Below are 56,308 nucleotides of genomic sequence, written 5' to 3'. Positions count from 1 at the left end.
CGACGCCCCCGTCGTTGGAGCGCTGCGTGGTGACGGCCTGCATGCCCATCGCCCGGAAGAGCTCGGCGACCAGCGCCTCGAAGGCGAGCGGGTCCATCTCGTACAGGTCGGGCTCCTCGTCGCCCCCATGGGTCACGACCCCGTTCCCGACGTCCTCGGGGAGCCGGCCGGGCCGCACCGCGGCGTACTGGTCGGGACGCGTGGACAGCTGCCCGCGCAACCCGTCCACCAGGCAGTTCACCGCGTTCACCTGCTCCAGGTGCAGCCCGGCGAAGTCCGCCCGCGTCGCCATGACCGTGCCGAGGAACATGGGCGCCCGCCGCCCGGTCACCGGGTCGTGGTCGTCCACGAAGCCGTTCAGCGCGACCGACTCCAGGGCGCCGAACTCGTCGGCCGCGAAGAGATCGCGCAGCACGAGCAGCAGACACTGGGCGAGCACGTCCCGGTACAGCGCCCGGCGCTGCGTGACCGGCCGGGGCGACTCCTTCTCCTCGTCCGCGTTGATCATGTACCGCACGGACTTCGCCTCGGGGACGACGTCGTAGCGGGGCAGCTCCCAGTTCAGCACCAGCTGCCGCGCGCCCGAGTCGTACGCCGCCGCGACCTGCCGGGGCAGCTCGTCGGGCCAGCCGGTGGAGGCGTAGAGCGCGGCGGAGAAGTACTCCACGGCCGCCTCGGCGTCCCCGGCGCGCAGCCCGGCGGTCATCTCCGCGATCCCGGCGTTGTGCTGCCTGATCTCCGCCAGCCGCGCGTCCGCCCACTGCTGGTACTGCCGCTGGTACGTGGCGAACTGCGCCTGCCGCTGCGCCTCCGCCGCCTGCGCCGCCTGCCAGTCGCGGTCGAACCTGGCCCGCGCCTCGGCCTGCGCCTGGGCCCGCCGCCCGGCGGTCCACCCGCCGCCCTGCGGCTCGTACCGGGCGGGGTCGGGCATGGGCACGGGCTGCGCCAGCGGCCCCGGCGCGAACGGCTCGACCTGCTCCGCCCGGGTCAGCGCCGACGCCCGGAACGCCGGCGCCCGGCACCCGGCCGCCAGCAGCCCCTGCAACGCCTCGACCCGGGCATCGAGCTCCCGCGTACGCCGCCGCGCCTCGGCCTCACGCTGCTCCCGGTAGGCGGCCCGCTGCTCCCGCTGGCTCCGGGCGACCTCGCGCTGATACGCCCGCTGCGCCCGCTCCTGATCCCGCTGATACCGGGCCTGCGCCTCCTGCCGGCGCTGCTGCTGCCGCTGCGCCTCGGCCCATACGGCGACCAACCCATTGGAGCGACGACTCATCCCGCCCAGGCCCTCCCCACAGCAGTGATGGCGCAACTCTAATCCGCGAACGGAGCCGGGTCCCGCGAAGGTGAAGGATTTGGGAGGAAGTTGAGGAACCCGAAAACACGAGGCCGCTCCCACCCCCCCCCGTCCCCTGGCCCCGGGACCGGAGGATGCCGCAATGATCACCCGTATCTCCCACGATGACCTGCCACTCCTGGACCGGGCCGCCCGCTTGTTCGGAGGAGTGCCCGCTGACGTCGCCTTCCTCGGGCCGCAAAACGCCATGGCTTTCGTGGCGAGCAAGGGTGACGAGATCCTGGGATGGTGCTGGGGCTATCACCTGGTGCGGCCCGATGCGTCCGGAATGCTCTATGTGCATGGGCTCGACGTGGCAGAGGGCCACCGCCGGAGAGGGATTGGCCGGAGTCTCCTGAAAGCGTTCATGGCGGCAGGCAAGGAGGCCGGAGCCGCCAAAATGTTCGTGTTCACGAGCGAAGCGAATACGGCCGCTCGATCCCTCTACGAGCCCATGGGAGGCGGCCCCCGGCCCAGGGGCCGTCGGTGAACTACTGGTTCCTGCTCGACACCTGAGTAACCCCACAGGCAGGCGGAGCCACGGGACGGAACTCCCCCGTCGCTCCCGGACCGATCAGTTCAAAGGGGCCCGCCTCCGGACTTTCGGGGCGGGCCCCTACGCTGTGCCCCGGGCAGGATTCGAACCTGCGACACCCGCTTTAGGAGTTTTCCCTGGGCGGGGCTGTGAGCTGGGAAACGGTTGCGGGGTGAGGTTGACCTGCGGAAACATGCTTCGCTGGTTCTCGGGAGTTCGCGGCGTTTCTCGCCCTCATGTGTGCTGTATGTGTGCCGCGGGCGTCCCTGAGCAGCGGCGGGCGGCGGCTTGGTTCGGTTCGTTCGGGGGAGTGGCTGCTGGAAGGGCTGAACGAATCTCGGGACGCCGTTAACCTGGGACGAGCAGAAGCACGCGGCCCGATTCAGCGGAGGGGATGCCGATGACCACCGCCCCGAGCGATGTTCCTCACCCGCCGCACTCGTCGGCGCACCCGTTGCGGACCATCCGTGACATCAGGGAGTCCCTGCCCGAGGACCAGCGCAGGCACTTCGACGCGGAATTGGCCGACACGGAGATCGAGGCACTGCCCGATATGCTGAACCGCTGGGTGGCCCTGAGCAACGACGGCTTCGAGGAGTTCCTGCTGTCCCGGCCCTTCGAGGGTATGGAGTTCGGCGCCCGTTCCTACGACGAGCAGATGAACGCCGAGTGATCTACTTGCTCGACACGAACGTCGTCGCCGAAATCACGACGCGATCCAAGCCCGACCAGCGTGTCCTGGCCTGGTTCCGGTCCACGGCCCGACCCAACCGCTTCCTCAGCGTGATCACCGTGGCCGAGATCGAGGCCGGGGTGGACGCCACCGTCGACCCCGTTCGCAAGGCCGACTACGCCCAGGCACTGGCCGCCGTACGGCGTGAATACGCCGGTCGCATCGCACCGATCGGGGAGCGGGAGGCGGCGGCCTATCTGACCATCCACAAGACGCTGAAGGCAGCCGGTGCCGGCATCGACCCGCCGGACGCCCTGATCGCCGCCACCGCTCTGGCCAACGGCTGGACGGTGGCCACCCGCAACATCAAGCACCTGGCCCGGACCGGCGCTATGGTGATCAACCCTTGGGAACAGCAGGTCTGATTTAGGGGTGCCCTGTCGGACCCTTGTGGCACGCTCCGCGTCCATGGATGTCAACAAGTTCTGGGACCTTGTCGAGGAAGCCCGCCACGCAGCCGGTTCCCCCTCCGGAGCCGAGGAGACCGCCGCCCGGGCGACGGCGTTGCTGGCTGCTCGGGAGCCGCAGGAGATCATCGACGCACAGCAGATCCTCTGGGACCTCATGGCCACCTCCTACCGGGCGCCCCTGTGGGCAGCGGCCTATCTCGTCAACGGAGGCTGCTCCGACGACGGGTTCGACTACTTCCGTGGCTGGCTCATAGCCCAGGGTCGTACCCTCTTCGAGGACGTCGTCGCTGACGCGGATAAGTTGGCGGATCTTGAGGTCGTCCGTGAGGCGGTCGCCGACGGTATGGGGTTGGAGTGCGAGGGCACCCTCGGTATCGCGAGGAATGCCCACCGGGAGGCCACCGGCGAGGAATTGCCCGACGGCACCGTCACCATCCGCTACCCGGCCCTTGACCCCGACTGGAACTTCGACTTCGACGACACCGACCGCATAGCGACCCGACTACCCCGGGTGGCGGCCCTCTGCTGCCACGACTCCTGAATCTCTTGCTGAGACGTGACGTGTGCTGGATCCGTGCCGGAACGGCGGAGGCCCTTCCGTTTGTATCGCTGGAAGGGCCTCTGACCTGGTGTTCTGCTGTGCCCCCGGCAGGATTCGAACCTGCGACACCCGCTTTAGGAGAGCGGTGCTCTATCCCCTGAGCTACGAAGGCCGGGCTCCGCCGTGGAGCGGGGCCCCGGTCGGTCGTCCCGCTTGGCGCCCAAGGGGCGCGCGTGCGAGGTCGACTGACCGCTGACAGCGTAGCGGATCGAGGTCGGGGCGGGCGCGCCCGTCGGGGGTTGGTGCTCAGGGCCGGGTCACCTGTACCCGGTAGTCCCCCTTGTCGTCCTTCTCCAGCACCGAGATCCGTATGCCGTTCGCCCGGTCCGTGAAGGTGTCGCCCGGCTGGAACGCGGCGTCCGAGAGCTCGGCGTGGACGTTGGGGAGGCGGGTGCAGCCGGGGCTGTGCTTGGTGCTGTCGGCCACCGAGACCGGGCCCTGGCCGGTGTCCACGTCGGAGCTGACCTTGTAGATGAGGACGCCCGGGCGGCAGACCGCCTGGTCGTTGCCCGCCTGGGTGCGGACCTCCACCGCGTAGCCGGACTCCGCGGTCAGCGGTACGACGGCCAGCTTCAGGCCGCCCCGGGTGGCGAGGGGGCGCAGGACGTGGTCCGTGGTGCCGGGGCGGGCGGCGCAGCTCACCTGGTCGTTGTCCAGCCAGCCGAGCTTCCACTTGTGCCAGCCGAGCAGGTCGTTGTTGGCGCCCCAGTCCTCGGACATGATGTCCCAGTGCCCGACGGAGCCGCCGCCCTCCATCGTGTAGAGGTCGGGCAGCCCGAAGACGTGGCCGTTCTCGTGGGGGAGCACCCGGTAGCCGGTCTGGGCGTACGAGCCGGAGCCGTCGTCCTGGCGGCTGTAGACGAACGAGGTGTTGGACAGCGGCACCCCGTCCGCGACCGGGGCCTCGTCGTTCCCCGAGAAGGTCACCGAGAGCACGGTGTCCAGGGCGGAGGGCCCGGCGTTCGGGGTGACCAGGATGTTGACCAGGTCGTACTCGTCGAAGTCCACCTTCGGGTCCGCGGCCGCCACGATGTCCTGGACCAGGTGGCGGTAGCCCGGCTCGTACGGGGAGCCCCGCTCGATCCCGTACTCCTCGAAGGGCAGCGGCATCCGCAGCCACGAGCGGATCGGCGCCTCGGGTATGTAGGTGAGGCGGCCGTAGGAGCTCGTCCGGAACCACTCCGTGGTCTGCGGGAAGAATTCGGCCAGCCGGTCCGTGGCCGGCCCGGTGCCCTCCGCGTCCGGGAAGTCGATCATCAGGTTCAGTGCGCGGACCCGGCCGGTGGAGCGGGCGTAGCCGGGCTGCGTCGGCATGCCCTCCGACATCTGCACGCCCATGGCCGACGCGATCCGGCAGGGACCGAGGCCCGTGGCCAGGGGGGCCGTCGGGGCGGGGCCGGCCGACGCGGGGCTCTGGAGGGGCAGCGTGCTGCTCGCAGTCGCCAGGGCCGCGATGACCAGGGCCGTTGCAGCGCCGAGAGCGACCGGGCGGCGGTGCTTGCGTATCCGGTGGCGGGGCTGCTGCATCGAGGCGCCTTCCGGTCCGCGGCAGCCGGCCGACCCCGGCTGCGCTCTGCCGCCAGCCTCTGCCGGGTGATCGCGGGCCGCTCGCTGGGTGCGCCGTTCGGCTGGTTTTCCGACGACGGGGTGTGTGTGACGCGGGTCACGAAGTCCCGGGAAATAAGCGGGGATCCTCTCCCCGTTTGCACCGGTGTCCCCGCGAAACGGGGAAGCGGTCCCCGGTTGGTCCTCCGGCCGGAACCGCGCAGGGAAGACCCGGAAGCCGACGAGGCCCGGACACCGAAGAGACCCGGAAGACAAGGAGCATCGCCGTGGCCACCACCGCACCCGCGCAGCCCCGTACGCCCAAGCCGAGGGCCGACGCGCTGCGCAACCGGGAGCGGATCGTGACGGCGGCGCGCGAGATGTTCGTCGAGTTCGGGCCCGACGTGCCCCTCGACGAGGTCGCCCGCCGCGCCGGTGTCGGCAACGCGACCCTCTACCGGAACTTCCCCGACCGGGCCGCCCTCATCCACGAGGTCGTGCTCGCGGTGAACTCCCGCACCACCGACCGCGCCGAGGAGGCCGCCGCCGAAGAAGCGGACCCCTTCGCCGCGCTCGCCCGCTTCGTCCACGCGGCGGCCGACGAACGCATCGGGGCCCTGTGCCCCATGCTCTCCGGCGGCTTCGACAAGGACCACCCCGAACTGCTCGCCGAGCGCCGGCGCCTCGAAGAGGCCGTCGAGGGGCTCGTCGCGCGCGCCATGTCCGCGGGGCGCCTGCGCACCGACATCGCCGTCGGTGACGTACTGGTCGCCCTCTCCCAGCTCACCCGGCCGCTGCCGGGCATCGCCTGCCCGAACATCGACCGGTTCACCCACCGCCACATCCAGCTGTTCCTGGACGGACTCGAGGCCCCGGCCCGGTCCGTACTCCCCGGAACGGCGGCGACCCTGGAGGACCTGCGGCGCCGCACGTGACGTGACCCGCGCCCGCCCGACCTCCGTGTCCTGAGCCCGACCTCCGTGTCCTGAGCCCGACTTTCGTGTCCTGAGCCCGACTTTCGTGTCCTGAGCCCGACCTCCGTGGTCTGAGCCAGACCTCCTCCCGTCCGTATACGTGCCCTCAGCCGTGCCCGCGCCAGCGGCTCGCACGGTTCGCGATCTCTCGCGCCCTCGCGCGCTCCTAGGTGGCTACTCCCATGTCAAAAACAGCTGATATCCGACTCCCCGACCCCAGTCGCTGGAAGGCCCTGGCCTTCATCGCGCTCGCCCAGCTGATGGTGGTGCTCGACGCCACGATCGTGAACATCGCGCTGCCGCACGCCCAGACCGCCCTCGGCATCACCGACGCGAACAAGCAGTGGGTCATCACCGCCTACGCCCTCGCCTTCGGCGGGCTGCTGCTCTTCGGCGGGCGCATCGCCGACCTCTGGGGCCGCAAGCGCACCTTCGTCGTCGGCCTGATCGGCTTCGCGCTGGCCTCCGCGCTCGGTGGCGCGGCGCAGAACCAGGGCATGCTGTTCGGCTCGCGCGCCCTCCAGGGCGTCTTCGGCGCGCTGCTCGCACCGGCCGCGCTCTCGCTGCTCGCGGTGATGTTCACCGACGCCAAGGAGCGGGCCAAGGCGTTCGGCATCTACGGGGCGATCGCCGGTGGCGGTGGCGCCGTCGGACTGATCCTCGGCGGTTTCCTCACCCAGACGCTGAACTGGCGCTGGACCTTCTTCGTGAACATCCCCTTCGCGGTCATCGCCGCCGCCGGTGCCTACTTCGTCATCCGCGAGCCCGCCGGCAGCCGCAACCGCTCGTCGCTGGACATCCCGGGCGTGGTCCTGTCCGCGCTGGGTCTCGTCTCGCTGGTGTACGGGTTCACCCGCGCCGAGTCCGCGGGCTGGTCGGACGCGCTGACCGTCGGTTCGTTCGTCGCCGCGGGCGTGCTGCTGCTCTCCTTCGTGCTGACCGAGGCCAAGGTCAAGTCGCCGCTGCTCCCGCTGCGCGTCGTGATGGACCGCAACCGCGGTGGCGTCTACCTCTCGCTCGGCCTGGCCGTCATCGCGATGTTCGGCCTGTTCCTCTTCCTCACGTACTACCTCCAGGTCGTCAAGGGCTACTCGCCGATCAAGACCGGCTTCGCCTTCATGCCGATGATCGCGGGCATGATCACCGGCTCCACGCAGATCGGCGCCCGGCTGATGACGCGGGTCCCGGCCCGCACGCTGATGGGTCCCGGCTTCCTGACCGCCGCGGTCGGCATGCTGCTGCTCACCCGGCTGGACATCGACTCCTCGTACGCGGCGGTCATCCTGCCCGGCCAGCTTCTGCTGGGTCTGGGCATGGGTACGGCCTTCATGCCGGCGATGTCGCTGGCCACGCACGGTGTCGAAGCGCGTGACGCGGGTGTCGCCTCGGCGATGGTCAACACCTCGCAGCAGGTCGGCGGCGCCATCGGTACGGCCCTGCTGAACACGATCGCCGCCTCCGCCGCCACGGCGTACGCCACCTCGCACGCCGCGCTCGGCGCCAAGGACCCGGAGCTGCTGAAGCTCCAGTCGATGGTGCACGGCTTCACCGGTGCCATCTGGTGGGCCGTCGGCATCCTGGTGGTGGCCGCCGCGATCGCGCTGACCCTCGTCAACGCGGGCCGTCCGGCCCAGGCGGGGACCTCCGGAGGTTCCGCTTCCGGTGACGCGGAGAGCGCCGAGGACGAGCTGAGGGTCCCGGTCGTCGCGCACTGACCGTCGTCGCCTCTGCGGATACGTTTCTGCCCCGGTTCCCTCGTACGAGAGGGCCGGGGCAGAAGTGCGTCGGGGGCGGCGGCTCAGCGCAGCCAGGGGAGGTCGGCGTCCGCGCCCTCCGGCTGGAGTCCGGCCGCCAGGATCTGCATGATCTCGCCCAGCGAGCGCACCTGCTCGGGCGTGAGGCGGTCGAACATCGCCTGGCGGACGGCCTTCACATGGCCGGGCGCGGAGCGGCGCAGCATCGCGTGGCCCTCGTCGGTGAGGACGGCGTTCTGGCCGCGCTTGTCGGAGGGGCAGTCCTCGCGGCGCACCCAGCCGTTCTTCTCCAGCCGGGCGACCGCGTGGGAGAGGCGGGAGCGGGTGATCTTGGCGTTCCTGGCCAGTTCGGTCATCCGCAGCCGGTGGCGGGGCGCCTGGGAGAGCTGGACGAGCAGGCCGTAATAGGTGTGCGGCATGCCGGCATCGGCCTGCAACTGGCGGTCGAGGTGATCCTCCAGAAGCGTGGTGGCGTGCAGATACGCCCGCCAGACGCATTGTTCTTCGTCGGTGAGCCACAGCGGCGCACCGGTTGATGCCGTGGTCATGTACTCCACTGTACGACCTTTTCTTGAAAGTTGAACTAGATAGAGCTAAGGTCTCTCAAGGTGGGAGCTTGAAGATTAAAGAATCCTTCCTGCCGAAGCCCTCCACAAGAAGAATTACCTTGAGTAGCCGCAGTTGGGGAGTGTGAGTGTCATGACAATCGCCGCGGAGCGCATGCCCGCTCTCTACCTCTCCCACGGAGCCCCGCCGCTCGCCGACGACCCCGTCTGGCCCGGCGAGCTGGCCTCCTGGGCGGCCGAGCTGCCGCGCCCCACCGCCGTCCTCATGGTGTCCGCCCACTGGGAGGAGGCCCCGCTCGCGCTCGGCGCCACCGAGACGCTTCCGCTGGTGTACGACTTCTGGGGCTTCCCCGAGCACTACTACCGGGTGCGGTACGCCGCCCCCGGCGCCCCGCGGCTCGCCGAGAGCGTCCGCAAACTGCTGCGCCGCGCCGGTACGCCGGTCCAAGACGTCCCGGACCGCGGCCTCGACCACGGCGCGTACGTACCGCTGGTCGAGATGTTCCCGGAAGCCGACATTCCGGTGCTCCAGATCTCCCTGCCGACGCTCGATCCGCAGAAGCTGATGGACATCGGGCGCAAGCTGGCACCGCTGCGCGACGAGGGGGTCCTGATCATCGGCAGCGGCTTCTTCACGCACAACCTCGCCGCCCTGCGCCACACCGGCGGCGGCGTCCCCGGCTGGTCGGCGGAGTTCGACGACTGGGGCAACCGCGCCCTCCAGGCACAGGACATCGACGCGCTCCTGGACTTCGAGCACAAGTCCCCGGCGGGCCGCCTCGCGCACCCGCGCACCGAGCACTTCGCCCCGCTCTTCGTCACCCTCGGCGCCGCCGGACAGGAGCTCGGCCAGGGGCGCAGCGTGATCGACGGCTTCTGGATGGGGCTGGCGAAGCGCTCGGTGCAGTACGGATAGTCCTTCCGGTCCCCGGTCTCCGGTCTCCGGTCCCCGGTCCCCGGTCCCCGGTCCGGGCGGGCGGGCTCCTCACGGGGTGCGGGAGCCTAAAGCACCGGAGGGTTCAGCTCCACCGAGCGCAGCGCCGCCGCCAGGGCCGTCGCGTCGCCCACGTCCAGCGCGGTGTCCGTGAACTTGATGGTGTGGTCGTCGCCGTGCGCCGCCGCCCGGGCGAACACCTCCCCGGCCGTGAGCGACGCCCCGTAACCGGCCGGGAGGACGGCCGCCTCGGCGGGGGAGTACGCGGCGGTCACCGCCGCGCTCGCCGCCCACGCGGCCCCCGTGCTCGGCGCCCACAGCTCGCGCGGCAGCGCCGGCAGCGTCCGCAGCACGGCATTGGGCGCGGTCGCCGCGTGCACCAGCATCACCGGCGCGCCGTGCCCGTACTCCGCGTAGCGGTGGACCGCGGCCCCCACCAGCTCCTCCAGGCCGGCGCGCGCCTGGTCCGCCCCGGTCGCCGCCGCGCCCCGCCACTGCGGGAACGCCGTGATCCGGGCCAGCCGGGCCCGGATGCCGCCGCTCTGGTCGGGCACCCGGGGCACGGCGTCCAGCGCGGCGGCGGCGGACCGGACCGGGGCGAGCGGGGTGGGCGGGGGCAGCGGCTGGTGGCGGGCCGCCCAGTAGCCGAGCGCATGGGCCAGCTCCTTGACGCGGGGGCCGGTCTCCTCGGTCGTCAGCAGGGTGCGCACGCTGTGGCCGACCCGGATCACCGGGTGGGTGGCGCCGCCCGCGATGCCCGGAAGCAGCCGGGGCCACCACTCGGCGAGCACGTCGCGCCAGGGGCGGCCGGCGGTCTCCCGCTCGAAGTACGCCGCCCAGTCGGCGATGCGGCGGGGGTCGCCCAGGGCCTCCCGCCAGTTGGCCGGGGTGACCTCGGCGAAGCGGTCCGGCATGTCCTCCAGCTTCGTCCGGTAGTGGTCGAGCCAGCGGTGCACGGTGGCCGCCTGGCCGTTGCGGACCAGGGCCTCGACGGCCATGGGCGCGTGATTGGACAGCCAGCCGTCGCGCTCGGGACCACAGGAGTGCAGCCGCTCCAGGGCCTCGTCGAGCGTGCCGGTGGCGTCGGGGGCGCTGTGCTGTGTCGTCTCGTTCATGACATCGACGCTATGCACGCCGTGCGCCCCCGGTAACGGACTGCGGTCCCAAGGTCCCGGGCAAGGGACCTAGGACTGCGGACCGGGGACGGAGGGTTTGGGACCGGGACTCGTGACCCGTGACCCGTAACCCGGGACTCGTGACCCGTGACCGCGACCCGTACCCGTAGCCCGTGACTCGTGACGGCGGTCCGGGCAACCGGCGACCCGTACCCGGCGTCTTCCGGGGTACTAGCGCGGAAGAGTGACCGCAGAGGGTGTCGAGACGGTCAAAAACCTCCCCGGCACCCACTCCGACCAGCACGGACATGCCTGGCCGCGGCATGCGCCCACCCCGGTGGCGGGACAGGGTACTGCATGATCGCGAAATTGAATGCCAGTCATGGGAATTCTGTCCGGATTCCAGTCGTTGATTCCATCGGATGCAGGGCACCCGAGAGGGTGTCGCGACCTACTCAGCAAGGGAGCACGCATGGCAACCCGTGCCGTCGCCCGTCGTTCGTCCGCCACCGGCGGGACCAACCGGGCGAGCAGTGTTCGCGCCGTGGGCGGAGAGATCGCCGATCGCGACCTGGTCGGCATGTATCTGGACGAGATAGCGCGTACGCCGCTGCTCGACGCCGCCAAGGAGGTCGACCTCTCGCAGGCGGTCGAGGCCGGTGTCTACGCACGCCAGATCCTCGACGGCGAAGTGGAGAGCGACGCCGGCGGTGCCTCGCGCGAGGAGCTGGAGGCGCTGGTCGCCGAGGGCGAGCGCGCCAAGGACGTGTTCATCCGCTCCAACCTCCGTCTCGTCGTCGCCGTCGCCCGCCGCTACCCGCGGGCCGGGCTCCCCCTGCTCGACCTGATCCAGGAGGGCAACGCGGGCCTGGTGCGCGCGGTCGAGAAGTTCGACTACGCCAAGGGCTTCAAGTTCTCCACGTACGCCACGTGGTGGATACGCCAGGCCATCACGCGCTCCATAGCGGACCAGTCGCGCACGATCCGGCTCCCCGTCCACCTGGTGGAGGAGCTGGGCCGCATCCGCCGGGTGCAGCGCGAGTTCAACCGGGAGAACGGCCGCGACCCGGAGCACGCCGAGATCGCCGCCGAGCTGGGCTCGACGCCGGAGCGCGTCGGCGACGTCCTGGACTGGGCCCGCGACCCGGTCAGCCTCAACATGTCCGTGGACGACGAGGGCGACACACAGTTCGGCGACCTCCTGGAGGACACCTCCGCCGTCTCGCCCGAGCAGTCCGTGCTCACGCTGCTGCGCAGCGAGGAGCTGGAGGAGCTGATCGGCAAGCTGGACAACCGCACCGCGTCGATCATCCGCATGCGGTACGGCATCGAGGACGGCCGCGAGCGCACGCTCACCGAGGTCGGCAAGGAGCACGGCCTCACCCGCGAGCGCATCCGCCAGATCGAGAAGCACGCATTGCTCGAATTGAAGCGAATGGCTCACGACACGGGTTTTGACGCTGCGGCCTGAGCCCGAGTCCAGTAACCTCCGAATTGGGCCGCTTCACCCGGCCCCCTGAGCTGAGTCCCGGCGCCCACCCCCCCCTGGCGCCGGGGCTCATTCTTTTCCGCGCGGCCTTTCCCGCGCTCCGCCGGACCCCGCGCGGCTGAGCCGGCCGCCCAGCTCCGTCACGTACGCCACCAGCTGCGGCGGCCGGTGCACGGTGAACTCGCAGTCCACCATCGCCAGCCGCACCGCCACCCACTCCAGCTGGTCCCGCACCACGGCCCGCAGCCGGCAGCCGCCGTCGCCCTCCGCTTCCAGCGGACCGATGCGGCCGTGCAGCCGCGACGCGACGTACTCCGGCGGCGCCGCGAAGCTCACGTCCACCTCCGTCTCGGGCTGCCGGCGCGCCATCGAACTGGACAGGAACTCCGCCGCGTCCCCCTCCGGCAGCTCTCTAGGCGTGAACCGGGCCCCGGTCGCGAACGGCTCGCTGACCCGGTCCACCCGGAAGGTGCGCCACGCCTCGCGCCCCAGGTCGTACGCCACCAGATACCAGCGCCACCCGGTGCTCACCAGCCGGTACGGCTCGACCTGGCGCCGCGTCTCGGCGCCGTCGCCCGCCCGGTACGCGAAGCGCAGCCGCTCCCGGCCGGTGACCGCCGAGGCCATCACGGTCAGGGTCTGCGGGTCGATGGTCGAACCATCGCCCCGGGCCAGCGGAACCGTCGCGTTCTGGAGGGTGGAGACCCGGTGGCGCAGCCGGGACGGCAGCACCTGCTCCAGCTTGGCCAGGGCCCGGACGGACGCCTCGTCCACGCCCTCGATGGCGTGCCCGGCGCCGGCCCGCAGCCCCACCGCGATGGCGACCGCCTCCTCGTCGTCCAGGAGCAGCGGCGGCATGGCGGTGCCCGCCACGAGCCGGTAGCCGCCGACCGAGCCGCGCGAAGCCTCGACCGGATAGCCGAGGTCGCGCAGGCGGTCGATGTCGCGGCGGATCGTGCGCGGGCTGACGGCCAGCCGCTCGGCGAGCTCGCTGCCCGGCCATTCGCGCGGTGTCTGGAGCAGTGACAGCAGGTTCAGCAGTCGTGCCGGGGTATCGGTCATGCCACCCAGGATGCGCGCCCATTGGGACACGACCTGTCCTATTGGCTGTTTAGGTTCTTCCCATGACTTCCTCCGCACCACTGCCGTCTCCCGCGGCACCTTCGGACCGACGCCGATGGTTCGCCCTGGCCATCGTGATGACCGCGGCCTTCATGGACCTGGTCGACGTCACGATCGTCAACATCGCCATCCCCAGCATCGAGCGGGACACCGGCGCCTCGTTCAGCTCCATCCAGTGGATCGTCGCCGGTTACGCCCTGGCCTTCGCCGCCGGGCTCATCACCGGCGGCCGGCTCGGTGACATCTACGGCCGCAAGCGGCTCTTCCTCATCGGCATAGGAGGCTTCACCCTCGCCTCCGCGCTCTGCGGATTCGCCGCCAACCCGGAGATGCTGGTCGCCTCACGCTTCCTCCAGGGCGCGACGGCGGCCCTGATGGTGCCGCAGGTGCTCTCGATCGTGCACGCCACCTTCCCCGCCCACGAGCGCGGCAAGGTCTTCGGCCTGTTCGGCGCGATCGTCGGCCTCGGCGCGGTCTCCGGGCCGCTGCTGGGCGCGCTGCTGACCGAGTGGAACATCGCCGGTCTCGAATGGCGCCCGATCTTCCTGATCAACCTGCCGGTCGGCATCCTCGGCCTCGTCCTGGGCAGCAAGTTCATCACCGAGTCCAAGTCGCCCAGGGCGCTGCGCCTCGACCTGGTCGGCGTCGTGCTCGTCACGCTCGGCATGCTGATGCTGATCTACCCGCTGACCCGCGGCCGTGAGCTGGGCTGGCCGCTGTGGGGCCACCTGTCGATGGCCGGGAGCCTCCTCGTCTTCCTCGTCCTCGTGCTGTTCGAGCGCGCCAAGGCCGGCCGCGACGGATCGCCGCTGATCGAACTGTCGCTGTTCCGGGTGCGGAGCTTCGCCGCCGGGATCGCCGTGCAGCTGACCTTCGGCATCGGGCTCGGCATCTTCTTCCTGGTCTGGACGCTGTACATGCAGATGGGCCTCGGCTGGAGCGCGCTGCGGGCCGGCCTGACGGGGGTGCCGTTCTCCGTCTCCGTGTCGGTGGCCGCCGGTCTCTCCGTGCAGAAGCTGGTGCCCCGCTTCGGCCGCAAGGTCCTCCAGACGGGCGCCCTGCTCATGGCGGCCGGCCTGCTGCTCTACATCTGGGAGTCGGGCCACTACGGCATGGACATCACGTCCTGGCAGATGGCGCTGCCCCTCGTCGTCATGGGCGTCGGCATGGGCCTGATCGTGGCGCCACTGGCCGACGCGGTGCTCTCCGAGGTGCCCAAGGAGCACTCCGGCTCCGCGTCGGGCCTCTTCAACACCGTGCAGCAGATGGGCAACGCGCTCGGCCTCGGGCTGGTCTCGGTCGTCTTCTACGGGGCGATCGGTGACCGGCTGACCCCGGAGCAGGTCGGCCCGGCGTTCGCGGACGCGTTCGAGCAGTCGCTCTGGTGGGTGGCCGGGGTGCTGCTGCTGATCTTCGTGGTGATGTTCGCCCTGCCGGCCAGGCCGAAGCAGCACGTGGAGGGCGCGACGGAGGACGGGCCCGTCGCGGAGGAGCCCGCCAAGGAGCCGGTGCTCACCCACTGAGCCGACGGCGTACGAGGCGGAGTCACCGGTGCCCGCGTCCCCCGAGGGGGCGCGGGCACCGGTATGCGGCGGGCGCGGGGTCAGCAGATGCGCGTACGGGCTTCCATCGCGCAGCGGGCCGTCTCCTCGTCGCCGTACACCTCGCACATGTGGCGCCCGTCCGGGGTCGCCGTGTGCTCGACCTCCCACAGGCTCGTCTCGCTGCCGTCGAGGAGCAGGAACGCGTGCTCGTACAGGGTGAAGCCGGCGTCCCGGCCCTCCACCCGGCACTGACGGCCGAAGACCTGAGTGATGTGGTGCGCGAAGGCGGCCCGCAGCAGCCGGGCGGTCTCCTCGCCGGGCACGTCGCCGTTCTCCGCGCGGCGCAGCACACGGCGGGCGTGATCCGCGGAGTTGTCCGGCGCGTACATCCGGGGGAGCGGGGCCGGGGGCGCGGCCAGCAGCGCCGACATGAGCTCCAGGTCGGCCCGGGTGCCCTCGTCGTCGCAGAACTCGGGAACGTCCCACAGGCCGCCGGTCAGCCGGGCGGCGGCGATGTGGGCGTCGGCCTCGTCGTCGTACAGCTCGTGCTGCCGCGTGTCGGGATGGCCGTCCCCGCGCGGACCGCTGTGCACCAGCTCCCACAGGGTCAGCACGGAGCCGTCGCTCAGCAGATACGCGTGGCGGTAGGTCTCGCGATGCAGGGCGGCGCTGTGGTGCGAGGAATACAGGGAGCTGCTGTGGGCCAGCGCGGAGCCCAGCCGCTCCACCGTGCTGTCGGGGAGGTCGAACGAATTGAGAGCCCGGCGCAGGATTCGTTCCAGGTGCTGCTCGGTCGTCTCGTACGGATCGCTCAAGGTGCTGTCTCCAGCCGTCGCCGCGTGTGACTTGGTGCGTGCATAACGTAGCCCCTGGGGCCGGCATCAGGACCGGGGTTCAGAAAAACGCACGGGGCGCACGGAAGGTTCCGCGCACACGGCCCGGACTTCCTCGCGCGGGTGGTGGCTTCCTCGCGCGGGTGGGGCTGCCCGGAGCGCTCGGGCTTCCTGGCGCGGGTGGGGCTTCGCGGAGCCCTGGGGCTTCCCGACGCGGGTGGGGCTCTTACGCGGGGTGGAGCTTCCCGGAGCGCTCGGGCCTCCTTACGCGGGTGGCCCGTAGAGGTCGCCGTACGACGGGAAGGTGCCCCCGCCGTCGCGGCCCTCGACGCCCCTCGCCGCCCGGACCGCCTTCACGATGGCCCGGGCCACCGCGTCCGCCCCCGCCGCGAGCAGCGGGTTGAGCGCGACGGGGTCCGCCGCGTCCAGGTCCCGCCGTCCGGTGGCGAGCGCGAACACCGTGTCCCCGTCGTTCATCAGGTGCACGGGGCGGATGGCGCGCGCCAGCCCGTCGTGCGCGGTGCCCGCCAGCTTCCGCGCCTGCGCGCGGGTGAGGGCGGCGTCGGTGGCGACGACGGCGAGCGTGGTGTTGAGCGGGGGGCGCGCATCGGTGCCGCGCGCCTGCGCCAGGCGCCGTCGCGCCGCCGCGTGGACCTCGGCCGGCGGGGCCACGGCCGGCTCCTCGCCGCCGTACTCCCCGAACAGCACCCCCGTACGGGGATCGAGCACCGAGCCCGCCGCGTTGACCACGACGAGCGCGCCGACGGTGAGCCCGGACGGCAGCAGCACACTCGCGGTGCCCACCCCGCCCTTGAGCTGCCCGGCGACCGCGCCCGTGCCCGCGCCGACGCACCCCTCGGCGACCGCCGCGCCCTCCTCGGCCCGGGAGGCCGCCTCCACGGCGGCCCGGCCCGTCGCCGCGTCCGGCCTGGCCCGCCAGTCGCCGCCCCGCCCCAGGTCGAACACGCAGGCCGCCGGGACCACGGGGACCACCTGGGCCGGATCGGCGCCCACCCGCACCCCGCGCCCCCGCTCCTCCAGCCAGGCCATCACGCCGGACGCCGCGTCGAGGCCGTACGCGCTGCCGCCGGTGAGCACGACCGCGTCGATGCGCTGGACCAGGTTGCGCGGATCAAGCGCGTCCGTCTCCCGCGTCCCCGGCCCGCCCCCGCGCACATCGACCGCGGCGACCACCCCGCCCTCGGGCGCGAGCACCACGGTGGTCCCGGTGAGGGCGCCCTGCCCGGAGACCTGGGCGTGGCCGACGCGCAGGCCGTGTACATCGGTGAGGGCGTCCTGACGGGGCATCCGGTGCTCCTTCGCGGCGGGGGTGGAGGGGCGAGCGGCCAAGGTACCGCCGAAGGCCCCTCGCGCCCCCGGGGGTTCCCCCGCCCCCCCGCCCCCCGCCCCTCCCCACCCGCCTCCCCGCCCGCCCCGCGACTCGCTCACCCCCTGGCCTCGCAAAACAGGACCAATCGCCCCACACCGTCCTACCGTGGCACCGTGACCGAGCCACCTGAAGCCGCAGGCGCAGCCGCGCAGCCCGCCCCCGGGGGTCGTACCGCAACCGTCGGCGGGGCCGGCGACGCGCCGGAGCCGCGCGGGTCCGGGCGGGCCGGGGCGCTCGTCCCCCGGTCCGTCACCGCCCGGGCGACCGCGGCGGGCGTCATCGTCTCCCTTCTGCTCGTCGTGGCCATCGTGCTCGGCAGCCGGTTCCTGGAGCACTTCGACTCCGCACTGCTGCCGTACGCCGTGGCCACGGTCTTCCTCGCCTTCGGCGTCGCGTACCGGTACACCGTGTGGGTCTCCGCCCCCGGCGCCAAGCGGCTGTTCAAGAAGGGCTGGGGGAGCCTCTTCTCGATGGCCAACTTCCGCCGCGCGCCCACCGCGCTGCCGAAGATGATCGCCACCTACCTCGGCTTCCAGAAGTTCCTCGGCGCTCGCTCGCACGCCCGCTGGGCCGCCCACCAGCTGATCTTCTGGGGCTGCGTCCTCGCCGCGCTGATCACCTTCCCGCTGACCTGGGGCTGGTTCACCTTCACCTCGGGCACCGGTTCCGGACCCGGCTACGAGATGCGTATCTGGGGTTTCAAGATCATCGGTTTCGACTCCCTCGACTTCCTCGGCTGGCTGATGTTCCACGGCCTGGACATCGCCGCCGTCCTCGTCATCCCCGGCGCCTCCTACTTCCTGTGGCGGCGGATGAAGGACCGCGCGGCCATCACCGGCCAGCGGTTCGCCTACGACCTGGTGCCGCTGATCGCGCTCATCGTCATCTCGGTGACCGGTCTGCTGCTCACCTTCTCCTCGATCTTCCTGCACGGCGGCGGCTACGAGTTCCTGGCGATCCTCCACATGGTCGCGGTGGTCTTCACCCTCATCTACATCCCGTTCGGGAAGTTCTTCCACATCGTCCAGCGCCCCGCCGCCGTAGGCATGCAGCTCTTCAAGTACACCGGCCGGCAGGGCGAAGAGGTCTTCGCCTGCCGCCGCTGCGAGGAACCCATCGACACCACCCCGTACGTCGACAACCTCCGCGGCACCATGCGCGACCTCAGCCTCGGCTTCGACGAGTGGGCCGAATACTGCCCGCGCTGCAAGCGGGTGCTGCGAGGCAGCGCCTACCTCTCCCAGGTGAAGAAGGGCTTCAAATGACCGCGGACTCGCGAACGCCCGAACCGCATGCGGTCGTTCCCATCGATCCCTCCCTCGCCCCGCCGGGCACCCGCGCCTTCCGCGACGCGGGCGGTATCCCCGCCGACCGGTGGCACGCCGACCAGAACGGCGAGACCCTCGTCCCCACCCACTGCTGCTTCTGCGGCGTCCAGTGCGGCATGTATCTGCGCGTCGACCGCGGCGGCAAGGTCTTCGGCGTCGAACCCCGCAACCACGACATCAACCGCATGCGCCTGTGCCCGAAGGGCATCAACGCCTACCAGCAGATCAACCACCCCGACCGGCTCACCGCCCCCCTGATGCGCCGCTCCCGCGACGAGGCCTTCCGCGAGGTCTCCTGGGACGAGGCGCTCGACTTCACCGTCGCCGAGATCAGGCGCATCCAGCAGGCGTACGGGAACGACGCCTTCGGCCTGCTCGGCGGAGCGAGCCTGTTCTCCGAGAAGACCTACCTGGTCGGCAAGTTCGCCCGGGTCGCCCTCAAGACCCGGCACGTCGACTACAACGGCCGGCTCTGCATGGTCAGCGCGGCCGGCGCCAACAAACTCGCCTTCAACATCGACCGGGCCGGCAACCCCTTCTCCGACATGCTCCTCACCGACTGCCTGCTCATCGCCGGCTCCAACGTCGGCGAGTGCTTCCCCGTCATGACCCAGTACGTGTGGGGCGCCCGGGACCGGGGCGCCAGCCTCATCGTGGTCGACCCCCGCGAGACGGCCGTCGCCCGGACCGCCGACATCCACGTCGCCCTCAAGCCCGGCACCGACTCGGCGTTCTTCAACTCCGTACTCAACGTCGTCATCGAGGAGGGCCTCACCGACGAGGCGTACCTCGCCGCCCACGCCACCGGCTGGGAGGAGGTCAAGGCCAAGGTCGCCGAGTACCCGCCGTCCCGCGTCGCCGAGATCTGCGGCATCCCCGCCGAACAGATCGTCCAGGTCGCCCGCACCTTCGCCCGCGCCCCCAAGGCCATGGCCTGGCACGCCCGGGGCATCGAACACCACTCGCAGGGCGTCGAGAACTGCCTCACCGTGATCAACCTCTGCACCGCCACCGGACACATCGGCAAGCCCGGCGCCGGCTACGGCACCCTCACCGGCCAGGGCAACGGGCAGGGCGGCCGCGAGCACGGCCAGAAGTCCGACCTCCTCCCCGGCGGGCGCTCCATCAACAACGCCGAGCACCGCCGGCAGATCTGCGAGATCTGGGGCATCGAGGAGTCCGAACTCCCGCCCGCCGGGACCTCGATGATGGAAATGGTCTGGCAGATGCAGCGCCGCGAGATCCGTGGCCTGATCGGCATCTGCAACAACCCCTTCGTCTCCCTGCCCAACTACCGGGTGGTCAAGGAGGGGTACGACGCCACAGAGTTCCACGCCCAATTCGACTTCTTCCTTTCCGAGACCGCCGCCAACGCGCACGTCGTCTTCCCCGTCACCACCTGGGCCGAGGACGACGGCGTCATGGCCAACGCCGAAGCCCGGGTGGTCAAGCACAACAAGGCTCAGGACCCGCCCCCTGGAGTCCGCACGGACACCTGGGTCATGTGTGAACTCGCCCGCCGGCTCGGCGCCGGCGACAAATTCGCCTTCGACAACTCGCGCCAGGTCTTCGACGAGCTGCGGATCGCCTCCGCCGGCACCGTCAACGACTACTACGGCATCACCTACGAACGGCTGGAGGAGACCGGCGGCATCTCCTGGCCCTGCCCGTCCACCGACCACCCCGGCACCCCCCGGCTCTTCGAGGACGGCAAGACCTACCACCCCGACGGCAAGATCCACCTCCAGGTCGTCGAGTGGCACCCGCCGATGGACCCGTACGACGACGAGCACCCCATGACGCTCACCACCGGCCGCACCGTCGCCCACTTCCTCTCCGGCAACCAGACCCGCAGGCTCGGCGGCCTCGTCGAGCAGACCCCCCGCCCCTGGGCCGAGGTCCACCCCTCCCACGGCTTCCGCAACGGTGAACCGGTCCGCGTCGTCACCCGGCGCGGCAGCGAGGTCTTCCCCGCCCTGGTCACCGAGGCGATCCGCCCCGACACCGTCTTCATCCCGTACCACTGGCCGGTCCCCACCGCCGCCAACGTGCTCACCATCGACGCCCTCGACCCCCGCTCCAAGATCCCCGAGTACAAGGTGTGCGCCTGCCGCATCGAGCACGCCGAGCGGATCGACGAGGTCCCCGCGCCCCCGGTCGCACCCGGACACGTCGCCTACCCGGAGGCCCAGGTCTCCCGCACCGACCCGCTGCCGCCCACGTCCCCGCAGGGCCGCGGCACCTCGGAGAGGAGCTGATGCCCGCATGATGGGCCGAACGATCTTCATCGACCCGGGCCGTTGCATCGGCTGCCAGGCGTGCGTCTCGGCCTGCCGCGAATGCGACTCGCACCGCGGCAAGTCCATGATCCACCTCGACTACACCGACGAGGGCCAGTCCGTCGCCTCCCTTCCCACCGTCTGCATGCACTGCGAGGACCCCGTCGCCCCGTGCGCCGAGGTGTGCCCCGCCGACGCGATCCTGGTGACCGCCGACGGCGTCGTGCAGCAGGCGGACACCACCCGCTGCATCGGCTGCGCCAACTGCGTCAACGCCTGCCCCTTCGGCGTACCGAAGATCGACCTCCAGGCGAAGCTGCAGATGAAGTGCAACCTCTGCTACGACCGCACCGCCTACGGCCTCGCCCCCATGTGCGCCACCGTCTGCCCGACCGGAGCGCTCTTCTACGGCACCGCCGAGGAACTCCAGGCCGAACGGCCCGGTGTCCAGGTCGCCGACTCCTTCGTCTTCGGCCGGAGCGAGGTCCGCACCGGCGTCGCGATGGTCGTGCCCGCCGACCGGGTCCAGTGGCCGGTCCCCGGCGGCCTGCCCGTCGTGGAAATCAACGGGAAGGACGTCCGACGGTGACCGAGACCGGCTACCCGCCCCCCGGCGACCCGAAGCAGCCCCCGCCCCGCGACCCCGGCAGCACGACCCCCGCGGCCCCCGGACAGCCGGCCTCCGGCGACCCCCGCGAGGCCCTGCACGACCGGATCGCCGCCGACGCCCTCACCACCCGGCGCGACTACCTGCGCATCGTCGCCACCGTGTCCGGCGGGCTCGCCATCGGCGGGCTCGGGGTCGCCGGCGGCATCCTGCCCCGCCACGGCGACCCCGACGACGGCAAGGCCCCCACCCCCAAGAAGATCGCCGCGCAACTCCTCCCCGGCGAGTCCATCGCCTTCGACTACCCCGACGAGGAGGACCGCGCGGTCGCCGTCCGGCTCAACGACGGCACCCTCGTCGGCTACTCCGCCATCTGCACCCACCTCGCCTGCGCCGTCCTCTGGCGCAAGGACCGGGGCACCGAGGGCGAGCTGTACTGCCCCTGCCACGAAGGTGTCTTCGACGCCCGCAGCGGCGAGGTCACCGCCGGACCGCCGCCCCGCGGGCTGCCCAAGGTCGTGCTCACCGAGGAGACCGACGGCAGCATCTGGGCCGTCGGCACCACCCGCTCCGGCGAGAGCGTCGAGCACGGGCTGTGCCGCCAGTTCGGCGAGGAACGCCCCGACCTGGCCGCCCGTCTCGGCTGCCCCGGCGTCCGCGACGGCGCCGAGGCACCCGCCGCCCCCGGCGGAACCGCCCGCACGGTGGCCCCCGGACCGGTCGCCCCCGGCCCGTCCCCCGCACGCACCGGAGCCGGCGCCTCCGACACCACCGGGAGCCCGTCATGAGCGACGACGACCGCCGGCCCCCCGGCGCCCCGGGCCCCCAGCCCGCGCCCGCCCCACAGACCCCCGGCCCCCCGCTCCACCCCGGCCCGCACTACCCCCGGTACCACCCCGGCAGCGCGCGGGCCGAACTCAACCGGCCCGTCCACGAGCGCTACCCGCAGATCCGGCCCACCAGCGGCTACGGCGACCCCCGCGTCCGCCACACCGGGCCCGGACCCGGCGCCGGCACCGACCAGGAGCCCGAGCGGTCCTCGAAGCTCACCGCCCGCCTCGTGCTGGCCATGTCCGTCGTCATCGGGCAGCTGTGGGGCCTGACGGTCATCGTGGACGAGTGGATGGAGGGCAACTCCGGCACCGCGTGGTGGGGCGCGGGCTTCCTCTGCCTGTCGTTCATCGTCGTCCTCGGGCTCTGGCTGCTCGACCCCAAGGACCGCTGACCGGCCGCCGGCCGGGGCGGGGCCGCCGTACCCTGGAGCCATGAGTACCGCCCCCGCCCCCGGCCCGCGCGACGCGGAGCCCACCACGCCGGACCGGCCCAGGCCCAGGCCGGCGCTGATCTTCGACGATCCGCTGGACCAGCAGTCCGCGGACGACACGGACCAGGGGTGGGGCGAGCGGGCCCCGTCCGGCAACAGCGCCGCGGACCTGGCACGCTTCCTCGACGAGAAGCCCCCACACCACATCTGACGCAGCGCCCCGCGAGGGGCGGTGCCCCCACGCCGTACGGCCCGGCGGCACGCCTCAGCACAGGACCACCGCGAATCCGCCGGAGATCCCCGCCCCCGCCAGGCCCGCCGCCGTCGCCCTGGGCACCGCGAGCACGATCAGCGCCCCCTCACCCGAAGGACTTCCGGCCTCCGCCGCCGGCACCCGCTCCACGCGCGCCCCCCTGGCCACCACCCGCGCCTGGGCCGCCGCCCCCGGGCCCCCCGACGCGACGACGTCCACCCGGTCGCCCGGCCGCAGCAGCCGCACGGTCTCCGCGTCCGCGATCCGGACCGGCGCCGATACCAGGCGCACCGGAGGCGAAGCCCGCTCCCGGGACGCCGCCCGCGCCGTATCACCGCCGTGCCCGCCGCCGCCCCCGGCCAGCCCCGAGACGGCCAGCGCGGCCGCCGTCAGCGCCAGGCCCGCCGCCATCGACCGGCGCTGCCGCCACACCGCACGGCGCAGCCGCTGACCGGCGCCCCCGCGCACACGAAGCGGCGGGAACGCGGGCACCCCGCACGGCGGCGGCGCGGGCAGCGCATCCGGGGGCCCGTCCGCGTACGGCGGGGCGGAAGCGGTCTGGGGGAAGGAGTGGGAACCGGATGAGCGCATCGCGAACACCGCCTGCGTCAGGGGCCGATGGGTAGGGCGCCGGCGCCGGAACCCCGAGGTCCCGGCGCCGGACAACCCCCACGATCCACCAACTCCGCGATTCCCGCCGGAGCCTGTGGACCGTCCACCACATGTGGAAAACTCCGTCACCCGCAGGCGGGAACATCGTCGCCTGCGGACGGGAACAGCGTCACCCGCCCCCTCACCCGCGGGACTGGGACCCCCCTCACCCGTGGACGGGGGCCCCCTCACCCGCGGGCGGGAACCCGCGGACTGGGACCCCCCTCACCCGCAGGCGGCAACAGCGCCACCCGCGGACGGGGCCCCTCACCCGCAGGCGGGACCCCCCTCACCCGCAGGCGAAACCCCGCGGCTGAAGCGCCTACGGCAACGCGATCCCCGTCTCGATCCCGTCCAGCGCGTGCCCGCACGGGCACCCCCGGTCCGCCGTCGCCGGCAGTGCCGCCACCGCGTCGAAGAGGACCGAGCGCAGCCGGTCCACATTGGCGGCGAAGACCTTCAGCACCTCCTCGTGGGAGACGCCCTCGCCGGCCTCCGCGCCCGCGTCCAGGTCCGTGACCAGGGTCATCGTGGTGTAGCAGAGGCCCAGTTCGCGGGCGAGCACCGCCTCCGGGTGCCCGGTCATGCCGACCACGGACCAGCCCATCGCCGCGTGCCAGCGCGACTCGGCGCGGGTCGAGAAGCGCGGGCCCTCGACCACCACCAGCGTGCCGCCGTCCACCGCCTCCCAGCCCCGGCCCCGCGCGGCGGCCAGCGCCACCTTGCGGCCCTCGGGGCAGTACGGGTCGGCGAAGCCCAGGTGCACCACGTTCGGCAGGACCCCGTCGGCCCGGGTCTCACCGTCGTAGTAGGTCTGCACCCGGGTCTTGGTGCGGTCCACCAGCTGATCCGGCACGATCAGCGTGCCCGGCCCGTACTCCGGGCGCAGGCCGCCCACCGCGCACGGGCCCAGCACCTGGCGCACACCGACCGAGCGCAGCGCCCACAGGTTGGCGCGGTAGTTGATGCGGTGCGGGGGCACGTGGTGGCCCCGGCCGTGCCGGGGAAGGAAGGCGACCCGGCGGCCACCCGTCTCGCCTATGAAGACGGAGTCGCTGGGGTCTCCGTAAGGGGTTTCCACGCGGACCTCGGTGACGTCCTCCAGGAAGGAGTACAGCCCCGAGCCGCCGATCACACCGATCTCTGCGTTCGCCATGCGGTCACCCTAGGCCGTGGCCGCGAAGCCAGGTCAGGCGGGCGCGGGCGCGCGAAAACCCCGCCGAGCGGGTCGGCGGGGTCTTCGCGAGAGCCGTGGAGCCGGGCCGCTCAGGCGGCCGACGAACCGCTCGTCGAGGACGAGGAAGAGGAAGAAGACGCGGAGGCCGACGACGTGGACGCCGGGGCGGCCGAGGACTTCGCGTCCGAGGACGTGGAGGAGGACGATCCGGAACCGGAGGTCTTCGAGGCGGAGGAAGCCGGCGTGCTGCTCGACGAGGAGCCGCGGCTGTCGTTCCGGTAGAAACCGGAACCCTTGAAGACGATGCCGACCGCCGAGAACACCTTCTTCAGGCGTCCATCGCAGTTCGGGCACACCGTGAGGGCGTCATCGGTGAACTTCTGCACCGCTTCGAGGCCCTCGCCACACTCGGTGCACTGGTACTGGTAGGTCGGCACTTTGTTCCTCCTGGCACTCTGACTCGATGAGTGCTAACGACGCTCCATAGTGACGTATTCCGCTGGATCAGTCCACCGTGACCGGCCCGCGGTGACCGATACCACGCGCCACGGTCCGCCCCGAACCGGCCGGCAGGAGCCTGGAACGCAGCGTCAGCAGGGTGGCCAGGGCCAGCACCGTACCCACCAGCGGGACCAGGAAACCGGCGCTCGCGCCGTGTCCGTCCGCGAGCCGGCCGGCCACCGTCACCGCCGCCGCCTGGCCCAGCGCCACCGCACCCGTCAGCCAGGTGAACGCCTCGGTGCGCGCCGAGCCCGGCACCAGCGCCTCCACCAGCGTGTAGCCGCTGATCAGGGCCGGGGCGATGCAGAGCCCCACCAGCAGGCCGAGCCCGGCGAGCAGCGGCGCGGAGTGCATCGCCCACAGCCCCGACGCGGTCAGCGCCAGCGCCGTGTAGCCGACGAGCAGGCGGCGGCGGGGGCCGGACTTCCAGGCGATGGCCCCGCAGGCGATCCCGGCGAGCATGTTGCCGGCGGCGAAGATCCCGTACAGCACACCGTTGGCGCCCGGGCTGCCGATCTCCTCGGCGAACGCGGTCAGCGAGACCTGCATGCCGCCGAAGACCGAGCCGATGCCGAGGAAGGCGACCGCCAGCACGCGCACACCGGGGATGGACAGGGCGGAGGCGTGCCGTTCGGCGCCGGGCAGCGCGCGGTCGCGGACCGGCGGCTGCGTGGCGCGCCGGGCGGCGAAGAGCAGGCCGCCGACCAGGGTGAGTCCGGCCTCCGCGATCAGGCCGGCCGCCGGGTGCACGCCCGTGCAGAGCGCGGTGGCGATGACCGGGCCGATGACGAAGGTGAACTCGTCCGTCACCGACTCGAACGCGGCGGCCGTCGCCAGCAGCGGGGACGCCTCACGCCCCGGTGCCGTGCCGAGCATCGCCGCCCAGCGGGCCCGCACCATGGGGCCGATCTGCGGGACCGACGCGCCGGTCGGGACGGCCGCGGCGAACAGGGCCCACAGGGGCGCGTCCGCCAGGGCGAGCGTCACCAGGAGCGAGACGGAGGCGGCGTGGACCAGGACGCCGGGCAGCAGCACGGCCCGCTGGCCGAACCGGTCGGCGAGCTTGCCGGTCTGCGGCGCGAACAGGGCCATGGAGACCCCGGTGACGGCCGCGACGGCGCCGGCGCTGCCGTACGAGCCGGTGGTGTGCTGGACCAGCAGCACGATGCCGATGGTCAGCATCGCGAAGGGTTGCCGTGCGGCGAAGCCGGGAACGAGGAAGGTCCATGCCCCGGGGGTGCGCAGCAGCTGCCCGTATCCGGGACGTTCGGAGACCGTGGACGCCACGGTCCTTGCCTTTCCGCCGCCTGGTGGCCGTGCCCCGAGGCGGCCGGCACAGGGGTGCGGGCCCGGGCGGGGCTGCCGAGAGCTGTCCTCTTCGCGCGGAACTGCGGTAGATGCCGGGCGCTCGCGGCCGGTGTGCGGGGCACAGCCGGTGCGGAGGGCGCCACGACCGCCATACGGTCGCGCCAGCTCTGCGTCAGGCAGAGTTGGTCGATCAAATCGGTGCTTCTGGGTTTCCTTCATGCTACAGGCAGGAAGGGCGGGGGCCCTGTGATTGTGTGCGCCCCGCCCCTCGCCGCCTGTGAACGCGGTGTGCGCTCAGTGAGGTGCCTTCGCGTTGTGCTTGTGCCCCTCCTGCTCGGCGGTGCCGTGCTTGAGCCAGCCGGCCAGCTTGCCGCCCTCGGCTACCGCGCGCAGCCGTGCCTCGGCCGCGTCGCGCACCGGGTCGGTGGCCACGACGAGCAGTTCGTCGCCGCGTCTGAGGACCGTGGAGGGGGCTGGTACGAAGCTCTTGTCGTCGCGCACCACGAGGGTGACCGCGGCGCCCGCGGGCATGCGCAGCTCCCCGACCTCGACGCCGTGCATCTTCGACTTCGCGGGGATGGCCACGGACAGCAGGTGCCCGCGCAGCCGTTCCAGGGGCGCTGATTCGATGCCCAGGTCGGAGGCCTCGGACGGGTCGTCGCCGATGTCGAGCGCCTTGGCGAGCCAGGGGAGGGTCGGGCCCTGGATGAGGGTGTAGACGATGACCAGGACGAAGACGATGTTGAAGACCCGGGTGGAGCCCTCGATCCCGGACACCATGGGAATGGTCGCCAGAATGATGGGTACGGCACCGCGCAGCCCGGCCCACGACATGAGGGCCTTCTCCTGCCAGGGCAGCCGGAACGGCACCAGCGAGATGAAGACCTCCAGCGGCCGTGCCACCACGGTCAGCACCAGGCCCACGACGACGGCGGGCCAGAAGTCGTCCAGCAGGTCGTGCGGGGTGACCAGCAGACCGAGCAGGACGAACATGCCGATCTGGGCGAGCCAGCCCAGCCCGTCCGCGAAGCCCCGGGTCGCCGGCCAGTGCGGCAGCTTGGCGTTGCCGAGGATCATCGAGGCCAGGTAGACGGCGAGGAACCCGCTGCCGTGGAGCATGGCGCCGGCCGCGTACGCGGACACCGCGATGGCCATGACGGCGATCGGGTAGAGACCGGAGGCGGGGAGCGCCACATGGCGCAGCCCGTAGGAGCCGAGCCAGCCCACGGCGATGCCGACGGCGGCGCCGATGGCCAGCTCCAGGGCTATCTCGCCGATCAGGACGTACCAGCTGTCGACCTCGCCGATGGTCGAGAAGGCGACGACGAGGATGACCACGGGGGCGTCGTTGAAGCCGGACTCGGCTTCCAGGACACCGGTGACGCGGGCGGGCAGCGGGACCTTGCGCAGCACGGAGAAGACCGCCGCGGCGTCCGTCGAGGAGACGACCGCGCCGATGATGAGCGCCTGGCGCCACTCCAGGCCGACCAGATAGTGCGCGCCGGCCGCGGTCACGCCGACGCTGACGCCGACGCCGACGAGGGACAGCATCGCGGCTGCCGGAAGCGCCGGTCTGATCTCTTTCCACTTCGTGCCGAGTCCGCCCTCGGCGAGGATCACGACGAGCGCCGCGTAGCCGATGACCTGCGTCAGTTCCGCGTTGTCGAACTTGACGTCGAAGAAGCCGTCCTGGCCCAGGGCGATGCCGATGCCCAGGTACAGGAGCAGGCTGGGGAGCCCGCTGCGGGACGAGACGCGTACCGCCACGACGGCGACGAGCAGGACGAGTGAGCAGACGAGCAGGAGTTCGTTGAGCGTGTGGACAGTCAGTGGCCGGTCCTTTCCCTGCGTACGCCTGCCGGATCGTCTTCCGGCGGCCGGTACTTCGTTACCTTACCTAATCTTTAACGTTTTCTTGACGCCTTCGAGTATTCGTACGATCGCTACGCAATTCGAGCCATGCTGATACCGCGTCCGAGTGGGTGACGCGCTGCGCCTATGGTTGCTCCTGCACTCCCAGGACCGCCCTGCCCTCGAAGGACAGCGATGCCCGCCACAACAACCGCCCCTTCCGGATCATCGACCGGTACCGCCGGTGGCGGGCCGCGCAAGAAGAAGAAGGGGCGCCGCGCCCGCCTGCTCTTGATCGTCCTGGTGCTGGCGCTCGTCGCGGGCGTCGGTTACGGAACGTACTGGTCCGTGTCCACCGTGCGCGCCTCCTACCCGCAGACCAACGGGACCATCCACCTCGACGGCCTCTCCGGCAGCGTCGACGTCAAACGCGACGGCTACGGCATCCCGCAGATCTACGCGGACTCGGACGCCGACCTGTTCCGCGCCCAGGGCTTCGTACAGGCCCAGGACCGCTTCTGGGAGATGGACGTGCGCCGCCACCTGACGGCCGGCCGGCTCTCCGAGATGTTCGGCTCCGGCCAGGTCGAGACGGACTCCTTCCTGCGGACGCTGGGCTGGCGCAAGGTCGCGCAGGAGGAGTACGACACCGTCCTGTCCGACGAGACCAAGAAGAACCTCCAGGCGTACGCGGACGGCGTGAACGCCTACCTCAAGGGGCGCGACGGCAAGGACATCTCCGTCGAGTACGCCGCGCTCGGCCTCACCAACGACTACAAGCCGACGAAGTGGACCCCGGTCGACTCGGTCGCCTGGCTGAAGGCGATGGCCTGGGACCTGCGCGGCAACATGCAGGACGAGATCGACCGCTCGCTGATGACGAGCCGCCTCGACGCCGACGAGATCAAGCAGCTCTACCCCGAATACCCGTACGACAAGCACCAGCCGATCGTCACCGAGGGCGGCATCTCCCCGGTCACCGGTACGTTCGACCCGCAGGCCACGGACTCCGAGGGCAGCGGCGCCGGCACCGTGGCGGGCGCGACCCAGGGCCTGAACACGCAGCTCGGCGCCCTCTCCGACACGCTCGACGAGATCCCCGCGCTGCTCGGCCCCAACGGCACCGGCATCGGCTCGAACTCCTGGGTGGTCTCGGGGAAGTACACGACGACCGACAAGCCGCTGCTCGCCAACGACCCGCACCTCGCGCCGATGCTGCCGTCCCTCTGGTACCAGATGGGCCTTCACTGCCGGCAGGTCTCCGAAACCTGCAAGTACGACACCGCCGGCTACACCTTCTCCGGCATGCCCGGTGTGATCATCGGCCACAACCAGGACATCGCCTGGGGCTTCACCAACCTCGGCGCCGACGTCACCGACCTCTTCCTGGAGAAGGTCACCTCCGACGGCTACCTGTACGACGGCAAGACCAAGCCCTTCACCACCCGCGAGGAGACCATCAAGGTCGCGGGCGGCAAGGACCGGCACATCACGGTCCGCGAGACCAACAACGGCCCGCTGGTCTCCGACCGCAACAGCGAGCTGGAGAAGGTCGGCCAGAAGGCCCCCGTCACCAACTCCGCGCCGGACCGCGCCGACGGTTACGCCGTCGCCCTGAAGTGGACCGCGCTGGAGCCCGGACACTCCATGGACGCCGTCTTCGAGCTGAACCGCGCCAAGGACTTCCAGAGCTTCCGCAAGGCGTCCGAGCACTTCGAGGTTCCCTCGCAGAACCTCATCTACGCCGACACCAAGGGCAATATCGGCTACCAGGCCCCCGGCACGATCCCGGTCCGCAAGAAGGGCGACGGCACCACGCCCAGCCCCGGCTGGTCCTCGGCGTACGGCTGGGAGAAGGACCCGATCCCGTTCGACGAGCTGCCCTACGAGTACAACCCGAAGCGCGGCTACATCGTCACCGCCAACCAGGCGGTCATCGACGAGGACACGTACCCGTACCTGCTCACCAAGGACTGGGGCTACGGCAGCCGCAGCCAGCGGATCAACGACCTCATCCAGTCGAAGATCAAGGGCGGCGGCAAGATCTCGACCGAAGACATGCAGAAGATGCAGATGGACAACACCAGCGAGATCGCCGCGCTGCTGGTGCCCGAACTGCTGAAGATCAACATCGCCGACAAGGACGTCCGCCAGGCGCAGAAGCTGCTGGAGGGCTGGGACTACACCCAGGAGGCCGACTCGGCCGCCGCCGCGTACTTCAACGCCGTCTGGCGCAACATCCTCAAGCTCGCCTTCGGCGACAAGCTCCCCAAGGAGATGCGCGTCGAGGGCGAGTGCCTGAACGTGCCCCCGGCGAAGAACTCGGGCCCGGCCGACGAGCAGGACCGGCTGGTACGCGAGTGCGGCCAGCGCTCCCCGGACTCCGCGCAGCCCGACGGCGGCGACCGCTGGTACCAGGTCGTCGCGAACCTCATGGACAAGCCGGACAGCAAGTGGTGGAAGTCGCCCAAGAGCCGCAAGGACAAGGCGACCGAGACCCGTGACCAGCTGTTCGCCCGCGCCATGGAGGACGCCCGCTGGGAGCTGACGGCCAAGCTCGGCAAGGACATCACCACCTGGAACTGGGGCCGGCTGCACCAGCTGACCCTGAAGAACCAGACCCTGGGCACCGAAGGCCCCGGACTCCTCCAGCGGCTCCTGAACCGGGGCCCCTGGAACCTCGGCGGCGGCGAGGCCGCCGTGGACGCCACCGGCTGGAACGCGGCCGGCGGCTACGAGGTGGTCTGGGTGCCGTCGATGCGGATGGTCGTCAACGTGGGGGACTGGGACAAGTCCCGCTGGATCAACCTCACCGGCGCCTCCGGGCACGCGTTCGCCGCGCACTACACCGACCAGACCGACAAGTGGGTCAACGGTGAACTGCTGCCCTGGGCCTACGGCACGAACGCGGTGGCCGGGACGACGACGGACACGCTGACCCTGAAACCGTGAGTACCCCTCAGGGCCCCCGGTGCTTCAGCCCACGCCGAAGCGCCGGGGGCCTTCGGGTGTGACCACCGCGTCCACGGGGAAGTCGTGCGGCTCCGCCGGCACCTGTGCGGTGACCTCGTCCGCGTACAGCAGGACGATCAGCGCGGGCGTGGCACCGGCGGCCGTGAGGCGGGCCAGCACCCGGTCGTAGCTGCCGCCGCCGCGCCCCAGACGCATGCCGCGCGCGTCCACCGCGAGCCCGGGCAGCAGCACCGCGTCCGCCTCCAGGACGGCATCGGGGCCCAGCCGCCCGCCGGTGGGTTCGAGCAGCCCGCGCCCCGCCTTGGCGAGCCCCTCCGCGCCCTCGTACGGCGCCCAGTCCAGGTCGTTGTCGGCGAGGAGCACCGGCAGCAGCACCCGTACGCCCCGCGCGCGCAGCGCGTCCAGCAGTGCGCGGGTGCCCGGCTCGCGCCCCACCGAGACGTAGGCGGCGACGGTACGGGCCCCGCTCAGCTCCGGCAGGCCGAGCGCGTGGCCGGCGAGAACCGTGGCGGCCCGTTCGACGTCCTGGTCCGTCAGAAGGCGGCGCGCCGCGAGCAGATCGCGCCGCAGTACGGCCTTCGCGGACATGTCGGGGTTCAACGGGCACCCACCGGCCTCTCGGACAGGGCTATATGAGGACAAAGTTAACCGGAGCCTCATCTTCCGCCCATGTGGCCCCGTTAAGGTTCAGCGCATGACCCAGTCGAGCTCCAGGATCAGCAAGGCCGTCATCCCGGCGGCGGGCCTCGGGACCCGCTTCCTTCCGGCCACGAAGGCCACTCCCAAGGAGATGCTGCCTGTCGTCGACAAGCCTGCCATCCAGTACGTCGTCGAGGAAGCGGTGGCCGCCGGGCTGCACGACGTCCTGATGGTCACCGGCCGCAACAAGCGCCCCCTGGAGGACCACTTCGACCGGAACTACGAGCTGGAGGGCGCCCTGACCCGCAAGGGCGACGCCGACCGGCTGCGCAAGGTCCGCGAGTCCACCGACCTCGCCACCATGCACTACGTCCGCCAGGGCGACCCCCGGGGCCTGGGCCACGCCGTCCTGTGCGCCGCGCCGCACGTCGGCGACGAGCCGTTCGCGGTCCTCCTGGGCGACGACCTGATCGACCCCCGCGACCCGCTGCTGACCCGGATGACCGAGATCCAGGAGCGCGAGGGCGGCAGCGTCATCGCGCTCATGGAGGTCCCGCCCTCGATGATCCACCAGTACGGCTGCGCGGCCGTCGAGCCCACCGCCGAGGCGGACGTCGTACGCGTCACCGGGCTGGTCGAGAAGCCGGAACCGGCCGACGCGCCCAGCAACCTCGCGGTCATCGGCCGCTACGTCCTGGACCCCGCCGTGTTCGGGATACTGCGCCGGACCGAGCCCGGCCGGGGCAACGAGATCCAGCTGACCGACGCCCTCCAACTGCTCGCCGAGGACGAGAAGGCCGGCGGACCCGTGCACGGCGTCGTCTTCAAGGGCCGCCGCTACGACACCGGCGACCGCAGCGACTATCTGCGTGCCATTGTCAGACTCGCGTGCGAACGTGAAGATCTGGGACCGGAGTTCCGCAGTTGGCTCCGCCGGTACGTCACCGAGGAGATGTAACACGTTGAGCAGCACGATCTGGTCGGTGGACGAGCACCTGGAAGACATCCTCGCCGCGGTGAAGCCGCTCGAACCCATCGAGCTGCGACTGCCCGAGGCCCAGGGCTGCGTCCTGGTCGAGGACGTCGTGGTGGAGGTCGCCCTGCCGCCCTTCGACAACAGCTCGATGGACGGTTACGCGGTCCGCGTCGCCGACGTCGAGGGCGCCACGGAGGAGTTCCCCGCGGTCCTCACCGTCATCGGGGACGTCGCGGCCGGCGACGACGGCCTCGGTCCCGGCCGGCGCGTCGGTGCGGGCGAGGCCGCCCGCATCATGACCGGCGCCCCGCTCCCGGAGGGCGCCGAGGCCGTCGTCCCCGTCGAGTGGACCGACGGCGGTACGGGCGAGGGCCCCGCCGCCGCGATGCGCGCCCACAGCGACGCCCCGGAGGGCGCCGGCGGAGAGGTCCGCGTCCACCGCCCCGCCGAGGCGCGCGCCCACGTCCGGGAGCGGGGCAGCGACGTGCGCCCCGGCGACCTCGCCCTCAAGGCGGGCACGGTGATCGGACCGCCCCAGATCGGCCTGCTCGCCGCGATCGGCCGCTCCACCGTCAGGGTGCGGCCCCGCCCCCGCGTCGTCGTCCTGTCCACCGGCAGCGAACTCGTGCAGCCCGGCGGCGAGCTGACGGGCGGGCAGATCTACGACTCCAACAGCTTCGCCCTCACCGCCGCCGCCCGGGACGCCGGGGCCATCGCCTACCGCGTCGGTGCCGTCGCCGACGACGCCCAGACCCTGCGCGCCACCATCGAGGACCAGCTCATCCGCGCCGACCTCGTCGTCACCACGGGCGGCGTCAGCGTCGGCGCGTACGACGTGGTGAAGGAGGCCCTGTCCTCCGTCGGCGACGAGGACGAGCCGGGCGGCGGCGTGGACTTCCGGAAGCTCGCCATGCAGCCGGGCAAACCGCAGGGCTTCGGCTCCATCGGCCCCGACCACACCCCGCTGCTCGCCCTCCCCGGGAACCCGGTCTCCAGCTACGTCTCCTTCGAGCTCTTCGTCCGCCCCGCGATCCGCGCCCTGATGGGCCTGCCCGCCGTCGACCGCCGGACCGCGAAGGCCACCCTCGTCGCCGACAAGGCCCTGTCCTCGCCCGCCGGGAAGCGCCAGTTCCTGCGCGGGACGTACGACGCCGAGGCCGGCACCGTCACGCCCGTCGGCGGCTCCGGCTCGTATCTGATCGCCGCGCTCGCCCGGGCGGACGCCCTGATCGTGCTCCGCGAGGACGTCACCTCCGCCGAGCCCGGCTCCGACACCGAGGTGGTCCTGCTCCGCTGACCGCGCCCCGGTGGCGGTACGGTATCTGGCGCTGTGCCGTCCGGGGGACACCCCCCGGCCTCCGGCCCGCGCCCCGGTGCGGCCCGGGGAATCCGGCGCCCTACCGCTAGGCGGAGTGAGTTGAGTACGCAGAACAGGCTGACGCACATCGACGAGGCGGGCGCCGCCCGGATGGTCGACGTCTCCGGGAAGGACGTCACCGCGCGCGTCGCCACGGCCTGCGGCCGGGTCCTCGTGTCGCCGCGTGTGATCGGACTGCTCCGGGGCGAGGGGGTCCCCAAGGGCGACGCCCTCGCCACCGCGAGGATCGCCGGGATCATGGGCGCCAAGCGCACCCCGGACCTGATCCCCCTCTGCCACCCGCTGGCCGTCTCCGGGGTCGCCGTCGAGCTGAGCGTGGCCGACGACGCCGTGGAGATCACCGCCACGGTGAAGACCACCGACCGCACGGGCGTCGAGATGGAGGCCCTGACCGCGGTGTCGGTCGCCGCGCTCACCGTCGTGGACATGGTCAAGGCGGTCGACAAGGCCGCGGTCATCACGGACATCCGGGTCGAGGCGAAGTCGGGCGGCAAGTCCGGCGACTACGTACGCGTCCAGACCCCCGGGACCGGCGCGTGAGCGCCGCCGGCGCCCCGGCCCCGTACCGCGCCCTCGTCGTGACCGCGTCGAACCGCGCGTCCGCCGGGGTCTACGCGGACAAGGGCGGGCCGCTGATCGCCGAGGCGCTGACGGGGCTCGGCTTCACCGTGGACGGCCCAAAGGTCGTGCCCGACGGCGACCCGGTCGAGCGGGCGCTGCGAGGCGCGGTGGCCGCCGCGTACGACGTGGTCGTCACCACCGGCGGTACGGGCATCTCGCCCACCGACCGCACCCCGGAGGCCACCCGCCGCGTCCTGGACCACGAGGTGCCCGGCATCCCCGAGGCGATCCGGGCCGAGGGCCGCGACAAGGTGCCCACCGCCGCGCTCTCGCGCGGTCTGGCGGGCGTGGCCGGCCGCACCCTGATCGTCAACCTCCCCGGCTCGACCGGCGGGGTGCGCGACGGGCTCGCCGTCCTCGAACGGCTCCTGGTGCACGCCGTGGACCAGCTCCGCGGCGGCGACCATGCCCGACCCGGGAGCCCGAGCTGAACGTCCCGACCTGGCCGGTGATCCTGGCGGACGGCGATGTCGCCCTCCGGCCCATCAAGCTGCGCGACCAGCGCGACTGGCGCGAGGTCAACCGGCGCAACCGGGACTGGCTGCGCCCCTGGGAGGCCACGGTCCCGCCGCCCGCGCCCGGCGGACCGGTCGCCCAGCGGCCCACGTACCGCCAGATGATCCGTCATCTGCGTGCCGAGGCGAACGCGGGCCGGATGCTGCCGTTCGCCATCGAGTACCGGGGCCGGCTGGTCGGGCAGCTGACCGTCGCCGGGATCACCTGGGGCTCGATGTGCTCGGGGCACGTCGGTTACTGGGTGGACCGGGAGGTGGCCGGGCGCGGGGTGATGCCGACCGCCGTCGCGCTCGCCGTCGACCACTGCTTCCAGGTGGTGGGACTTCATCGCATCGAGGTGTGCATTCGGCCCGAGAACGGGCCGAGCCGGCGGGTCGTGGAAAAACTGGGATTCCGCGAGGAGGGGCTGCGTCCGCGTTATCTGCACATCGACGGGGCGTGGCGCGACCATCTGATCTACGCACTCACGGCGGAGGAAGTGCCGGACGGGCTGCTGCGGAGGTGGCACCGGTCGCGACCGGCTCCCCGTACGGACCAGCCGGAACCACCCGAGTAATAAAAAGTTTGTTCGAATTACTCTCGATCGGCTGATCCGAACTCCTTCGGCCGATCCGAACCCTTCACAAAAAAAGACCGCGATATCGGCCGGATCGTGCGACACACCGGGCCAATTGGCGGATGCCTCCGCGCAAACCCCTCTACGGTGTGAGATGTGAGCAGCAGCGGCCTCATCTACGCAGTCATCGTCGGGGCCTGGGCCGCCTACTTGGTGCCGATGTGGCTCCGCAGGCAGGACGAGCTGAACGAAGAGCGTCCGACGGAGCGTTTCAGCACCGCCATCCGGCTGCTGTCCGGCCGGGCGGCGATGGAGCGCCGGTATGCCAAGGGGCTCCAGGAGCGCACCGAGGACGAGGCGGCACCCGACACCGACCCGGACGCGAGCACGGACCGAATGGACCCCGTCGACGTCCGGGCCTTCGCCGCGCCCCCGGCGCACACCGAGGCCCGGATGCACGACCCGGCCGCTACGCCGGAGCGCGCCCCCCGCAACCGGCGCGGCGCCGAGCCCGCCGCCCCCCGGCGCGCGCGCCCCGGTGGCATCGACGCGGAACGCGCCCGGCGCGCGCAGCGCCTCCAGGTCCTCGCACGTCGCCGGCGCACCACCGTGATCCTCTTCCTCGCCTTCACGCTCGGCGCGATCGTCGCGGCTGTCGGCGGCCTGCGCTTCCTGTGGGCGCCCGCGGTCCCGGCGGTGCTCCTCAGCGCGTACATCGGGCACCTGAGGGCCCATGAGCGGCGCCGGTTCGCCTTCACGATGGACCAGCGGCGCGCCGAGGTGGCGGCCCAGCGGCTCCGCGAGAACCGCCCCCGCCGCCACCAGCCCGCCGCCACCGCCCCGGCCGAGGCCGACGAGGATTCCGAGCCGCGCCACCCGGTCCCCGAGCCGACGCCCACGGTCTCCCCGCAGGAGGCCGGCCGCCGCGCCCTGGTCGAGCAGACGGACCACGCGGAGTGGGTGGACCAGCAGCGCGAGCGCGGCCGGGTCCAGGGCGACAGCTGGGAGCCGGTCCCGGTGCCCCTGCCCACCTACGTCACCGCCCCGGTCGCCCCGCGCGCCACGGGCGGGGTCGAGGTCGGCGACCCGGAGACCTGGAGCGCGGCCCGCTCCAGCACCGCCGAGCCGGCCCAGCCGGACCCGGCGGCACCCCCGGCGGACCCGGCGCCGCGCCGGCGCTCCCCGCAGTCCCGCCGCTCCCGCGACCGGGGCCGCACCCCGCTCTTCGACCAGTACGAGGACGGCGACCGCCCCCGCGCGGCCAACGAGTGACCCCGCGCCGGACGGACGTGAGCCACGCCACGGCTGACCAGCGCGGAACGGATTTCCGAGCACCCCCTGGAGGGTGCTAGAGTTTCACACGTCGCAAGGGCCTGTGGCGCAGTCTGGTAGCGCACCTCGTTCGCATCGAGGGGGTCTGGGGTTCAAATCCCCACAGGTCCACTGCACACAACGAAGGCCCCGTCCGGTCGCAAGACCGGGCGGGGCCTTCGGCGTTCACGGGAGTCGTCCGGGCTCCGGGCCGGGCGGCCAGGCGAGGGCCAGGAGCGCCGCGTCGTCGTAGGTGTCGGCGCTGCTGTATTCCTGGGCGTCCTCGAGCAGCCAGGTGAGCAGGTGTTGCGGGTCGACCGGCGGGGAATGCGCGCGCTGGTAGGCCGTCAGGCGGTCGGCGAGCGGGTAGAAGGTTCCGGCGTCGTTCCGGGCCTCCGCGATGCCATCGGTGTACAGCAGGATCGTGTCGCCGGGGCGCAGCAGCGTTCCGGCCGACTGCGGGCCGTCCGCGTCGGCGGGTGCGCTCGCGAGGGCGCTGAGCCCGAGGGGGAGGCCGGTGCCGGCCGGGAGCTCCTGGGCCGCGCCGTCGCGCAGTACGAGTGAGGGCGGGTGGCCGCAGGAGTACGCCTCCGTGTGACCGTCCGGCGCGATCTGGATCAGGAGAGCGGTGACGAACGCCTCCTCGTCGCGCAGGAAGCGGTTCAGGCCGGTGTCGAGCCGTCCGGCCAGGCGGCCCAGGGTGGCTTCCTCGTACGCCGCCTCGTGGAACGAGCCGAGGACCGTCGCCGCGGTGGACACGGCATCGAGCCCCTTCCCGCGTACGTCCCCGATGAGCGCGCGGACACCGAACCGGGTGTCCACCACCGCGTAGAGGTCGCCCCCGATGCGCGCGTACTGCTCGGCGGCCAGATAGCTCGCGGCCGTACGGAAGGGGCCCAGCGTCTCGGGCGGCGGGCGCAGCACCGCCCGCTGCGCGGTCTCGGCGACGGACACCACCTTCCGCAGCCGCGTCGTCTCCCGTTCCACGTGGCGCACCACGAAGCAGCTCAGGGCGGCGATGACGCAGATCACCACGGTGGTGCCGATCGCGGAGCCGATCCGGTGCGGTTCGGTCGGCAGGAGCAGCCAGCGGATGCCCACCGCCACCGCCGCCGAGCCGATGATCACCGGCGGCCCGAACCCGAACGAGATGACGGCCGGGACGGCGACCAGCACCGAGGCGATGTGCGAGGAGGGCGGGGTGCTCAGCTGCAGCACCGCCACCAGGGTGCACAGGAGGAGGGCGGTGCCCAGCACCGCCGCCCTGGGGCGCCGGCCCGACGCCGCCGGTTCCCCGTCCTGCCCGTCACGGTCGCTCCCTTCACGCAAGCTCCCGTCACGACGCCCGGCACGCATCCCGCGGCGCCTCCCTTCTTCGGCCCGAACCGTGTCCGCTTCCCGCGCGGGCACGTGAGCAGGCGCGGGAAGCGCACGGACACAGCCATTGTTGGACAGCCCCGGGCATCCCGCGCGCGGACGCGGAAGGGGTCGCTCTCACCGCTCCCTGAGCGGCTTCGCGAAGCAGCGGCTGCTGTCGTACGTGCGGTAGTGGCCGAACTTCTCGCACGGGGTGTAGCCGCTGGAGAGGTACAGGGCGATGGCCTCCGGCTGGCGGTCGCCGGTCTCCAGGACCATGCGGGTGCGGCCCGCGGCACGGGCGTCCGCCTCCAGGGCGGCCAGGATGCGGCGGGCCAGACCCTGGCCGCGGCCCTCCGGTATGACGTACATCCGCTTCAGCTCGGCGTCGCCGTCCGAGTAGCCCTCGTCGTTGCGCTCCTGGGAGCGCCAGCCGCCCGTGGCGACGGGCTGGTCCGACGCGTCGTACGCGATCAGGTACAGGCCGTGAGGCGGGTCGAACATCGTGGCGTCCAGCGGTGTGACATCGCCCCCATCGCCGTAGCGCTCGGCGTATTCGAGCTGCACGCGGTCGTTGAGTTTGACGGCATCGGGGTGGTCGAAGGCCCGGACGTGGATATTCATGCGAAGCATCGTACATGTATGCGAGTTCATTGACCGGTATCGTGCCGGAATGCTCACCGTGACCTCCGTGAATGTAAACGGACTCCGCGCCGCCGCCAAGAAGGGCTTCGTCGAGTGGCTGGCGCAGACCGACGCCGACGTGATCTGCCTCCAGGAGGTGCGGGCCGAGCCCGAGCAGCTGCCCGCGGAGGTGCGTGCCCCCGAGGGCTGGCACACCGTCCACGCGCCGGCCGCCGCCAAGGGCCGGGCCGGGGTCTCCCTCTACTCGCGGCGCGCCCCCGAGCGCGTACAGATCGGTTTCGGCGGGTACGGGCACGCCGGGTGCGAGGAGTTCGACACGAGCGGGCGGTACGTCGAGATCGACCTGCCCGGCGTCACGGTCGCGAGCCTCTACCTGCCCTCCGGGGAGGTCGGCACCGAGCGGCAGGACGAGAAGGAGCGCTTCATGGCCGCCTTCCTGCCCTACCTCGTCGGACTGAAGGCGCGCGCCGCCGCCGAGGGCCGCGAGGTCGTCGTCTGCGGCGACTGGAACATCGCGCACCAGGAGGCCGACCTCAAGAACTGGCGCGCCAACCGCAAGAGCTCCGGCTTCCTGCCCGAGGAGCGCGCGTGGCTGACCCGGGTCTTCGAGGAGGCGGCGTACGTCGACGTCGTGCGCGCCCTGCACCCGGACGTCGAGGGGCCGTACTCGTGGTGGTCGTACCGGGGGCGCGCGTTCGACAACGACACCGGCTGGCGCATCGACTACCAGGTCGCGACCCCCGGCCTCGCCGGCCGCGCGGTGAAGGCGTGGGTCGAGCGGGCGGCGAGCCACGGCGAGCGGTGGAGCGACCACGCGCCGGTGACCGTCGTCTTCGACCTGTAGCGAGCGGCTGCGGACAGCCCCGGGCGAGGGTGGCGGCGCCCCCTCTTCGGAGGCTGGGGCGCGGTCGCGCTAGGTTGGTTGGCCCGGCGTCGGGCCACCTGCCGCGGCCTGCGGCGCGACGCCGCGGGGCCGGCAGTGCCGGGCCCGTGTTCCGGCCCGGCGGCGCCGATGGGCATGCCGTGCCTGCCGCACATCTACGGACGGGTGACAGCGCTTGGAATTCCAGCTCCTGGGCCCCGTCGGGGTGTCGCACGACGGAGCCCAGATATCCCTCGGCTCCCCGAAGCAGCGATGCGTCCTTGCCGCGTTCCTGCTGGCCCCGGGGGTCGCGCTCTCCACCGAGCATCTGATCCAGTGCGTATGGGGCGACTCCCCGCCCCCCACCGCGCGAGGCACGCTCCAGAGCTACCTGACACGTCTGCGGGGCGCCCTGCCCGCGCGGGGCGACGACACGGCGGCGATAGAGCGCCGGGCCGGCGGCTACCTGCTCACCGCCTCCGCCGCCGACATCGACCTCCACCGCTTCCGGAGCCTGACCGCACAGGCCCGGGACGCCGACGGCGATGCCGAGGCGGGACGCATTCTGGACGAGGCGCTCGGCCTGTGGCACGGTGACCCGCTCTCCGGCATCGCCGGCGACTGGGCCGAGAGCGTACGCGCTCGCCTGGAGCAGGAACGGCTGGCCGCGCTGCTCGACCGTGTCGACCACCGTCTCGCCGCGGGCGGGCCGGCCGGTCTCACCGAGCAGGTGCGGGGCCTCGCCGCCGAACATCCGTGGGACGAGCGGATCGCCGCCCAGCTCATGACCGTGCTGTTCCGGTCCGGCAGGCAGGCGGAGGCGCTCGCTCACTACGAAGCGTTCCGGCGGAGCCTGGCGCGGGAGTTCGGCGTCGACCCGGGCGCCGCCCTGCGGCGCCTGCACGAGGCGATCCTGCGCGACGCCCCGGAGCTGGGCGGGCCACCCGCCCGGCCCCGGAAGCCACCGGAGGGCACGCCGGACGGCGTACGGGGCGACTGGACCGTGCAGTGCCAACTCCCCTTCGCGTTGCCGGGGTTCGTCGGGCGGTACGGCGCGATACGGGAACTGGAGGCTCTGTGCACGGCGGCGGCGCGGGGGGAGACCACCGCACCCGTCGTGATCACCGGCACGCCCGGTGTCGGCAAGACGGCGCTGGCGGTGCACCTCGGACACCGGCTGCGGGCGGCCTTCCCGGACGGGCAGTGGTACGTGCGGCTGCTGGGCGCGGGCGACCGCCCCCGCGATCCGTCCGAGGTCCTGGCGGCCCTGTTGCAGGCCTCCGGTCTGGACGCGGCCACCATCCCGGAGCCGCTGGAGGACCGGGCCGCGGTCTTCCGGGGCCGGCTCACCGGCCGGCGGGTGCTCATGGTGCTCGACGACGCGGCGGACGCCGAGCAGGTCAGGCCGCTGCTGCCGGGCACCGCGGGGGTGGCCGTGCTGGTGACCAGCCGTTTCGAGCTGCGCGGTCTCGGCGTCAGCCATGCCGCGCACGCCGTCCGGCTCCAGGTGCTGGACCCGGACGAGGCGCACACCCTGCTGTCCGGCGTGCTCGGCGAGGGCCGGGTGGCCGCGGAGCCGGAGGCGTCCCGACGGCTGGCCGAGCAGTGCGCGCGGCTTCCGCTGGCCCTGCGGATCGCCGCCGCCAATCTCGCGGCCCGGCCGGGGCGGTCGCTGGAGTCCTACGCCACCGACCTGGACAGCGACGGGCGCCTGGCGAAGCTGTCCATCGCCGGTGACCGCCGGGCCGCGGTCCGTACCGCCTTCGACGACTCCCTCGCGTTCCTGGACCCCTCCGCGGTCCGGCTGTTCGCCCTGCTCGGCCTGCACCCGGGACCGGATTTCGGCGCGGAGGCCGCCGCGGCTCTGCTGGGGGCCGAACCGGCCGTGGCCGAGGAGCTCCTCGACGTACTGGCCGACGCGAGCCTGCTGCAGCGCAGCGCGGCCGACCGCTTCCTCTTCCACGACCTGCTGCGGCTCTACGCGGCGGAGCACGCCACGGCGCAGCCCGGGCACGAGGAGGCGTGGCAGCGGCTGTGCGACTGGTATCTCGCCACCGCCGAGGCCGCCACCGCCTTCGAGTACACGGGCGTCGCGCAGCTGCCCCGGGAGCGCGCCGCCTCCGGACGGTTCACCGACCGGAAGCAGGCCCTGGGGTGGCTCGACCAGGAACTCTCGAACCTGGTCGCCGTGGTCGGGGCAGCCGCCGAGAGGGGCCCGCGTCACATCGCCTGGCAGCTCGCCGACCAGTTGCGCATGTACGTGTACTACCGGCACCACCGGGTCGAATGGAAGGCGATGGCCACCGCCGGGCTGCGCGCCGCCGAGGCTGCGGGCGACCCCCTCGCGCGGGCGGCCATGCTCCAGAGCCTCGGTGTGCTGGGCCACCACACCGAGGACCGGGGAAGCAATCTGGACCACTTCCTCGGCGCCCTGGAGGGGTACCGGAGCGCCGGATTCGTCCCCGGCCAGGCGAGTGTCATGTCCAACCTGGCCGTCTACTACGGGCGTCGCGGGCGGATGCGTCAGGCGGGCGAATGGCAGGAACGCGGCGTGGAGCTGCTCCGCGGCCTCGACCGTCCGGTGCTGCTCGGCATCGCCCTCAACGTCGTGGCCCTGATCCACTCCTACCTCGGCGAGTGGGAGCGGGCCGTCGAGCGCGCGAGTGCGGCCATCGAGCTCTCCCTGCGGCACGGGCAGCCGATGGGGACCATCAGCCCGCTGGTCAACCGGGCCATAGCCCATCACGGCCGGGGGGACCACGAGGCGGCGCTGGCCGACGCGACCCGGGCGCTGCGGCTGTCCCAGGAGCACCGCAAGCGCCGCAACGAGGCGGACGCCCAGGAGATTCTCGCGCGCATCCACCGGGACGCCGGCCGCCTCGACCTGGCCCGCCCGCAGGCCGAGAAGGCGCTGGCCTTCGCCCGTGAGGCGGGGGACCCCACCGCGCTGAGCGACTGCCTGATCAATCTCGGCGAAGTGGCGCGCCTCGGCGGAGAGTTGCCGCAGGCGGCGGCGTACCTGGAGGAAGCGCTGGAGATCACCAGCCGCTCGGGCTTCCGGCACCAGGAGGCGGACGCCCGTACCGGCCTCGCCCGGGTGCGGTACGCGGAGGGGGACGCCGGGGCCGCCGCGGAGCTGGCGGAAGCCGCCCTGGCTGCCGCCGAGGAGCTGGGTCTGCGACCGGTGGCGGACCGCGCCCGGACCGTCCTGGCCGCTGCCCGAGGGCCGGAGTGAAGCGCGGACCCCCGTGCCCCGCCTCACCCCGGCCCTCGCTTCACCGCCTCATGAGCGGCGACAACGGCGGCTCAGTGGTCGTTGTAGTACTCGGCGTAGTTGTCTCCGCCCTTGGCCCAGTACGTGATGGCCACGTAGTTGTCCTCGTGCAGGTTGTACACCCCGCCGTCGCTGGCCCGGTGCGACTTGCAGGTGCCGTAGCCACTGCTGACGGTCATGGAGTACTCGCGGCCGGAGTAGCCGAGATCGGTGACCACGGCGGTGGCGGACTTCCCGTCCTTCGCGCTGTCGCACACCGAGACGATGTCGCCGTACTCCTCGACGTACACGCGCACGCCGCTGCCGGTGGGGCTGTTGGGATTGAAGATGTGGTCCCAGTTGATGCCGGGCTCGGTCTGGGCGGAGGCGGTGGTGCCGCTCATCATGAGGGCGGTGGCGGCGAGCGCGGTCGCGCCGGCGAGTATCCGCCCGATACGAGGCTTCACAGGGTGGCTCCTTCTGCGAGAGGTACCGTGCGGCGCCGGGCTGTGCCGTACGCCGCACGGAACGCGGTGGGGGGACGCCGGACGCGCCGGGGCGGTCCCCGGGTTCCGGGGCCCCCTCCGCTCTGATCGGCTCGGGCGGCGGCAAGTGCCTCACCTCACGGGCGCTGGACACCGTGCGGCGTGTGGCCTGTCGGCCGCCCGCTTCCCGGAACACTGCCAGCGCCCTGCTGCAAAAATCTTGCAGAACACCTGCGGACCGGGCGCGCGGGCCCGTACCGGCCGTCTACTTCTCCTCCGGCTCCGGCTTCTCCCGCCGCAGCCGCCGGTCCAGGGCCATCGACAGTTCCGCGTCCACCACCGCCCGCGCCAGCGGCCGCAGCTGGGGCGGCTCCGGGTCGGTCTCCGCGCCGTGCTCCCGCAGCACCGCCACGAACAGGTCCGCCAGCGCCTCCGCGTGCGCGCGGACGTGGCGGCCCGTCGAGAGCACCGTGGCGAGCGGCACCCCTTCCCGTACCAGCTCCGCCGAAACGTCCAGCAGGCGGCGGCTGATGTGGACGATCTCCTCGCCGTCCGTCCCCAGGTAGCCCAGCTCCATCGCCAGCGCCAGGTTCTCCGGCGTGGACTCGCCCTCGAAGTAGTCCGCCAGCTGTTCGGGCGTCAGGCGGACCGGGGTCTCCTCGGACGGTTCGCCCAGGCCCAGCACCTCCGCGACATCGCGCCCGCTCTCGAACGTACGGGCCAGGTCGGCGATGCCGGTCAGCGTGTGGCCGCGCTCCAGGAGACCCGTGATCGTGCGCAGGCGGGCCAGGTGGTGGTCGTCGTACCAGGCGATGCGGCCCTCCCGGCGGGGCGGCGAGATCAGGCCGCGCTCACGGTAGAAGCGCACGGTCCGCACGGGGATGCCGGCCTCCCTGGCCAGCTCCTCCATGCGGTACTCGCGGTGCTCGGGTCCTTCTGCCACCCCCGCACCTTAGACCGTCCGGCACCTGGCGGGCGGCGTTCGTGTGCCGGACGGTCCCATCCGCCCGCCCGGCGGGGAAAACGCGTCCGAGCCTCAAGTTGTACCGCCGGTAACTTCCTGCGTCCGCCCCCTACCCATCGGTACTCCGCTGCTCTACCCTCCCAACCATGCCAGTGATTGCTGGCAGAGTCGTGTGACGTACCGCGGGAGGCGGCAGCATGGCCCAGCACGAGCATGTACGCGTGGCGGTGATCGGATCGGGATTCGGGGGCCTCGGCGCCGCGGTCCGGCTGCGCCGTGAAGGAATCACCGATTTCGTGATCCTGGAGCGCGCGGGTTCCGTCGGCGGCACCTGGCGCGACAACAGCTACCCCGGCTGCGCCTGCGACGTACCGTCCCACCTCTACTCCTTCTCGTTCGCCCCCAACCCCGAGTGGCCGCGCACCTTCTCCGGGCAGGAGCACATCCGCGCCTACCTGGAGCACGTCGCCGACACCTTCGGGCTCCGCGCCCACCTGCGCCTCAACCACGAGGTCACGCAGATGCGCTGGGACAACGACGAGCTGCACTGGGTCATCGACAGCGCCAACGGGACCACCGTCGTCGCGGACGTCGTCGTCTCCGCGACCGGCCCGCTCTCCGACCCGAAGATGCCCGACATCCCGGGGCTCGCCGACTTCCCCGGCAAGGTCTTCCACTCCGCCCGCTGGGACCACGACGCCGACCTCACCGGCAAGCGCGTCGCGATGATCGGCACCGGCGCCTCCGCCATCCAGATCGTGCCCGCGATCCAGCCCAAGGCCGGCAAGCTCACCCTCTTCCAGCGCACCCCGCCCTGGGTCATGCCCCGCATGGACCGGAAGATCAGCGGCCTGGAGCGCACGCTGCACCGCGCCCTGCCCGTCACCGGCACCGCCCGCCGCGGACTCCTCTGGGGCATCCGGGAGTTGCAGGTCAGCGCCTTCACCAAGCACCCCGACCAGCTCGGCCTCGTCGAGCGCATAGCGAAGTCCAACATGGCCCGCGCCATCAAGGACCCGGCCCTGCGCGCCAAGGTGACCCCCTCGTACCGCATCGGCTGCAAGCGCATCCTGCTGTCGAGCACGTACTACCCCGCTCTCGCCCAGCCCAACGTCGACGTCGTCGCATCCGGCCTCGCCGAGGTCCGCGGCAACACCGTCGTCGCCTCGGACGGTACGGAGGCCGAGGTCGACGTGATCATCTTCGGTACGGGCTTCCACGTCACCGACATGCCGATCGCCGAACGCGTCGTCGGCGCCGAAGGGATCACGCTCACCGAGTCCTGGAAGGACGGCATGCAGGCGCTGCGCGGCGCCAGCGCGGCCGGCTTCCCCAACTGGATGACGATCATCGGCCCCAACACCGGCCTGGGGAACTCCTCGATGATCCTCATGATCGAGTCCCAGCTGAACTACATGGCCGACTACCTCCGCCAGCTGGACCTCCTCGGCGGCAAGGCGGCCCTCGACGCCCGCCCCTCCGCCGTCAACACCTGGAACCGCCGCGTCCAGGACCGCATGAAGCGCACCGTCTGGAACACCGGCGGCTGCAACAGCTGGTACCTGGACGCCAACGGCCGCAACACCACCGTCTGGCCCGGCACCACCTCCGAATTCCGCAGGGCCACCCGGACCGTCGACATGGCCGAGTACCAGATCCTGCGCCCGCCCGTCCCCACCCAGCGCCGGGCCGGCGACACCGTCTCCGAGGAGGCCGTCCGATGAGCCGTCCCCTGCCCGTCGCCGGCCGCCGCCCCGTGGCCGCCCGCGAACTCCTCGCCGTCTCCGCCGACGGTTCCCGGATACACGTCGAGATACACGGCCAGGAGGGCGCGCCCGCCGTCGTCCTCTCCCACGGCTGGACCTGCAACACCAGCTTCTGGGACGCCCAGATAAGGGACCTGGCCGTCGACCACCGCGTCATCGCCTACGACCAGCGCGGCCACGGCACCTCGCCCGCCGCCGCCCGCGACGGCTACACCACCGACGCGCTGGCCGACGACCTCGAAGCCGTCCTCGCCGCGACCCTCGCCCCCGGCGAGAAGGCCGTCCTCGCCGGGCACTCCATGGGCGGCATGACCATCATGTCCGCCTCCCGCCGCCCGGGGCTGCGCGAGCACGCCGCCGCCGTCCTGCTGTGCAGCACCGGCAGCTCCCGGCTGCTGGCCGAGTCGCTGGTCGTGCCGATGCGCGCCGGAGCCGTACGCACCCGCCTCACCCGCGCCATCCTCGGCGCGCGCGCCCCCCTCGGGCCCGTCACACCGGTCTCCCGGCGGATACTGAAGTACGGGACGATGGGCGCCGGTTCGGCCCCCGACCGGGTGGACACCTGCGCTCGCATCGTGCACGCCTGCCCCCGCATACCCCGGGTCGCCTGGGGGAACGTCCTCGCGGACCTCGATCTGGACGAGGGCGTACGGGAGTTGCGCGTGCCCACCGCGATCATCGCGGGTACGGAGGACCGGCTCACCCCGCCCGTCCACGCCCGCGCCCTCGCGGCGGCCCTGCCCGACTGCCTCGGCCTCACCGAGCTGACGGGCATGGGGCACATGACGCCCGTCGAGGCGCCGGAGACCGTCACGGCGAACATACGGGAACTGGTGACCGCCTACCTTCCCGCCGGACCGGACCGGGACACGCGGGGTACTACACACATCGAGGGCAAGGAGGAGGTCGCATGAGCGGCACGGGAAGTCTCGAAGGACAGGTCGTCGTCGTCACCGGCGCGGCACGCGGCGTCGGTGAACTCCTCGCCCGCAAGCTCTCCGCCCGGGGCGCGATCCTCGCCCTCGTCGGCCTCGAACCCGACGAGCTGAAGAAGGTTTCGGCCCGCCTCCACGGTGAAAGCGACCACTGGCACGCCGACGTCACCGACCACGACGCGATGTCCCGCGTCGCGAAGGACGTCAAGGCGCGCTTCGGCAAGATCGACGTCGTCGTCGCCAATGCGGGCGTCGCCACCGGCGGCCCCCTCGTCGACTCCGACCCGGTCGCCTGGCGCCGCGTCATCGAGGTCAACCTCATCGGCGGCGCGGTGACCGCTCGCGCCTTCCTGCCCGTCCTCATGGAGAGCCGGGGCTACTTCCTCCAGATCGCGTCCCTCGCCGCGATGACCCCCGCCCCGATGATGAGCGCCTACTGCGCCTCCAAGTCGGGCGTCGAGGCGTTCGCCCACAGCCTGCGCGCCGAAGTCGGCTACAAGGGCGTGAAGGTCGGCGTCGGCTACCTCTCCTGGACCGACACCGACATGGTGCGCGGCGCCGACGAGGACGACGTCATGCGCGACCTGCGAAAGCGCCTCCCGTGGCCGACGAACCGTACGTACCCCCTCGGCCCCGCCGTCGACCGCATCGTCGCCGGCATCGAACGCCGCTCCGCCCACGTCTACGCCCAGTGGTGGCTGCGCGGCATGCAGTCCGTACGCGGCTACCTGCCGACCCTCATCGGCGTCGTCGGCCAGCGCGAGATGCGCCGCTTCGGCCCCCGCATGGAGGGCATGAGCAAGGGCCTCGTCGGCGCGGGAGGCGCCGCTGACCAGCACGAACGAGCCGTGCGTACGCAGCGTGAATGATCGACATGCGCAGCGTGGGCGCCCGTGTGAATCTGGTCGAGGCCCCACCGGGGCCGCACCCCCACGCACCACATAGGAGTGAACAGCATGGGCATCGCCGACCAGTTCAAGGACAAGGCCAAGGACCTCGCCGGCCAGACGCAGGACCAGGCGCAGGACCGCCAGGGCCAGCGTCAGGGCCAGGGCCGCGACCGCGCGAAGGACGCGACCCAGCAGGGCCGCGACCGCGCGAAGGGCGCCGCCCAGCGCGCCCAGGACGAGGCGGGCGAGCGCTTCGACCGGTAACGGTCGCGCGGTGACGCCGAGGGGCGCGCCCGGATTCCTCCGGGCGCGCCCCTTCTGCTGCCCGGGGGCCGCCCGGCGCGCCCCTGCTGCTGCCCCGGGGCCGCCCGCGGGCCCCGACGGCCGTCCTCGCTTCTGCCTCGGCCGGAGGCGGACGGCACCCTCCGAACCCCTCCCGGGTCACCCCGCTTTGCCCTCGTGGGCCTGGAATCCGGCTCCGCCGGCCGTGTATCCAGGGAGAGTCGCCATTCTCAGTTGCTGCGGAGCGGGCCTTGAGTGATCACGAGAACCTGAAGAAGTCCACCGGCCTCCGCCAGGCACCGGCCGCGAAGCAGGTGGGCGCGCCGCAGGCGCAGCACGAGGGACTCGGGGTCCTGCAGGCCACGACCGGGAACGCCGCCGTCGTCCAGATGCTCCGAGAGGCCGGCCACCCCTGGGCCCAGCCGCTGCCCGAGCGACACCAGCACGGTCCCGGCTGCGGCCACCAGGACGCCGGGCAGGCCGAAGCCACGGCTGCGGTGCCCGTGCAGCGGTCCACCGTTCACCAGGTGCTCCGCGCCCCCGGCAGGGCCATGGACGACGCCACCCGCACCGACATGGAGGCCCGGCTGGGCGCGGACTTCTCGGACGTGCGCATCCACGACGGCGCCGCGGCGGCGGCCTCGGCGGCCGAGGTCGGTGCCCGCGCCTACACGTCCGGCAACCATGTCGTCATCGGGGCCGGCGGCGCCGACAGGCACACCCTCGCCCACGAGTTGACCCACGTCATCCAGCAACGCCGGGGCCCCGTCGCCGGCACCGACAACGGCCGCGGGCTCAAGGTCTCCGACCCGGCGGACCGCTTCGAGCGCGAGGCGGAGGCCAACGCGAGGCGCGCCCTCGCCGGGACGCCTCCGGCCCACGCCCCCGCAAGCGGGCCGACGACGTCCGCGCCGGGCGCGTCCCCGGTGCACGGCAGGCCCCACCTGCAACGAGTCAAGACGAAGGAAGTGCCGGCCGCGGCGACGAAGCGGGCCATGAACAAGATGACGTCGGACTGGACGCAGATGCCCTACGCCGGCGGGAAATGGCCCGACACCGTCGAGAACAGCCCCAAGCGCCGCATGGACACCGATGAGCAGGCACTGCGCCACGTCGCGCGGCAGTTCTTCAACAGCGGAAGGGCCTACATCGAGGACGACGGGAACCAGGAGACCCAAGTCGCGTGGGTCGGCGGCGGGATTCTTGTCGCCTGCAACGACAACAACACATCTGCCATGATCCTCAAGACCCTCAAGGCGAGAACCCTCGCCGATGTCATGCGGGACTCGCACGGGACAGGAGGCGACGCAAGAGCCCAGAGGTCGGCGGACTACATGACCAACATCGGTGAGGGGAACGGCCGGGACGGTGCGGTCAACGCCTTCATGGCCGCTGCCATGGCCGTGGAGGACGGCGTACTGGAGGATCAGACGGCGGCGGAGGCCGCGGCGACGATCGGGGCCGGGCAGATGGATGGGAAGATCGTCTTCATCCGTTCCGGCTTCGAAGAGCTCCACGCGGAGCAGAAGCTGGTGCTGGCCCTGCTCCAGTCCGGCTCGACCGGTGCGGCGATCATCGCCGGCAAGAAGAGGCCGTGCACCTCGTGCTTCCTCTCCTTGTCGATCGCGAAGGAGAAGAAGCTTCCCCAGCTGAGCTTCCAGACGAAGCCCGGCGGTTACTGGGCGACCGCGAACGCCGGACTCACCAAGATCGCCAACGCGGCGGGGGTCAAGGACGAGCAGGAGCTCGACGAGCTGATCCAGAAGTACGGCGGGCCGGCGACTGTGCGCCGCACCGGCCCGGACGGGAGCCAGCAGTACGGCTCCGACTCCGAAAAGTCCGAAGAGTCCGACGTCGAGATGACCGGGTAAGGGCTTCGGCACTGCTCACGCGGCGGTCAGGCGGCGTGCCAGCGCTGGTTGTCACGGCCGTTGCATTCCCAGAGCACGATCTGGGAACCGCTCGCGCCTCCGAAGAGGTCCAGGCACTTGCCGGTGGACGCGGACACCAGCTCCTTGCCGGAAAGGCCGATGCGCTGCGCGGAGGACCGGTCGCAGTGGGCCAGGACGACCGGAGTGCGCTCCTCGGTCCCGGTGACGGCCGCGCAGAGTCCCCCCTGCCGCAGACTGCCGTCCGCCCCCGCACTCCAGGACTGGCCGGACGAGCCGTCGCAGGGGGACGCCACGAGCTGCGCCCCCGACCCCGCACCGGTCAGGCACTTGCCCGACGCCTCGACGGCCAGCGGAAACGTGCGCACCTCGGCCGAGTCACCGTCCTTGCCGCCACCCGGCTCGGCGGCGCTGTCCGTACCGGAGCCGTCCGCGTCCGACGACGGGCCGGACCCCGCCTCCGACGCGGTGCTCCTGCCCGCACCGGGCCTGCGCTGCTGCTTCTCGCCCGGCGAGGGGGAGGCGGTGGCGGACGGGGTGACGGAGCCGGACGGGGTCGGGTCCGCGCTCGTGCCTTCGGGCTGCGGCGACCGGTGCTCGTCCCCCTCGGCCCCGCCTCCGGCCCGTACGGGCCCTTCGGCCGGCGCGTCGGCCCGGCTGCCGGAGCCCTCGGCGCCCCCGCCGGCCGTGAGGGCCACGCCCGCGACGACAGCAACGGCCACCACACCGACGACCGCCGCCAGGACGCGCGCCCTACGCGGGAACGCCCGGCGGCGCGGGGGAGTGGCCGGCGATATGCCCTGGGCCGAGGCCTCGGCGTCCCCGGCGTCCCCGGCACTCTCCGCGTTCCCGGCTTCCTCGGCCCGCTGTGCCGCTATCGCCCGAGCCAGGGCGGCACGGGCGGAATCGAGCTGCGACGCGTCGTTGCTCCGCAGTGGCTCGGCGGGCCGTGAGCCGACGGGCCTGTTGACGTTCCGCTTGGGCAGCTCTGGCATTCGGTCGTGCTCCTAGCATGTGCGATCGAGCCCCGAGCAACGCTCAGGGACGAAGGGGGCGACCCACGGCGCACGCCGCCCCTCGCGCGGCAATCGGGGCGCATGAGGAGGGGCGCGGCGGATCAATCCCCATCCAATCGCCGCATGACCTGATAAAGAAAGGCGAACACGCCGGGTACGGGCAGGAGTTGGGCGAGCGGTTCGCGATCGCGGTGCGGCTCCACGCAGAAGGGGCGCGCCCGGATCTCTCCGGGACGCGCCCCTTCGCGTACGTACGTGCTCCGCCTCAGACGGCCTTGACGGATGCGATGAACGGCGCCCAGGCGGCGGCGTTGACGACGAGAGCGGGCCCGTCGGGGCGCTTGGAGTCGCGGACGGGGACGAGCCCGGGGTGGCCGTCGGCGACTTCGAGGCAGTCCCCGCCGCTGGTGTTGCTGTAGCTGCTCTTACGCCACAGGGCGTACCCCTCGGCCACTTCGAGGCAGTCCCCGCCGCTGGCGTTGCTGTAGCTGCTCTTACGCCAGGTCGCGGCGGTCAAGTCGTGCTGGTTGAGCACCATTTCGGTATTCCTCTGCCGCAGCCTCGATCATGGCCAGGGACGCCCCCAGCGGCTCGGCGGCGGCCCTCAGGAGATCGTACGATCTCCGGTACTGCTTCACGAGGCCCGGATCGTCGACGGTCTGGCCGTGGTGCTGGCCCTCCATGTACACGAGCGGTGGAGCGTCCGCGAAGTCCAGCACCATGATGCCGCACTGCATGAGGGGATGCGCTCCGGATTTCCACGGGATGATCTGTACAAAGATCCGGCCGCGCCTGATGAGAGCGGCGATGTGGTCGAGCTGTTCGGCCATCTGTTCCGGCGGGAGGACGGGGGCCCACAGAAGGGCTTCTGGAAGGATCACCCAGTACTCAGGGACCTTGTGGTCGTCCTCGAAAAGCTGGGCCCGTGCCAGCCGCGCGCTGACCTTCGCGTCCGTCTCCTCCGGGAGTTCTTGGAACCTCTCGGACCCGATCACGGCGCGGGCGTAGGCCTCGGTTTGGAGCAGCCCGGGAATGATGCCGGGTGACCACTGCTCGATCGTCAGCGCCTGCCTCTCCGCCTCCAGCACACGCGCGAAGTACTCCGCGTGGCCCCTGCGTCGAGCCTCCTGCACGTCTTTACAACGCCGGACGAAGAAGTCCGTGCCCAGCTTGCGGTCCACATGCGCCGCGAGGTCCGGCGGCATGCTGCGGCCACCGTGCTCGATCGCGCTGAGCAGGGCGATTCCGTAGTAGCTGCCCTCCACCAGCTGTTCCAGGGTCAGGCCCGCCTCCTCCCGGTGGTAGCGCAGCTCCTTTCCGTAGAACTGCGGGACCCCCGCCGAACCGTCGATGTCCTTGGCCACCCCGACCGCCTTTCACGCCTCGCTCTGTGGAGCGGAATCGGCTTCCACGGTAGAGGTCCGTGCGGCAGCGTGTGAGGTGTTCGTCACAGCACGCAACCGAAAGGTGGACGGCCCTCATGGACCACGCCCCGTACGACATCGGCCCGGAGATCGACGCATTGCGCGCGGCGCTCAAGGCCAACGGCATCACGCTGCCGTCATTGGGAGTTGACCCGCTGACGCTCGCGTGGACGGGCCGGCAGCCGCTCGTCGCGCTGGGTAACTGCAACGCGGAGACGGCGCGTCAGCTGGCCGAGGTGCTGCGGCGGGCGGCCGGGGGATGAACGGGCTGCCACTGACATGGGAGTTCCTGGCGGTCCCGCAGGCCGTTCCCGAGGTGCGGCAGATGCTGCGGGAGCGGTTCGACGGCGAGGACGCGAGCGACCTCCTGCTGTGCGTCAGCGAGTTGCTGGCGAACGTGATCACTCACGTGGGCGAGCGCACGCCGGTCTCGTTGCGGGTGAGCGCGACATCCTCGGGGCGCGTACGGGTGGCCGTGAGCGACCCCGCGGCGGCGGTGTGGCCGGTCCTCCAGGAGACCGGCCCGGAGGCCACGTCGGGCCGGGGCCTCCAACTGCTGGACGCGCTCGCCCTGCGATGGGGCGTGGAGCAGGCCCCGTACCGGAAGACGGTGTGGTGCGAACTGCGTGCCCCGGGAAGCCGGAGGTGGCCTCCGGTGTCCGTTCCCGTTCGTCGTTGCAGTGACGTCCGGGGTCTAGCTGGACGATGAAGGAACGAGCAGGGACTCCGGACCCCGCCGGGTGTCGTTCGATCTTGCATTTCCCAGTTGCTGGTGCGGCAGGCGAGGGCCGGTTTCTTCGAGCGCGGCCCGCGTGATCGCGACCGTTTCTGCCGTTCAGCCGGCGGTGGCCTCGCTGTCGTAGCGGGCGCGGTTGTCCTGGATCTCGTCGTGGTGGGTGCCCGCCCAGTCGACGAGTGCGGTGACGGCGTCGAGGAGGGTGGTGCCCAGGTCGGTCAGGGCGTATTCGACGCGCGGGGGCACCTCGGGATAGGCGGTGCGGGTGACCAGGCCGTCGCGCTGGAGCTGGCGCAGGGTGTGGGTGAGCATGCGCTGGGAGATGCCGGTGACGGCGTTCTGCAGGTCGGTGTAGCGCAGGGGACCGTGCTCCAGGGTGCCGATCACGAGCACGGTCCACTTGTCGCCGGCCCGGTCCACGATCTGCCGGATCGTCTCGCCCTGCTCGGCAGGCCAGCGGGCGCACGGCCCCGACAGCACGGCGGCTCGCTCGTCCTTCGCGTCGGCCCGCATGACGCACCTGCCTTTCCGGTTCCGCACACGCGTGTGCCTTTTGTGGACCTGTCCATGCTGACGCAGCATGGGGTTACGCACCAAACGTACGTAACGACTCCACCGGTGCGTAGTGGGACATCAGCCCGGCGTGAACCCCGCATGGGCAGCACCGGCGCCCGCGACAGGACGTCACCCCTACTCAACGCTCGGGCGGCACCCGCCCGCTTCTGGAGGAAGAGCATGGCCATGCGCGCCGCGACCGTTTCCCGCTTCGGGGGCCCCGAGGCCGTCGAGATCACCGAGCACCCGGTCCCCGAACCGGGCGAGGGGCAGGTACGTGTCAAGGTGAAGGCTGCCGCGGTCAACCCGGTGGACGTCGCCATGCGCTCCGGTGTCTTCGGCGGCCGGGGCCCCGTCGGGCTCGGCTTCGACGTGGCCGGTGTGGTCGATGCCGTCGGCCCCGAGGCCGGCTGGAAGGCGGGCGAGCGCGTCTTCGCGGTGGTGACCGGGCACCACAAGCCGCTGGGCACGCACGCGGACTACATCGTCGTGGACGCCGGCATCCTCGCTCCGTCCCCCGCCTCCCTCGACGACGTCCATGCCGCCACGCTGCCGCTGAACGCCACGACCGGCTCCCAAGTGCTCGACCTGCTCGACCTGGCCCCGGGACAGAGCCTGCTGGTCGTCGGCGCGAACGGCGGAGTGGGCGCCCACGCCGTGGAACTGGCCCACCAGCGGGGCCTGAAGGTCACGGGCACCGGAGACGCGGCCTTCGAGGACTTCGTCCGAGCCCGCGGCGCCGATCACTTCCTGGCCCGCAGTGAGACCTTCGAGCCGGCATCCTTCGACGGCGTCCTGGATACCGCGAATCTGGGCGCCGCCGCGCTCGCCGCCGTCCGCGACGGCGGAGCCTACGCCGGCCTGTGGCCCGGCAGCGAACCTACCTCCGAGCGCGGCATCCGCGTCGAAGCCGTCAGCGTCCAGTCCGACGCCGGCCTCCTCACCGACCTGGCCCGCCTGGCCGACCAGGGCGTGCTCTTCGCCCGCGTCGCCCAGACCTACCCCCTGACCGCCGCGGCCGAGGCCCACGCACGCCTCGCCCAGGGCGGCCTGCCCGGACGCATCGTCCTCGTGCCGTGAACCGCTCGCCCGCTGACGACGGCCCCCGGCGGCACCGTGCGCAGGTGCCTCCGAGGAGCCCACCCCGCCCGGCTCCCGCACGCCCCCACCCACGCCGACCGCCTGGACGGCCGGGCCGGCAGCGCCGCCAAGCTCACCGGCACCCTCGACGAGCACTTCGCTCTCCTCACCCGACCCACCGCACGGCGACCCCACGAACCACTGAGGACATCCCATGACGAACATCGCCGTCTTCGGCGCCAACGGCACCATCGGCTCCGCCATCGTGCGCGAGGCCCTGCGCCGAGACCACCGCGTCACCGCCGTCGTCCGCGACCCCGCGAAGATCACCGGACGGCACGCCGACCTGACCGTCACCACGGGCGACGTCCTCGACCCGCGGTCGGTCACCGCCGCCGCGAAGGACCACGACGTCGTTGTCAGCGCCGTCGGCGGCGGCGACGGCCCCGGCCACCTCGCCACCATCCGGCCCGCCGCCGAGGTCCTTACCGAAGGTCTGCGCACCCTCGGCGCCCGGGCCCCCCGCCTGATCACCGTCGGCGGCGCCGGCTCCTTGCGCACTCCCGACGGCAAGCAGGTCTGGGACGCCCCCGGCCTGCCCGACTTCCTCCTGCAGATCATGCACGCCCACGGCGACGCCCTCGACCACTACCGCACCGTCACCGACATCGACTGGACCAACCTCAGCCCCGCGGCGACCATCTCCCCCGGCGACCGCACCGGCGTCTACCGGACTGCCCTGGACGACCTCGTCACGGACGACGACGGCAACAGCACCATCTCCGTCGAGGACTACGCCGTCGCCCTCCTCGACGAGATCGAGCAGCCCCGCCATCACCGCCGGCGCTTCACCGTCGGCTACTGACCGCCAACCCGCTCGATGCGAGGTCACGTTGACCACTCCCCGGCCAAGCCGTTCACGACCGGCGCAGGGCACTCGGCATCTCACAGCCGGCCCCCTGCCGGAGCCACCGCACTCCTGCCCGCGAGCGCCCTCAAAAGCTGTCGTACGTCGGACGTCCCGCCGGCCGGTAGACGGCGCAGACCGTGCCGCCCTTCGTCGCCGTGACGCTCACCGGTTCCAGGGCCGTCGGGATCGCGCC

Annotated in this window: 54 protein-coding genes, 2 tRNA genes and 1 pseudogene (1 of these 57 cut by a window edge); 34 read left to right on the top strand and 23 right to left on the bottom strand. The window is 72.1% G+C overall.

Annotation, left to right across the window (positions count from 1 at the left end):
* Positions 1–1,273, bottom strand: partial view of a restriction endonuclease gene (locus tag FKN01_RS26590; RefSeq protein WP_185992996.1) — the 5' portion only. It extends 827 nt beyond the left edge of the window; 1,273 of the gene's 2,100 nt are visible here — the first part of the coding sequence; the start codon lies at positions 1,271–1,273; the stop codon falls past the left edge of the window.
* A 163-nt stretch (positions 1,274–1,436) separates the two neighbouring features.
* Here FKN01_RS26590 and FKN01_RS26585 point away from each other — a divergent pair, with 163 nt between their 5' ends.
* The 4 genes from FKN01_RS26585 (at position 1,437) to FKN01_RS26570 (ending at position 3,552) form a co-directional block, all read left to right on the top strand.
* Complete coding sequence (locus tag FKN01_RS26585; RefSeq protein ID WP_260697019.1) at positions 1,437–1,823, top strand: GNAT family N-acetyltransferase; 387 nt, start codon at positions 1,437–1,439, stop codon at positions 1,821–1,823.
* 445 nt (positions 1,824–2,268) lie between these two features.
* Positions 2,269–2,541 carry a hypothetical protein gene (locus FKN01_RS26580; protein ID WP_143624913.1) on the top strand — a complete coding sequence of 91 codons (273 nt, stop codon included), beginning with the start codon at positions 2,269–2,271 and terminating at the stop codon, positions 2,539–2,541.
* Positions 2,538–2,966, top strand: coding sequence for a type II toxin-antitoxin system VapC family toxin (locus FKN01_RS26575; RefSeq protein ID WP_143624911.1), 429 nt, complete (start codon positions 2,538–2,540; stop codon positions 2,964–2,966). Before FKN01_RS26580 ends, FKN01_RS26575 begins: the two co-directional genes overlap by 4 nt.
* Before the next feature lie 43 nt (positions 2,967–3,009).
* The gene (locus FKN01_RS26570) at positions 3,010–3,552 is read left to right on the top strand and encodes a DUF4240 domain-containing protein (RefSeq protein WP_143624909.1); all 543 of its coding nucleotides are present in this window, start codon (positions 3,010–3,012) and stop codon (positions 3,550–3,552) included.
* Between the two features lie 99 nt (positions 3,553–3,651).
* Here the strand turns inward: FKN01_RS26570 and FKN01_RS26565 are convergent.
* Together FKN01_RS26565 and FKN01_RS26560 are read right to left on the bottom strand one after the other, a co-directional pair.
* Positions 3,652–3,724, bottom strand: a tRNA-Arg gene (locus tag FKN01_RS26565).
* A gap of 134 nt (positions 3,725–3,858) precedes the next feature.
* A complete protein-coding gene (locus FKN01_RS26560) occupies positions 3,859–5,139 on the bottom strand; it encodes a M6 family metalloprotease domain-containing protein (protein ID WP_143624907.1) in 1,281 nt (426 codons plus the stop codon).
* Between the two features lie 305 nt (positions 5,140–5,444).
* Here FKN01_RS26560 and FKN01_RS26555 point away from each other — a divergent pair, with 305 nt between their 5' ends.
* Complete coding sequence (locus FKN01_RS26555; RefSeq protein ID WP_143624905.1) at positions 5,445–6,092, top strand: TetR/AcrR family transcriptional regulator; 648 nt, start codon at positions 5,445–5,447, stop codon at positions 6,090–6,092.
* Positions 6,093–6,313: 221 nt separating this feature from the next.
* The gene (locus FKN01_RS26550; protein ID WP_143624903.1) at positions 6,314–7,846 is read left to right on the top strand and encodes an MFS transporter; all 1,533 of its coding nucleotides are present in this window, start codon (positions 6,314–6,316) and stop codon (positions 7,844–7,846) included.
* Positions 7,847–7,929: 83 nt separating this feature from the next.
* On the opposite strand, the gene FKN01_RS26545 is transcribed toward FKN01_RS26550, so the two are convergent.
* On the bottom strand, positions 7,930–8,442 hold the full coding sequence (locus tag FKN01_RS26545) for a MarR family winged helix-turn-helix transcriptional regulator (protein ID WP_143624901.1): 513 nt from the start codon (positions 8,440–8,442) through the stop codon (positions 7,930–7,932).
* A 142-nt stretch (positions 8,443–8,584) separates the two neighbouring features.
* Here FKN01_RS26545 and FKN01_RS26540 point away from each other — a divergent pair, with 142 nt between their 5' ends.
* Positions 8,585–9,367 (top strand): dioxygenase, encoded by a 783-nt coding sequence (locus FKN01_RS26540; protein WP_143624899.1) that lies wholly within the window; start codon positions 8,585–8,587, stop codon positions 9,365–9,367.
* Positions 9,368–9,453: 86 nt separating this feature from the next.
* Here the strand turns inward: FKN01_RS26540 and FKN01_RS26535 are convergent, their stop codons facing one another.
* Positions 9,454–10,500, bottom strand: coding sequence for a questin oxidase family protein (locus FKN01_RS26535; protein ID WP_143624897.1), 1,047 nt, complete (start codon positions 10,498–10,500; stop codon positions 9,454–9,456).
* A gap of 472 nt (positions 10,501–10,972) precedes the next feature.
* On the opposite strand from FKN01_RS26535, the gene FKN01_RS26530 reads away from it, so the two are divergent.
* Entirely contained in the window at positions 10,973–11,971 is a 999-nt protein-coding gene (locus FKN01_RS26530) for an RNA polymerase sigma factor RpoD/SigA (protein WP_143624895.1), read from the top strand.
* An 87-nt stretch (positions 11,972–12,058) separates the two neighbouring features.
* Here the strand turns inward: FKN01_RS26530 and FKN01_RS26525 are convergent, their stop codons facing one another.
* Positions 12,059–13,051: a YafY family protein gene (locus FKN01_RS26525; protein WP_143624893.1), complete on the bottom strand. Its 993-nt coding sequence runs from the start codon at positions 13,049–13,051 to the stop codon at positions 12,059–12,061.
* A gap of 62 nt (positions 13,052–13,113) precedes the next feature.
* On the opposite strand from FKN01_RS26525, the gene FKN01_RS26520 reads away from it, so the two are divergent.
* The gene (locus FKN01_RS26520) at positions 13,114–14,634 is read left to right on the top strand and encodes an MFS transporter (protein ID WP_143624891.1); all 1,521 of its coding nucleotides are present in this window, start codon (positions 13,114–13,116) and stop codon (positions 14,632–14,634) included.
* Positions 14,635–14,714: 80 nt separating this feature from the next.
* Here the strand turns inward: FKN01_RS26520 and FKN01_RS26515 are convergent, their stop codons facing one another.
* Positions 14,715–15,470: a DUF6227 family protein gene (locus FKN01_RS26515; RefSeq protein ID WP_143624889.1), complete on the bottom strand. Its 756-nt coding sequence runs from the start codon at positions 15,468–15,470 to the stop codon at positions 14,715–14,717.
* Positions 15,471–15,752: 282 nt separating this feature from the next.
* Entirely contained in the window at positions 15,753–16,796 is a 1,044-nt protein-coding gene (locus tag FKN01_RS26510) for a P1 family peptidase (protein ID WP_143624887.1), read from the bottom strand.
* 195 nt (positions 16,797–16,991) lie between these two features.
* On the opposite strand from FKN01_RS26510, the gene FKN01_RS26505 reads away from it, so the two are divergent.
* From FKN01_RS26505 to FKN01_RS26480, 6 genes are read left to right on the top strand one after another with little or no spacing between them, the layout of a single operon-like run.
* Complete coding sequence (locus FKN01_RS26505; protein WP_143624885.1) at positions 16,992–18,143, top strand: MFS transporter; 1,152 nt, start codon at positions 16,992–16,994, stop codon at positions 18,141–18,143.
* Entirely contained in the window at positions 18,140–20,464 is a 2,325-nt protein-coding gene (locus FKN01_RS26500; protein ID WP_143624883.1) for a molybdopterin oxidoreductase family protein, read from the top strand. The genes FKN01_RS26505 and FKN01_RS26500 overlap by 4 nt, the downstream gene beginning before the upstream one ends.
* A gap of 7 nt (positions 20,465–20,471) precedes the next feature.
* Positions 20,472–21,074, top strand: coding sequence for a 4Fe-4S dicluster domain-containing protein (locus FKN01_RS26495; protein ID WP_143624881.1), 603 nt, complete (start codon positions 20,472–20,474; stop codon positions 21,072–21,074).
* Positions 21,071–21,880: a ubiquinol-cytochrome c reductase iron-sulfur subunit gene (locus FKN01_RS26490; protein WP_143624879.1), complete on the top strand. Its 810-nt coding sequence runs from the start codon at positions 21,071–21,073 to the stop codon at positions 21,878–21,880. Before FKN01_RS26495 ends, FKN01_RS26490 begins: the two co-directional genes overlap by 4 nt.
* Entirely contained in the window at positions 21,877–22,317 is a 441-nt protein-coding gene (locus FKN01_RS26485) for a hypothetical protein (RefSeq protein WP_143624877.1), read from the top strand. Before FKN01_RS26490 ends, FKN01_RS26485 begins: the two co-directional genes overlap by 4 nt.
* A 40-nt stretch (positions 22,318–22,357) precedes the next feature.
* Complete coding sequence (locus tag FKN01_RS26480) at positions 22,358–22,567, top strand: hypothetical protein (RefSeq protein WP_143624876.1); 210 nt, start codon at positions 22,358–22,360, stop codon at positions 22,565–22,567.
* 54 nt (positions 22,568–22,621) lie between these two features.
* Here FKN01_RS26480 and FKN01_RS26475 read toward each other — a convergent pair whose 3' ends face one another.
* The 5 genes from FKN01_RS26475 to FKN01_RS26455 all read right to left on the bottom strand — a co-directional run bounded on the left by FKN01_RS26475 (position 22,622) and on the right by FKN01_RS26455 (position 28,049).
* Positions 22,622–23,200 carry a hypothetical protein gene (locus FKN01_RS26475; protein WP_260697018.1) on the bottom strand — a complete coding sequence of 193 codons (579 nt, stop codon included), beginning with the start codon at positions 23,198–23,200 and terminating at the stop codon, positions 22,622–22,624.
* A gap of 382 nt (positions 23,201–23,582) precedes the next feature.
* On the bottom strand, positions 23,583–24,416 hold the full coding sequence (locus FKN01_RS26470; RefSeq protein WP_143624874.1) for an S-methyl-5'-thioadenosine phosphorylase: 834 nt from the start codon (positions 24,414–24,416) through the stop codon (positions 23,583–23,585).
* Between the two features lie 110 nt (positions 24,417–24,526).
* Positions 24,527–24,874 (bottom strand): FmdB family zinc ribbon protein, encoded by a 348-nt coding sequence (locus tag FKN01_RS26465; RefSeq protein WP_143624873.1) that lies wholly within the window; start codon positions 24,872–24,874, stop codon positions 24,527–24,529.
* 67 nt (positions 24,875–24,941) lie between these two features.
* The gene (locus tag FKN01_RS26460; protein WP_143624871.1) at positions 24,942–26,225 is read right to left on the bottom strand and encodes an MFS transporter; all 1,284 of its coding nucleotides are present in this window, start codon (positions 26,223–26,225) and stop codon (positions 24,942–24,944) included.
* 315 nt (positions 26,226–26,540) lie between these two features.
* Positions 26,541–28,049: a potassium/proton antiporter gene (locus FKN01_RS26455; protein ID WP_260697022.1), complete on the bottom strand. Its 1,509-nt coding sequence runs from the start codon at positions 28,047–28,049 to the stop codon at positions 26,541–26,543.
* Positions 28,050–28,292: 243 nt separating this feature from the next.
* Here FKN01_RS26455 and FKN01_RS26450 point away from each other — a divergent pair, with 243 nt between their 5' ends.
* Positions 28,293–31,049 carry a penicillin acylase family protein gene (locus FKN01_RS26450; protein WP_143624867.1) on the top strand — a complete coding sequence of 919 codons (2,757 nt, stop codon included), beginning with the start codon at positions 28,293–28,295 and terminating at the stop codon, positions 31,047–31,049.
* 24 nt (positions 31,050–31,073) lie between these two features.
* Here FKN01_RS26450 and FKN01_RS26445 read toward each other — a convergent pair whose 3' ends face one another.
* A complete protein-coding gene (locus tag FKN01_RS26445) occupies positions 31,074–31,658 on the bottom strand; it encodes a 5-formyltetrahydrofolate cyclo-ligase (RefSeq protein WP_143624865.1) in 585 nt (194 codons plus the stop codon).
* A 106-nt stretch (positions 31,659–31,764) separates the two neighbouring features.
* Here FKN01_RS26445 and galU point away from each other — a divergent pair, with 106 nt between their 5' ends.
* From galU to FKN01_RS26410, 7 genes are all read left to right on the top strand, one after another.
* Entirely contained in the window at positions 31,765–32,667 is a 903-nt protein-coding gene (gene galU, locus FKN01_RS26440; RefSeq protein WP_143624862.1) for a UTP--glucose-1-phosphate uridylyltransferase GalU, read from the top strand.
* Positions 32,668–32,671: 4 nt separating this feature from the next.
* Positions 32,672–33,982 carry a gephyrin-like molybdotransferase Glp gene (gene glp / locus FKN01_RS26435; protein WP_143624860.1) on the top strand — a complete coding sequence of 437 codons (1,311 nt, stop codon included), beginning with the start codon at positions 32,672–32,674 and terminating at the stop codon, positions 33,980–33,982.
* Between the two features lie 120 nt (positions 33,983–34,102).
* Complete coding sequence (gene moaC, locus FKN01_RS26430; RefSeq protein WP_143624858.1) at positions 34,103–34,603, top strand: cyclic pyranopterin monophosphate synthase MoaC; 501 nt, start codon at positions 34,103–34,105, stop codon at positions 34,601–34,603.
* Positions 34,600–35,115, top strand: coding sequence for a molybdenum cofactor biosynthesis protein B (locus tag FKN01_RS26425; RefSeq protein WP_143624857.1), 516 nt, complete (start codon positions 34,600–34,602; stop codon positions 35,113–35,115). Before moaC ends, FKN01_RS26425 begins: the two co-directional genes overlap by 4 nt.
* A 17-nt stretch (positions 35,116–35,132) precedes the next feature.
* The gene (locus FKN01_RS26420) at positions 35,133–35,756 is read left to right on the top strand and encodes a GNAT family N-acetyltransferase (protein ID WP_143624855.1); all 624 of its coding nucleotides are present in this window, start codon (positions 35,133–35,135) and stop codon (positions 35,754–35,756) included.
* Between the two features lie 156 nt (positions 35,757–35,912).
* Complete coding sequence (gene glpR, locus FKN01_RS26415; RefSeq protein ID WP_143624853.1) at positions 35,913–37,028, top strand: gephyrin-like molybdotransferase receptor GlpR; 1,116 nt, start codon at positions 35,913–35,915, stop codon at positions 37,026–37,028.
* Positions 37,029–37,125: 97 nt separating this feature from the next.
* Positions 37,126–37,199, top strand: a tRNA-Ala gene (locus FKN01_RS26410).
* A gap of 54 nt (positions 37,200–37,253) precedes the next feature.
* Here the strand turns inward: FKN01_RS26410 and FKN01_RS26405 are convergent.
* Positions 37,254–38,396, bottom strand: a complete 1,143-nt coding sequence (locus FKN01_RS26405; protein WP_260697017.1) for a PP2C family protein-serine/threonine phosphatase — start codon at positions 38,394–38,396, stop codon at positions 37,254–37,256.
* Positions 38,397–38,561: 165 nt separating this feature from the next.
* Positions 38,562–39,047: a GNAT family N-acetyltransferase gene (locus tag FKN01_RS26400; protein ID WP_143624849.1), complete on the bottom strand. Its 486-nt coding sequence runs from the start codon at positions 39,045–39,047 to the stop codon at positions 38,562–38,564.
* A 49-nt stretch (positions 39,048–39,096) separates the two neighbouring features.
* On the opposite strand from FKN01_RS26400, the gene FKN01_RS26395 reads away from it, so the two are divergent.
* On the top strand, positions 39,097–39,912 hold the full coding sequence (locus tag FKN01_RS26395; RefSeq protein WP_143624847.1) for an exodeoxyribonuclease III: 816 nt from the start codon (positions 39,097–39,099) through the stop codon (positions 39,910–39,912).
* A gap of 214 nt (positions 39,913–40,126) precedes the next feature.
* Positions 40,127–43,165: a BTAD domain-containing putative transcriptional regulator gene (locus tag FKN01_RS26390; protein ID WP_143624845.1), complete on the top strand. Its 3,039-nt coding sequence runs from the start codon at positions 40,127–40,129 to the stop codon at positions 43,163–43,165.
* 71 nt (positions 43,166–43,236) lie between these two features.
* Here the strand turns inward: FKN01_RS26390 and FKN01_RS26385 are convergent, their stop codons facing one another.
* On the bottom strand, positions 43,237–43,650 hold the full coding sequence (locus tag FKN01_RS26385; RefSeq protein WP_143624843.1) for a hypothetical protein: 414 nt from the start codon (positions 43,648–43,650) through the stop codon (positions 43,237–43,239).
* Positions 43,651–43,933: 283 nt separating this feature from the next.
* Positions 43,934–44,578 carry a MerR family transcriptional regulator gene (locus FKN01_RS26380; RefSeq protein ID WP_143624929.1) on the bottom strand — a complete coding sequence of 215 codons (645 nt, stop codon included), beginning with the start codon at positions 44,576–44,578 and terminating at the stop codon, positions 43,934–43,936.
* Positions 44,579–44,829: 251 nt separating this feature from the next.
* Here FKN01_RS26380 and FKN01_RS26375 point away from each other — a divergent pair, with 251 nt between their 5' ends.
* The 5 genes from FKN01_RS26375 (at position 44,830) to FKN01_RS26355 (ending at position 50,376) form a co-directional block, all read left to right on the top strand.
* Entirely contained in the window at positions 44,830–46,356 is a 1,527-nt protein-coding gene (locus FKN01_RS26375; RefSeq protein WP_143624841.1) for an NAD(P)/FAD-dependent oxidoreductase, read from the top strand.
* Complete coding sequence (locus FKN01_RS26370; protein WP_143624839.1) at positions 46,353–47,312, top strand: alpha/beta fold hydrolase; 960 nt, start codon at positions 46,353–46,355, stop codon at positions 47,310–47,312. The genes FKN01_RS26375 and FKN01_RS26370 overlap by 4 nt, the downstream gene beginning before the upstream one ends.
* On the top strand, positions 47,309–48,202 hold the full coding sequence (locus tag FKN01_RS26365; RefSeq protein ID WP_143624837.1) for an SDR family oxidoreductase: 894 nt from the start codon (positions 47,309–47,311) through the stop codon (positions 48,200–48,202). The genes FKN01_RS26370 and FKN01_RS26365 overlap by 4 nt, the downstream gene beginning before the upstream one ends.
* Positions 48,203–48,289: 87 nt before the next feature.
* On the top strand, positions 48,290–48,487 hold the full coding sequence (locus tag FKN01_RS26360; RefSeq protein WP_143624835.1) for a hypothetical protein: 198 nt from the start codon (positions 48,290–48,292) through the stop codon (positions 48,485–48,487).
* Positions 48,488–48,756: 269 nt separating this feature from the next.
* Positions 48,757–50,376, top strand: a complete 1,620-nt coding sequence (locus tag FKN01_RS26355) for a DUF4157 domain-containing protein (protein WP_398933211.1) — start codon at positions 48,757–48,759, stop codon at positions 50,374–50,376.
* Between the two features lie 26 nt (positions 50,377–50,402).
* On the opposite strand, the gene FKN01_RS26350 is transcribed toward FKN01_RS26355, so the two are convergent.
* The 3 genes from FKN01_RS26350 to FKN01_RS26340 form a co-directional block, all read right to left on the bottom strand.
* Complete coding sequence (locus FKN01_RS26350) at positions 50,403–51,389, bottom strand: ricin-type beta-trefoil lectin domain protein (protein WP_143624833.1); 987 nt, start codon at positions 51,387–51,389, stop codon at positions 50,403–50,405.
* Between the two features lie 286 nt (positions 51,390–51,675).
* Complete coding sequence (locus FKN01_RS26345; RefSeq protein ID WP_143624831.1) at positions 51,676–51,948, bottom strand: DUF397 domain-containing protein; 273 nt, start codon at positions 51,946–51,948, stop codon at positions 51,676–51,678.
* Entirely contained in the window at positions 51,905–52,774 is an 870-nt protein-coding gene (locus FKN01_RS26340) for a helix-turn-helix transcriptional regulator (RefSeq protein WP_185992995.1), read from the bottom strand. The genes FKN01_RS26345 and FKN01_RS26340 overlap by 44 nt, the downstream gene beginning before the upstream one ends.
* A 116-nt stretch (positions 52,775–52,890) precedes the next feature.
* Between FKN01_RS26340 and FKN01_RS26335 the strand changes: the two genes are divergently transcribed.
* Positions 52,891–53,097 (top strand): hypothetical protein, encoded by a 207-nt coding sequence (locus FKN01_RS26335; RefSeq protein WP_143624829.1) that lies wholly within the window; start codon positions 52,891–52,893, stop codon positions 53,095–53,097.
* A complete protein-coding gene (locus FKN01_RS26330) occupies positions 53,094–53,543 on the top strand; it encodes an ATP-binding protein (protein ID WP_260697016.1) in 450 nt (149 codons plus the stop codon). Before FKN01_RS26335 ends, FKN01_RS26330 begins: the two co-directional genes overlap by 4 nt.
* A gap of 126 nt (positions 53,544–53,669) precedes the next feature.
* On the opposite strand, the gene FKN01_RS26325 is transcribed toward FKN01_RS26330, so the two are convergent.
* On the bottom strand, positions 53,670–54,083 hold the full coding sequence (locus tag FKN01_RS26325; protein ID WP_221939380.1) for a helix-turn-helix domain-containing protein: 414 nt from the start codon (positions 54,081–54,083) through the stop codon (positions 53,670–53,672).
* Positions 54,084–54,311: 228 nt separating this feature from the next.
* Here FKN01_RS26325 and FKN01_RS26320 point away from each other — a divergent pair, with 228 nt between their 5' ends.
* Both FKN01_RS26320 and FKN01_RS26315 read left to right on the top strand, forming a co-directional pair.
* Complete coding sequence (locus FKN01_RS26320) at positions 54,312–55,205, top strand: NADP-dependent oxidoreductase (protein WP_143624923.1); 894 nt, start codon at positions 54,312–54,314, stop codon at positions 55,203–55,205.
* Positions 55,206–55,419: 214 nt separating this feature from the next.
* Positions 55,420–56,070: an NAD(P)-dependent oxidoreductase gene (locus tag FKN01_RS26315; RefSeq protein WP_143624825.1), complete on the top strand. Its 651-nt coding sequence runs from the start codon at positions 55,420–55,422 to the stop codon at positions 56,068–56,070.
* Between the two features lie 130 nt (positions 56,071–56,200).
* Here the strand turns inward: FKN01_RS26315 and FKN01_RS33405 are convergent.
* Positions 56,201–56,308, bottom strand: a pseudogene (locus tag FKN01_RS33405) (dihydrofolate reductase); the annotation flags it as partial.

Origin of the sequence: Streptomyces sp. 130, from assembly GCF_007096885.1 — a bacterium.
Lineage (GTDB): Bacteria > Actinomycetota > Actinomycetes > Streptomycetales > Streptomycetaceae > Streptomyces.
The sequence above is the reverse complement of the archived record's forward strand: the minus strand, read 5'-3'. Positions and strand labels throughout refer to the sequence as shown.

Coding starts and splice junctions, on each gene's coding strand:
- FKN01_RS26585 (WP_260697019.1), top strand. CDS start 1,437: ATGATCACCCGTATCTCCCACGATGACCTGCCACTCCTGGACCGGGCC.
- FKN01_RS26580 (WP_143624913.1), top strand. CDS start 2,269: ATGACCACCGCCCCGAGCGATGTTCCTCACCCGCCGCACTCGTCGGCG.
- FKN01_RS26570 (WP_143624909.1), top strand. CDS start 3,010: ATGGATGTCAACAAGTTCTGGGACCTTGTCGAGGAAGCCCGCCACGCA.
- FKN01_RS26560 (WP_143624907.1), bottom strand. CDS start 5,139: ATGCAGCAGCCCCGCCACCGGATACGCAAGCACCGCCGCCCGGTCGCT.
- FKN01_RS26550 (WP_143624903.1), top strand. CDS start 6,314: ATGTCAAAAACAGCTGATATCCGACTCCCCGACCCCAGTCGCTGGAAG.
- FKN01_RS26540 (WP_143624899.1), top strand. CDS start 8,585: ATGACAATCGCCGCGGAGCGCATGCCCGCTCTCTACCTCTCCCACGGA.
- FKN01_RS26535 (WP_143624897.1), bottom strand. CDS start 10,500: ATGAACGAGACGACACAGCACAGCGCCCCCGACGCCACCGGCACGCTC.
- FKN01_RS26530 (WP_143624895.1), top strand. CDS start 10,973: ATGGCAACCCGTGCCGTCGCCCGTCGTTCGTCCGCCACCGGCGGGACC.
- FKN01_RS26525 (WP_143624893.1), bottom strand. CDS start 13,051: ATGACCGATACCCCGGCACGACTGCTGAACCTGCTGTCACTGCTCCAG.
- FKN01_RS26520 (WP_143624891.1), top strand. CDS start 13,114: ATGACTTCCTCCGCACCACTGCCGTCTCCCGCGGCACCTTCGGACCGA.
- FKN01_RS26510 (WP_143624887.1), bottom strand. CDS start 16,796: ATGCCCCGTCAGGACGCCCTCACCGATGTACACGGCCTGCGCGTCGGC.
- FKN01_RS26500 (WP_143624883.1), top strand. CDS start 18,140: ATGACCGCGGACTCGCGAACGCCCGAACCGCATGCGGTCGTTCCCATC.
- FKN01_RS26495 (WP_143624881.1), top strand. CDS start 20,472: ATGATGGGCCGAACGATCTTCATCGACCCGGGCCGTTGCATCGGCTGC.
- FKN01_RS26485 (WP_143624877.1), top strand. CDS start 21,877: ATGAGCGACGACGACCGCCGGCCCCCCGGCGCCCCGGGCCCCCAGCCC.
- FKN01_RS26480 (WP_143624876.1), top strand. CDS start 22,358: ATGAGTACCGCCCCCGCCCCCGGCCCGCGCGACGCGGAGCCCACCACG.
- FKN01_RS26475 (WP_260697018.1), bottom strand. CDS start 23,200: ATGCGCTCATCCGGTTCCCACTCCTTCCCCCAGACCGCTTCCGCCCCG.
- FKN01_RS26470 (WP_143624874.1), bottom strand. CDS start 24,416: ATGGCGAACGCAGAGATCGGTGTGATCGGCGGCTCGGGGCTGTACTCC.
- FKN01_RS26450 (WP_143624867.1), top strand. CDS start 28,293: ATGCCCGCCACAACAACCGCCCCTTCCGGATCATCGACCGGTACCGCC.
- FKN01_RS26445 (WP_143624865.1), bottom strand. CDS start 31,658: ATGTCCGCGAAGGCCGTACTGCGGCGCGATCTGCTCGCGGCGCGCCGC.
- galU (WP_143624862.1), top strand. CDS start 31,765: ATGACCCAGTCGAGCTCCAGGATCAGCAAGGCCGTCATCCCGGCGGCG.
- FKN01_RS26400 (WP_143624849.1), bottom strand. CDS start 39,047: ATGAATATCCACGTCCGGGCCTTCGACCACCCCGATGCCGTCAAACTC.
- FKN01_RS26395 (WP_143624847.1), top strand. CDS start 39,097: ATGCTCACCGTGACCTCCGTGAATGTAAACGGACTCCGCGCCGCCGCC.
- FKN01_RS26380 (WP_143624929.1), bottom strand. CDS start 44,578: ATGGAGGAGCTGGCCAGGGAGGCCGGCATCCCCGTGCGGACCGTGCGC.
- FKN01_RS26375 (WP_143624841.1), top strand. CDS start 44,830: ATGGCCCAGCACGAGCATGTACGCGTGGCGGTGATCGGATCGGGATTC.
- FKN01_RS26370 (WP_143624839.1), top strand. CDS start 46,353: ATGAGCCGTCCCCTGCCCGTCGCCGGCCGCCGCCCCGTGGCCGCCCGC.
- FKN01_RS26365 (WP_143624837.1), top strand. CDS start 47,309: ATGAGCGGCACGGGAAGTCTCGAAGGACAGGTCGTCGTCGTCACCGGC.
- FKN01_RS26360 (WP_143624835.1), top strand. CDS start 48,290: ATGGGCATCGCCGACCAGTTCAAGGACAAGGCCAAGGACCTCGCCGGC.
- FKN01_RS26350 (WP_143624833.1), bottom strand. CDS start 51,389: ATGCCAGAGCTGCCCAAGCGGAACGTCAACAGGCCCGTCGGCTCACGG.
- FKN01_RS26345 (WP_143624831.1), bottom strand. CDS start 51,948: ATGGTGCTCAACCAGCACGACTTGACCGCCGCGACCTGGCGTAAGAGC.
- FKN01_RS26335 (WP_143624829.1), top strand. CDS start 52,891: ATGGACCACGCCCCGTACGACATCGGCCCGGAGATCGACGCATTGCGC.
- FKN01_RS26330 (WP_260697016.1), top strand. CDS start 53,094: ATGAACGGGCTGCCACTGACATGGGAGTTCCTGGCGGTCCCGCAGGCC.
- FKN01_RS26325 (WP_221939380.1), bottom strand. CDS start 54,083: ATGCGGGCCGACGCGAAGGACGAGCGAGCCGCCGTGCTGTCGGGGCCG.
- FKN01_RS26320 (WP_143624923.1), top strand. CDS start 54,312: ATGCGCGCCGCGACCGTTTCCCGCTTCGGGGGCCCCGAGGCCGTCGAG.
- FKN01_RS26315 (WP_143624825.1), top strand. CDS start 55,420: ATGACGAACATCGCCGTCTTCGGCGCCAACGGCACCATCGGCTCCGCC.